The organism is Nocardiopsis sp. NPDC055551, assembly GCF_053619415.1.
The window spans coordinates 57,672-115,342 of sequence record NZ_JBSHJJ010000006.1 but is presented as its reverse complement, the minus strand read 5'-3'; the positions used below and the strand labels follow the sequence as shown (position 1 = coordinate 115,342).

Here is a 57,671-nt window from a genome sequence, read left to right as displayed (position 1 = left end):
GCGCTGGAGAACGGCAAGGTGGTGACGCTGCACGGCGACACCGCGCTGCGCCCCGCCCTGTACGACCCCGACACCCTGGACCTGGAAGACGTCCCCACCGACCTCACCTCCTGGTCCCAGGTCGACTCCGACGGGCTCAACGTCGTCGCGGTGGCCGCCTCCCCCGACTCCGCGCCCTGCGTGGTGCGTCTGGACCCGGCCCGCCGCAGCGTGGAGATCCTGCGCCGGTCCCTGGAGCAGGCCCCGGACGCCGGCTACCTGCCCACCCCCCGCCGGGAACGCCTGCCCGGCCGATACGGGGCCACGGTGTACGCCAACGTGTACCCGCCGACCCACCCGGACCACGATGGGAGCGAGCCCGCGCCGTACGTGGTGTGGGCACACGGCGGACCCGTCGGCCACTCCCGCCGGGAACTGGACCTGAACAAGGCCTACTTCACCAGCCGCGGCATCGGTGTGGTGGACGTGGACTACGGGGGTTCCACCGGCTACGGGCGGTCCTACCGCAAGCGTCTGCACAAGGAGTGGGGCGTGGTGGACGTTGAGGACTGCGCCGCGGTCGCCCGCGCCCTCGTCGACCGCGGTGTCGCCGACCCCGAGCGCCTCGCGATCCGCGGCCCCAGCGCCGGGGGCTTCACCGCGCTGTTGGCGCTCACCGGTGACACCTTCGCCTGCGGGGTGTCCTACTTCGGTGTCGCCGACCTGCTCGGCCTCGCCGAGACCACCCACGACTTCGAGTCGCGTTTCCTCGACACCCTCCTCGGCCCACTTCCCGGCTTCATCGAGACATACAAGGAACGCTCGCCCATCAACCGGATCGCCGAGATCGACGTGCCGGTGCTGCTGCTCCAAGGCATGGACGACCCGGTGGTCACCCCGGACCAGGCCTTCTCCATGGCCACGGCCCTGGGCGAGCGCGGTATTCCGTACGCCCTGCTGGAGTTCGAGGGCGAGTCGCACGGCTTCCACACCGAAGAGGCCCGCGTGCGTTCCCTGGAGGCAGAGCTGGCCTTCTACGGGAAGGTGTTCGGGTTCGAACCCGACGTTCCGGCCCTTGAGCTCAGCACCACCCCACCCGAGCCCCGACCCGAGCCGACCCCGGACCCGGCCATCGAACCGGCCTCCACCGAAGCCGAGACCAGGCGATCCGGCACGGGCACCGACCCGCACGAGGTGTCCGAGGACGACATCCCGGTGGCCGAGCAGCTCCCGGACGTCACTCCGGCAGCGGGTGTCACCGCGAGAACCGGAGAGCCCGTCACCGGAGAGCCCGTCACCAAGGACGAATGAGGTCCCGGTGAACGCCGCCTTCCCGAACCTGCTCCGTGACCGACTGGTCGCCATGGCCGAGGCGGATCCCCACATCCTGGGTGCGGCGTTCACCGGCTCCCTGGCCCTGGGCGAAGGAGACCGATGGTCGGACATCGACCTGGTCCTCGCTGTCCAGGGCTCCCCTGTCTCAACGGCCGATGCCTGGGCCACCCGACTCCACGCACACTTCGGCGTGGCCCACCACTGGGACCTGCCCACAACGGATCACCGGGTGATCCGGGTGTTCCTGATGCTCGACGGGGTGGAAGTCGATCTGTCCTTCGTCCCCGAGGACGACTTCGGCGCCCGCGGTCCCCAATGGAAGACCCTGTTCGGCGACCAGCACATCCTGGAGCCCTTCCCCGCCCCGACCCTCGACACCCTGGTCGGCTTGGCCTGGCACCACGGGCGACACACCCGCGTCTGCCTGGAGCGTGACCGACTCTGGCAGGCCGAGCACTGGGTGGGTGCCCTGCGCACCCAGGTGATCGCCCTGGCATGCCTGCGCCTCGGCCTGCCCACCGCCTACGCCAAGGGCGCGCACCACCTGCCCAAGTCCTTCACCGAGACGCTGGGCCCCACCCTGGTAAGAGAGCCGACCTCCCCCGAGATCCTGCGAGCCCTGTCCGCTCTCACCGATGTCCTGGTCGAAGAGCTGAACCGAAGCGCCCCCGAGGCCGCTGCCCGGCTGCGTCCCCACCTGAAGGCCTGGTCGTCTCCCTGAGTTCGGGAGCCCCTGTACCGCGCTTCGGCCACCGGGGGTGGGGAGGAGGGTGGGGAGTGCCCTGAGGTCGCCGCCCTTCTCGACCGCGACCTCCACATCATCGGGTCGTTCCCCTGACAGCGTCCGCTCAATACGTCCGCTCAATACGTCCGCTCAATACGTCCACTCCCAGAGGGGGTGACCGGGGGCGTGAGTGAGTGGGGTGGTTGGTGGTTGGTGGTTGGTGGTTGGTGGTTGGTGGTTGGTGGTTGGTGGTTGGTGGGGCGCCTCGGGTTTCTGGCTCTGGGGGTTGTTGGGCGTTGCTCGGGTGGGTTCTCCCTCCTTCCCCGCCGCGTGATTGTTGCCGCCCGCACCGCACGCGTCAAGGCGATGTCGGGTTCTGTGACGCTGTGGTGGGTGGCCTTGACCCGCACGGCACGGGCGGCGGTTTGGCGGCTATCGGGGAAGGGGGGAGAGTGGTTGGGGTCCCAAAGGGCCCTGTGGGCCTGCGGCCCACTCCGGCCGCAGGCGGCCGGATGCCTTCCCCTCCCTCTGGTGTCCTCGTGGGCCGCGTCGCCACTACGTGACGGGTGAGGTCACGAAGGACCCGCTACAGGTGGGACGGGTGGCGGGCCGCGTCCCCGCGGTAGCCACCTCCGGCGCCCCTTTGGCGATGATCTTGCTCGTAGCGCCATGTTGGGCGCCCAACATGGCGCTACGAGCAAGATCATCATGATGGAGAGACAACACGGGGTTGCACGGGGTTGATGGTGCCGGTGGGCCGGTACCTGTGGTGGCAGTGGCGCCGAGACCCCCGATGGGAGCCACTCCGGCCCCGGGATATGACTCCGGGTGGGGGGTTCGTGGGGGGCGTGGGGTTCCTGGCTCTGGGCATGCCGATATCCCCACAGGGCACGGGCCCTTGGGGTCTGACACCCACTCGGGGGTGATGTCGTCGGGGTGGTGTTCCACCTGGCGGAAACGGTTGGTGGTGTTAGGGGGCGGTGGCTGGGGCTGGCTCCCCCTCACCATCCCCGGACCCGCTTTCCTTTCCCGCTTCTTGGTGGTTCTGGGCGTGGTGGTGTTCCCAGATCTGCCGGTTCACCTTGGCCTGTAGCCGGTGCTTGAGCCGGTTGTGGGTCGAGCACAGGATCTGCATGTTGTCGGCGCTGGTGGCTCCGCCGTGGGAGAAGGGGACGATGTGGTCGTACTGCGACCAGCTACGCGGCATGTCACAGCCCTGGTGCCACTCGCAGTAGGGCTTCTTGAACCCCGCCGCCTGGCGCACCGGGTCGGGGGCGCATCGCTGCTTTCGACCCACGTCCAACAGGGTCCGGCCCTGTTCGTCGGTCACGAACCGGCGCAGCCAACTGTGGGGGGTCAGGCGGGCCACCATCTGATCGGGCAACACCACCCCATCCTCGGTGGTGGCGGGTTCAGCCGACCCATCACCGAGGAACCGCTTCAGGGGGACGGTGATGTTGAGGGTCGCCAACGGTTGGCGGCTCAGGCTGGAGCAACCCCGGTGGGTCAGAGCGGTCTCGAAGATGCGCATCATCGCGTCATAGGTGCGCTGATGCTTCGGCATCGCCGCGTCATCGGGCCCATACGGTTCGGTGTAGGCCTCCAGGGCGGTCTGGATCAGCTCGTGGTCGGCCCCAGGCCCCCACATCCGCAACAGAAACCCGGACTCGAACGTGGGCGAGAATTGCGCGCCCCGGTTCTCGAACGTTTCGTCGTAATTCCGGTCGGCCTTATCCGGATCCAGGCGGGCGACGAACCATTTCGCCGCGTCCCGCAGCTGGCGCACCGAGGCCTGCGGGCATTCCTTCTTATAGGCGATGAGCCCGTATTCTAACCGGGCCCGAAACCCCTCCGCCGAAGGACGCTGGGCACGGAATTCCTCATCCGTTGTTTCGAGGACCTTCGCCCATTCGGTGGTGGCTTTTTCGGTGGAGGTCGCGATGGCGCACGCTTCACCCAGCGACAGGGCCTTGTTCTGGAAGGCTTCTTCCACCAGGGGCAGCTGCTGCTGATGCAACGCTCGGGCGAGGGTGGCAAGGCTCTTGGCCTCGGCCGGAGAGGTCCCCCACTGGTGGGTGATCCACGCCTGGATACTGCGCTGGCCACCCTCTTCCAACAGGACACCGGTGGCCTCCATACGGGCCAGGGCGGGCAGCATCCCGTAGCGGATCCGGTCTGTTTCCTGGTTGAGGCGGCCGAACTGGGCGAGCACCTCGGTTTCGCACCCGAACGGGATATCCCGGCCGGAGAATTCCACCGCCATCTCCCGCGCACCCGCCATCGCCTTATCGACCGGGGTGTTCCCGGTCGGGCGCGGTGCGTAGGGAGGAAAGCTCATACTCTGATTATATGCGAACACCCTCAAGAATGGCAGACCTACTCGCCAGTTTATTCAACTTATTTCCAGGTCGGCGAATGCGCCTACCATAGATGGGGTGGCCATTCTGGGTTATCCACAACCCCTTCCCCTATGACCGGATCCACCTATCACGGAGATGCTCCTAGCGACTTCGTTGGAGGGGCTCTGAATGGAAACGATCTTGTCCGTAGCGCCATGTTGGGCGCCCAAATGGGCGCTACGAGCAAGATCATCGCTGTGAAGACCAGAGCCGGCCACCGCAGGGACGCGGTCCGCCACTCACCCCACCTGTAGCGGGCTCTTCGTGACCTCACCCGTCACGTAGTGGCGACGCGCCCCACGAGAAAGCCAGACGGAAAGGAAGGGATCCGGCCGGCTGCGGCCGGAGTGGGCCGCAGGCCCACAGGGCCGTTAGGACCTCAACCACTCTCCCCCCTTCCCCGATAGCCGCCAAACCGCCGCCCGCACCGCACGGGTCAAGGCCACCAACACCGCTGCCACAGCACACAACATCGCCTTGACGCGTGCGGTGCGGGCGGCAACAATCACGCGGCGGGGAAGGAGGGAGAACCCACCCCCACCCCGCCCAACCACCCCAAGGAACTCGACCCGAGGCGCCCCACCAACCACCCTCACCCCGCCCAATAACCCAAGGTCCCAGTTCAGGGCCGGCCTGCGTCAGACAGCATCCCGATGCCCCACGACCCCACGACCCCACATGCCCTACACACCCTCAGCTCCCCCGCCCTCGGCCTCCAACTCAGCCTCCGCCGCCAGCTCCGCTTCCAACTCCTCCCGAACGATCCGGTATGACAGACCGGCCGGGTAGCCCTTGCGGGCCAGGGCGCCCAGGGCGCGGCGGGTACGGGTATCGGGGTCGTGGCCTCGGCTACCGGTCAGCCGTTTGCGGGCCAAGACGCGAGCGGCCTCGGTCTCGTCTTCCTCGCTGACCTCGGCGACCGCCTCGCGGACGGTCTCCTCTTCGACTCCGCGAGTGCGCAGCTCTTGGGAGAGCGCGCGGCGGGACAGGTGTCGGCTGTGGTGGCGGGAGGAGACCCACCCCTTGGCGAAGGCGGCGTCGTCGATCAACCCCGCTTCCTCGATCTGGTCGAGGACTCGCGTGATGACCTCCTCCTCGTGCTCCCGACGGTGCAGGGAACGTTCGAGTTGGGCGCGGGTGCGCGGGGAGTGCGTGAGCATACGCAGGACCAGGTTCTTGACCTTGGCCTCGGTGTCCTCCCCGGACGGGCGTTCGGGCCCGTCCGGGGTGTGCTCGGCGTTCATCGGGTCGGGTGACTCATCCGCCCCGGCGCGGTCGGATGACCGGCGCCGCTCACGCATCCGTGTCGGTCACCTTCGCGGTCTTGGCCGGGGCCTTCTTCGCGGCGGGGGCCTTGGCGACGGCGTCCTTGCCGATCGCGTCCTTGACCGGGTCGGCCTTGGACTCGGCGTCGGATCCGGAGGCGCTGTCGTCACCGGCGGTCACGCCAACGCCCAGCTTCTCCTTGATCTTCTTCTCGACCTCGTTGGCCATGTCGACGTTCTCGTGCAGGAACTTGCGGGCGTTCTCCTTGCCCTGGCCCAGCTGCGTGCCGTCGTAGGTGTACCAGGCACCGGACTTGCGTACGATGCCGTGTTCCACGCCCAGGTCGATCAGGCTGCCCTCTCGGGAGACGCCGACCCCGTAGAGGATGTCGAACTCCGCCTGCTTGAAGGGCGGCGCGACCTTGTTCTTGACGACCTTGACCCGTGTACGGTTACCGACCGCGTCGGTGCCGTCCTTGAGGGTCTCGATGCGTCGGACGTCCAACCGGACCGAGGCGTAGAACTTCAGCGCCCGACCACCCGAGGTGGTCTCGGGCGAGCCGAACATGACGCCGACCTTCTCACGAAGCTGGTTGATGAAGATCGCGGTGGTGCCGGTGGAGCTCAGCGCGCCGGCGATCTTGCGCAGGGCCTGGGACATCAGGCGAGCCTGCAGACCGACGTGGCTGTCACCCATCTCACCCTCGATCTCGGCGCGGGGCACCAGGGCCGCCACGGAGTCGATGACGATGACGGAGATCGCGCCGGAGCGGATCAGCATGTCGACGATCTCCAGCGCCTGCTCACCGGTGTCCGGCTGGGACAGGAGGAGGTCGTCGGTGTTGACGCCGATCTTCTTGGCGTACTCGGGGTCCAGGGCGTGCTCGGCGTCGACGAAGGCGGCGATGCCACCCATTTTCTGCGCGCTGGCCACCGCGTGCAGGGCGACGGTGGTCTTACCGCTGGACTCGGGACCGTAGATCTCCACGACCCGGCCCTTGGGAAGGCCACCGATGCCCAGGGCCACGTCCAGCGAGATGGCGCCGGTGGGGATCGCCTCGATCGGCGGACGATCGTCGTCGCCCAGGCGCATGACGGAGCCCTTGCCGAACTGCCGCTCGATCTGCGCGAGCGCTGTTTCGAGAGCCTTGTCTCGGTCTCCAGAAGCCACGGGGTTCCCCTGTAGGGTCGATGCCTTTTTCTTCATGATGCGCCTGACGCTACGCCTTCGGTACGACAATCGCGACGTTCGCCGGCGATGCGGCCACTCTACCCGAACCTATGTTCGATTCTTGGTTCATCCACAGATCGAACGCGGATCGGACCCGGACCGAACGTGTCGGTCAGCGGGCGGTGGCCGGAAGGTCGAACGCCTCGCACACCGCACGCCAGACCTCCTTGGCCCCGACCCCCTCGGCCAGCGCCTGCTCGATGGTGCGGGAGCCCAGTCCCTCGATCACGTAGTCCTTGGCGAGGCTCTCGGCGTAGGCCTCGCCGAACTGCTCGCGCATGTTGTTCCAGAAGTTGGTGAGTCTCATCGGCCCCAGTATGGGTGATGGACGGGACCCCGACGGCGTTGTCCACAGGCCCTTTTTCGAGGTGCCGGGTGTGTCCTCCGCCTCCTTCTGTCCGAGCCGTTCGGCAGACTGGCCGGATGAGCGGCCCCTTGGAACCCTTCGGCACGGCGACGCGGACCTGGTTCGAACAGGCCTTCCCCGACGGGCCCACTCGGGCCCAGGCCGAGGCGTGGGCCTCGGTCGCGGGCGGTGACGACACCCTCGTGGTGGCGCCCACGGGTTCGGGCAAGACCCTGTCCGCCTTCATGTGGTCGTTGGACCGGTTGCTCCACTCCCCCGTGCCCGAGGACCGTTCTCGGCGTTGCCGGGTCCTGTACGTGTCCCCGTTGAAGGCGCTCGCGGTGGACGTGGAGCGCAACCTGCGTCGCCCCCTGGCCGGCATCACCGACGCCGCGGCCACCGACGGACAGGAACTCTCCCCCGTCACGGTGGGGGTGCGCACCGGAGACACCCCGGCTCGGGAACGTCGCCGTCTGGCCACACACCCACCGGACGTACTCATCACCACCCCCGAGTCCCTGTTCCTGGTACTCACCTCCAAGGCTCGTGAAGGGCTGGCCGGGGTGGAGACGATCATCGTGGACGAGGTGCACGCCCTGGCGGGGACCAAACGCGGCGCCCACCTGGCCCTCAGCCTGGAACGACTCGCCGAACTCCTGGAACGTCCGGCGCAGCGGATCGGGTTGTCGGCCACCGTGCGCCCGCGCGAGGTGGTCGCCGACTATCTGGGCGGCGCGCGGATCGTCGCCCCTCCGGACGCCCCGCACATGGATCTGCGGGTGCAGGTCCCGGTGCCGGACCTGGACGAGCCGGGCGGATCGGTGTGGCCGCACGTGGAACGCCGGGTCCTGGACCTGGTGGAGGCGCACCACTCCACCATCGTTTTCACCAACGGCCGCCGCACCGCTGAGAGGCTGTGCTCCCGGCTCAACGACCTGTACGCCGAACGCACCGGCGTCACGTTGCCCGAGGAGGAGGTCGCCGCGCAGGTCGCCGGCCAGTCCGGACAGAGCCGGGGCGCGGACGCCGTGATCGCCCGCGCCCACCACGGGTCGATGTCCAAGTCGGAGCGGGCACTCATCGAGGACGACCTGAAGACGGGCCGACTGCGCTGCGTGGTGGCCACCTCCAGCCTGGAACTGGGTGTGGACATGGGCGCCGTGGACCTGGTCGTACAGGTGGCCTCTCCCCCGTCTGTGGCCAGTGGTCTGCAACGCGTCGGACGGGCCGGACACCAGGTAGGCGAGGTCTCGCGCGGGGTGTTCCTGCCCCGGTTCCGGGGCGACCTGTTGGCGACCACCGTCGTGACCGGGCGGATGCGCGAGGGCGGGATCGAGCGTTTGGAGATGCCGCGCGACCCCCTGGACGTGCTGTCCCAGCAGGTCGTGGCGATGGTGGCGATGGACGAGTGGTCGGTGTCGGAGCTGGCCTCGGTGGTGCGGCGCGCGGCCCCCTTCTCCGACCTGGCCGACTCCGTGCTGGAGTCGGTGTTGGACATGCTGTCGGGACGCTATCCCTCGGACGAGTTCGCGGAGCTGCGCCCACGTCTGGTCTGGGACCGGCAGGAGGACGTGCTGCGCGCCCGCCCCGGCGCCCAGCGACTGGCCGTGATCAGTGGTGGGACCATCCCCGACCGGGGCCTGTTCAAGGTGCATCTGGCCTCGGATCCGGACGGTCGGGCGCCCACCCGGGTCGGTGAGCTGGACGAGGAGATGGTGTACGAGTCGCGGGTGGGCGACGTGTTCGTACTCGGCTCGACGTCGTGGCGGATCGAGGCGATCACCGCGGACCGGGTGATGGTGTCGCCCGCGCCGGGGCGACCGGGGCGGATGCCCTTCTGGAAGGCGGACGCGCAGGGTCGTCCGGCGGAGCTGGGTCGGGCCGTGGGCGCGGCCACCAGGGAGTTGGCCGGGGCGGACGCCGAGGAGGGGCGTGCCTGGGCGATCACCGCCGGGTTGGACGAGTGGGCGGCGGACAACCTGGTGGAGTACGTGGCGGAGCAACGTGAGGCCACCGGGCAGGTGCCCGACGATCGCACGGTGGTGATCGAACGTTTCCGTGACCAGGTGGGCGACTGGCGCGCGGTGGTGCATTCGCCGTTGGGCGCCCGGGTGCACGCGCCGTGGGCGTTGGCGATCGGTGGGCGGTTGCGCGACCGGTTCGGGATGGACGCCCAGGTGGTGCACGGCGACGACGGGATCGTGCTGCGGCTGCCGGACGTGGAGAACGGCGGCGTGGGTCGTCCCGGCGAGTTGACGGATCTGGTGTCGGTGGACCCCGACGGTGTGGAGGCGCTGGTCACCGAAGAGCTGACCGGGTCGGCGTTGTTCTCGTCGCGGTTCCGTGAGTGCGCGGCGCGGGCGCTGCTGTTGCCGCGTCAACGCCCGGACCGTCGGATGCCGTTGTGGCAGCAGCGTCTGCGGGCGCGACACCTGTTGTCGGTGGCGGGTCGGTACGGGTCGTTCCCGATCGTGTTGGAGACGGTGCGCGAGTGTCTGCGGGACGTGTTCGACGTTCCGGAGTTGGCGCGGGTGCTGTCGGACGTGCGGGCGCGGCGGATCCGGGTGGTGGAGGTGGAGACCACGCACGCGTCGCCGTTCGCGCGGTCGTTGCTGATGGAGTACACGGCCGCGTTCCTGTACGAGGGGGACGCGCCGGCGGCGGAGTCGCGGGCGCAGGCGTTGACCCTGGACACGTCGTTGTTGGCGGACCTGTTGGGCGGCGCGGACCTGCGGGAGTTGTTGGACCCGGAGGTGGTGGAGCGTACCGGCGCCCTGTTGCAGCGGTCGGCGGCTCCGGTGCGGGACCTGGAGGGGACCGCGGACCTGCTGCGGGAGGTGGGTCCGTTGTCGACCGATGAGGCGGTCGAGCGTGGGGCGGACCCCGACTGGTTGTTCGCCCTGGAGGGCGCCGGGCGCGTGGTGCGCGTGTGGGTGGCCGGGGTGGAGCGCTGGTGCGCGGTGGAGGACGTGTCGCGGCTGCGGGACGCGTTGGGCTCCGAGCCACCGCCCGGGGTCCCGTCGGTGTTCCTGGAACCGGTGGAGGATCCCCTCTCGGACCTGGTGTCCCGGTACGCGCGCACGCACGGACCGTTCACGTCGGCGGAGGTGTCGGCCCGCTGGGGTGTGGGCGTCGACGCGGTCGAGGGCGCCCTGCGGGACCTGGCCCGGCGGGGCAGGGTGGCCCGTGGTGGGTTCCATCCCGGTGGCACGGGCACCGAGTGGTGTGACGCGGACGTGCTGCGCCGGTTGCGGCGGGGGTCGATCGCCCGGCTGCGCCGCGAGGTGGAACCGGTGGAACCGGCGACGTTGGCGGTCTTCGTCCCGTTGTGGCAACGGGCGGTTCCGGGTGAGCGGTGGCGTGGTCCGGACGCGGTGTTCGAGGCGGTGGAGTCGCTTCGGGGCGTGCCATTGGTGGCCTCGTCCCTGGAATCGTTGGTGCTGCCGGCCAGGGTGGAGGGTTTCGTCCCCGCCTCGTTGGACGCGCTCACCCAGGCCGGTGAGGTGGTGTGGACGGGCGCGGGCTCGCTGCCGGGTGGGGACGGTTGGTTGGTGGTGGCCCCCGCCGAGGACGCCTCGTCGTCGTTGCCGGAGCCGCTTCCACCGCAGGAGGGAACCACGGCGGCGGCCGTGTTGGGGACACTGCGCTCGGGCGGGGCCCTGTTCTTCCGCGACCTCGCCGACGGGGTGGCCCGAGCGGCGGGCGGTGCGGTGTTCTCCGACGCCGATCTGGTGACGGCGTTGTGGGAGCTGGTGTGGTCGGGGTGTGTCACCAACGACTCCCTGGCGCCGTTGCGTGCGCTGGCGGGTTCGGGCCCGGCGCCGCGTCGGCCCTCGTCACGTTCGCGACGACGCCCGGTGTTGCCGACCCGCGCGGGGCCGCCGACGGCGGCGGGCCGGTGGTGGGCGCTGCCCGAGCCGGACCCGGATCCGACCCGGCGGGCCCTGGCACGGGTGGAGGCACGACTGGCACGCGGCGGGGTCCTGGTGCGCGGGCACCAGGGGCGCGGCCTGTCGACGGGCGAATACCGGGTGCTGCGGTCCATGGAGGAGACCGGGCGGGTGCGTCGGGGCTACTTCGTGGAGGGTCTCGGTGGCGCGCAGTTCGCGCTGCCGGGTGCGGTGGACCGGCTGCGGGCCCTGTCGGGAGAGACACCCGGTGGGACCTCGGATCCGGTGGTGTTGGCGGCCACCGATCCGGCCAATCCGTACGGCGTCGAGCTGGCGTGGCCGGCGGGCGTGGTGGGCGCGCATCGACCGGGTCGCACGGCGGGGGCCCTGGTCGTCCTGGACGGGGGCCTGCCCACGTTGTACCTGTCGCCGGGCCGGTCCGCGCTGACCTTCGGGTCCGCCGCGGCGTTGTTGGAGCGGGCGGCCCGGGCCGTGGCCGATCTGGTACGTAGCGGCCGGGTCGAGTCCTTGCTGGTGGAGCGGGCCGACGGGGTCGAGGTGTTCGGTACGTCGCTGGACCCGGCGTTGGTGGCGGCGGGTTTCCACGTCACCCCCAAGGGTCTGCGTCTGCGACGCTGAGCATCATGATCGAACCGGTGATCCGCCGCATGCGGCGACAGGACATGGACGCGGTGGTGGCGGTCTCCCTGGCCGCCGACACGTTGTTCGCGCGAGCGGGACTGGAGCTGCCCCCTGACGATCCGCGGGAGATGGTGGAGCACGTCGAACACGTGTGGGTGGCCGAGGTGGCCGGCTCCGTGGTCGGTCTGGCCGCGACCATCACGTTGGACGACGCCGCACATCTGGAACAGCTCGCGGTGGATCCGGAACACGGCCGGCGCGGAATCGGCGGTGCCCTACTGGAGCGGGTGTGCGCCGAGGCCGCCGCCCGGGGACGAGACCGGGTCACCCTCACCACCTTCCGTGACCTGCCCTGGAACGGCCCCTGGTACGAGCGGCGGGGCTTCGTCACACTCGCCCGGACCGAGTGGGGACCGGGTCTGGTCCGTCAGTGGGAGATCGAAGAGGAGGCGGGCATCCTGGTCCGTCCCCGCGTGGCGATGTGGCGGGATCCGTCCCGGCCTCGGGACGCTCCGGCGCTCCCGATTTGAGATGATGTGCCCATGGTCCCCACTGATCCCCCGGCGCCCCGTACCTCCGTCGGCCGTTACGAGCTTCGAGGCGAGCTCGGCAGCGGCGCCATGGGCACCGTGTGGCGTGCCCACGACACCCGTTTGAACCGTGAGGTGGCGGTCAAGGAGGTCCACCTCCCCCACGACATGCCCCCACGTGAACGCGAGCGCGCCCGGGCGCGCATGATCCGCGAGGCGCAGGCGGCGGCACGGGTGGCCCACCCCTCGGTGGTGACCGTGCACGACGTCCTGGAGGTGGACGGGACCCCGTTCATTGTCATGGAGCTGTTGGAGGGCGAGTCCCTGCGCGACCGTCTGCGCCGCACCGGCCCCATGCCGGAGGCCGAGGTGGAGCGGATCGCGCGCCCGTTGTTGGACGCGTTGTGGGCGGCGCACCGGGCCGGGGTGGTCCACCGTGACGTCAAGCCCGCCAACATCATGCTGACGTCGGGCGGTACCCGGCCGGTGCTGACCGACTTCGGCATCGCCAACCTGCCCGACCACGGGGGGACGGCGCTGACGGGGACCGGCGCGATCCTGGGCACCGCGGCGTACGCGGCACCCGAGCGCCTGGAACACGACGACAACGGCGCGGTGTCGGACCTGTGGAGCCTGGGCGCCACCCTGTTCGCGGCCCTGGCCGGGGAGTCGCCGTTCAAACGCGACACCATCACATCGACGCTCACCGCGGTGCTGACCCATCCGGTACCGCCGGTACCGGCCCGGGGACGGACGGCCTCGGTGATCAACGGGTTGTTGGAACGGGATCCGCGCCGCCGGCTGCTGCCGGAGCGGGCGTTGGCCCTGTTGGACGATCCCGTCCCGACCCCGGCCCCTGTTCCGACCCCGACCCCTGCCTCGGAGCCGTCGACCGGAACCAGGCCCGGCCGCTCGCGTACGCCGCTGTTCGTCGGAGCGGCCGCCGTCCTGGCCCTACTGGTGCTGAGCGCGTTCACGGTGTGGTCCGTCTTCTCCTCCGATGATCGGGAGGTCGCCGCCGATCCGGAAACGCCCGCCGCCGAACCCAGTCCGGAACCATCGGCGGAACCCTCCGCCCAGGCCCAGGAGGGTTCGACCGAGGGGGCTCCCGAGGGGTTCACCCGCTACGACGACGGGGTGGTCACGCTGGTCGCCCCCGAGGGCTGGGCGATGGTCGAGAACGAGGAGGACTCACCGGGCAACGGCGTCACCCGGTTGGCCTCCTACGAGTTCGATACCGGCGTGGAGACCGGCGACATGGATCTGTTCGTGACCAGATACGACCTCTTGGTCTTCGACGCCGAGGGCGCCATGCTCCGGATGGACGAGCTGCTCAACGAGGACGAGGCCTACAGCGACGCGGAACAGCTGATGCTGGAGCCGCGGTTGGAGGGCCCCGGCGTGCAGAGCGCGGTCTACGAGGCCACCTACATCCACGAGGAGCGCGAGATCCCCGAACGGTGGATGTTCACCCGTGAGATCACCGACGGGAACACCGCGGTCTCCTACCGGCTGAGCTTCAACTTCCCGCAGGACCTGCGGGAGGAACAGCGGGAGGACTTCGAGACGGTGCTCGACTCCTTCGCCCCGTCCCCGGACGGCGAGGAGGACTGACTCCCCCGCGCCCCGGGGCGTCCGGGGCGCGGTCGGGGGTCAGACGGTGTCAGACGGTGGCCGAGAACACCTCGTCGCGGGCGCGTTCCAGGCCGTGCAGAAGGGCTCCGCGCACGACCGGGCTGCCCTCGACCGTTCCCAGGGCGACCTCGGTGGCGTTGGGTGCGATCCGGGCGGTCGCGGCCTCCACCCGTTCGGCCAGCTTGGGTCCTCCGGCGCGGGCGACGTCCCCGCCCAGGACGACCAGCCCGGGGTCGATCATCACGCTGACGGCGGCGATTCCTCGGGAGAGCCGTTCGGCGAAGACGTCGAGGAAGGCGTCGCCCTCGGGGGTTCCGGAGCCGGCGGCTCGGGCGACCACCTCGGTGACGTCCTCTCCGGTGAAGCCGTGTTCGGCGGCCAGGCGCAGCACCTGCTTGGCGTGGACCAGCGCCTGGAAGCCGTGCGGCAGCTCCCGGTCGCCGTCGGACTTCAGGGACTCATAGCCACCGGAGAGACCCACGTCGGTGGACAGGGGGGCTCCGGGCACCGGCAGGTAGCCGATCTCGCCCGCGCCACCGGAGCGGCCCCTGTGGACGCGCCCGCCGATCATGGAGGCCATACCGACACCGCCGGCGGCGCTGAGCCAGATGAGCACGAACTCCTCGACCCCCTTGGCCGCCCCTTCCGCGTGTTCGGCCAGGGCCGCCAGGTTCACGTCGTTCTCCAACATGACCGAGCGTTCGAGGTCGGCGCGCAGCGCTTCGAGCACCCCTTCGTGCCAGGACATGAGGTCGAAGGAGAAGCGGATGTCCCCGGTGCGCGGGTCGACGACCCCGGGGGTGCCGATGACGCAGGCGCGGACCTTTTCGAGGGGGACCTCGGCGGTCTCCACCAGCCGCATCACGGCGGTGTGGACCAGGGCGACCGGATCGTCGGAGGCGCTGGGGTCGACACTGACGTCACTGATGATCCGACCCGTGATGTCGGCGATGGTCGCGGTGACGCGGTGGGCGCTGACGTCGAGGACGGCGACGTAGGCGCTCTCCGGGACGACCGCGTAGAGGGCGGCGTTGGGGCCTCGCCCTCCGGCCCTGCTGCCCACCACCCGGACCAGGTCGCGTTCCTCCAGCCGAGCCAGGAGTTGGGACGCCGTCACCTTCGACAGACCGGTCCTCGTGCCGAGTTGCGTCCTGGTCAACGGGCCGCCGGAGAGTAGGAGTTCGAGTGCCGCGCGATCGTTCAATTGGCGCAGCAGCCGGGGAGTCCCCGGACGTTGAGACATAACCGTGACACCTCACCCTGTTTTTATTAGGAAAGTTTCCTGTTAATTTAGCTCACAACCTCACAGGAGGTCACGTCCCGGCTGGTCCGTAGTGGTTTCGGACCCCGGTACCCGCGCCGGAGGGGCGACCAGGAAAGTGCTGCCCCAGCACCCCCCGATCAGACGTCGAGGCACACGGATCCGTTCATGATCCCAGGTTGCTTCGAGCACAGGCGCCGCGCCCCGGCGCGACGTGCGAAGGGAGATAGGTTCACATGAGGTTCCCCAAGATCGCACTGGCCTCGACCGTGGTCATGTTGGCCGCCGCTTGCGGTGGCGGATCCGATGACGGCGGCTCGTCCGGTGACGCCCCCGACACCCTCACCGTCTGGCGTATGGGCGACGCCAACGAGGACCAGAACGCCTTCATGGACTCGGTCACCGAGCAGTACCAGGAGCTCTACCCCGACACCGACGTGGACGTCCAGTGGATCCCGTGGGGCGAGTTCAGCCAGCGTTTCCAGACCGCTCTGGTCTCCGGCGGCCCCGACGTCGTAGAGATCGGCAACGACCAGGTCGCCACCTGGGCCGAGGCCGAGGCCCTCTACGACGTGTCCGAGTACGTCGAGGGCTGGGACGACAGCGCCGACCTCCTCGAAGGGGCCTACGCCAACGGTACCTTCGGCGACGCACAGTACAGCATCCCCTGGTACAGCGGCGTTCGCGCCCTTTGGTACAACACCGACCAGCTGGAGGAGTTGGGCCACGAGCCGCCCACCACCTGGGACGAACTGGTCGAGGTCGCCGAGGACATCGAGGACGAGTACGACGTCCCCGGCTTCGCCGCGCCCACCGACTTCCTGAACGGCATCGCCAGCTTCGTCTGGGCCAACGACGGTGAGTTCGCCGTCGAGGAGGGCGGCGAGTGGGTCGGACAACTCGACTCCGCCGAGACCGCCGAGGCCCTGGAGTTCTACGCCGGGCTGACCGTCGACGGCATCTCCCCGAGCGCCTGCGTGGGCCTCAACGAGGTCGACTGCGCCCACGCCGACTTCGTCAACCGCGAGGTCGGCATGTTCATCGACGGTCCCTGGGCCCAGGCCCAGCTGGAGGACCTCAACGACGAGCACGCCGGCCACTGGGCCACCACGCCCATCCCGGGGGTGGACGGTATGGCGCCCGCCTTCGGCGGCGGCTCCGACCTGGCCGTGTGGGGCACCTCCGAGTACCCCGACGCCGCCTTCGACTACATCACCACGTTGAACAGCAAGGACAACGCGCTGCCCTACAACGAGGTGTCGTCGATGTTCCCCACCTACACCGACGTGCTGGAGAGCGACACCTTCCAGGAGGACCCGATCCTGGCCGGCGCCGCCACCCAGGCCACCGGCGACCTGCGTCTGTTCCCCGACACCGCCAACTGGGGCCACGTCCAGTGGGAACTGACCACGATCCAGACCGCCGTCCAGCGCATGGCCGAGGGCGAGTCCGCCGACGACGTCCTGCCCGAGCTCAACGAAGAGCTCACCGAGGCCCTCAACCGTGAGGTCTCCGAGTAGGTCGCCCCAAGCACAGGGGCGGTCGCGCACCAGGCGGCCGCCCCTCGACCCGCCAGGAACGGTCCATGACTCAAACGTTGGAACGCGCCACGGAACCCGAGGCGCCCTCGCCAGGACGGCCACGGGCCGCCTCCCGTCGCACCCGCATCAGACTCGTCCCCTACCTCCTGATCCTGCCCGCGCTGACCGTGCTCGCGGTGGTCCTGCTCTGGCCGATCGGCCAGATGCTGTGGATCTCGCTGCACGACTACGGACTACAGCAGCTGCGGGGCCAAGAGGCGCAGTGGAACGATTTCGGCCACTACCTCTACGTGCTCACCGACGAGCGCTTCTGGTCGGTGTTCCGGAACACGATCATCGTCTGCCTGACCATGGTGGTCCTGACGATGATCCTCGGAACGCTCGTCGGCCTCCTCATGCACAAGCTGCCCAAGTGGGCGTCGACCACCCTGGGACTCGGCCTGATGCTGGCGTGGGCCACGCCCGTCATCAGTGCCGCCATCGTCTACCGCTGGCTGTTCGACACCAGGTACGGACTGATCAACACCCTCCTGACCGCGCTGCCGGACTGGTTGGTGGGCTCGGGGTGGAACGAGTTCAACTGGTTCAACTCACCGAGCACCCTCTTCCCCATCCTCATCGTCACCGTGGTGTGGCAGTCGTTCCCGTTCGTGGCGATCAGCGTCCTGGCCGGGCTCAAGAGCATCCCGCACGAGCTCTACGAGGCCGCCCGCATCGACGGCGCCGGCGCGTGGAAGAGCTTCTGGAGCGTCACCTTCCCGATGCTGCGCCCGCTCTTCGCGCTGCTGCTGGTGCTGCAGGTCATCTGGGACTTCCGGATCTTCACCCAGCTGTTCATCCTCGGCAACGGCGTCAGCAACCGGGACATCTCGCTGATCCCGACCTACATCTTCCAACTGGGCTTCGCCTCGACCCCGCCCAACTACGGCATGGGGTCGGCGATCGCCGTGATCATGACCGTCCTGGTGCTCGTGATCAGCGCGTACTACCTGCGCACCATGATCCGCCAGGAGGAGGCCCGATGAACAACGTCCACCGACTGCGCAGGTCCGTCGGAAGACTCGGCCTGTACCTGGCCGCCCTCGCGGTCTTCGTCTTCGCGGTCTTTCCCGTCTACTGGGTCCTGGCCACCGCTCTGCGGCCCACCGGCGAGATCTTCACCCGGCAGCCCACCCTGTTCCCACGTGAGATCACCCTGGAGCACTTCGAGCGGGTCCTGTCCGGCGTCCTCATCCCCGGCACCTCGTTCTGGTCCTTCCTCGGCAACAGCCTGGTGGTGACCGTCGGATCGGTGGCCTTCGCGGCGATGCTGGCCCTGCTCGCCGCCATCGCCGTGGCCCGGTTCCGGTTCAAGCTGCGCTCGGCCTTCATCATCATGCTGCTGGTGATCCAGATGGTCCCGGTCGAAGCGCTGATCATCTCCCTGTTCATCAACTTCTTCCACCTGGGCAACGCCCTGGACCTCGAACTGGTCGGCAACCTGTCCGGCGTGTTCGTGATCTACGTGGCGGTCGCGCTGCCGATCACCATCCTGATGATCCGCAACTTCGTGTCCGCGGTGCCCCGGGAGTTGGAGGAGGCGGCGGCCATCGACGGCGCCGGCGGGTGGACGATCTTCTGGCGGATCCTCATGCCGCTGGTGGCGCCCGGCCTGGCCGCGGCGAGCATCTTCGCGTTCATCACCGCGTGGAACGAGTTCCTCGTCGCCTTCACGTTCCTGCAGAACAACACCGGTGCCTACACCCTGCCGATCTCCCTGCAGTACTACTTCGGCGCCGTGTCCATCGAGTGGGGGTCGATCATGGCCGCCTCGACGCTGCTGACCGTTCCCGTGATGATCTTCTTCCTCTTCGTCCAACGCCGCATGGTATCGGGCCTGACCATGGGAGCGGTCAAGGGCTGACCTCGTAAGACACACCGACACCCCCTTCACCCGCCACACGTATGCCCGCGATCGGGCACCCATGTTCACGAACGGAGTCCGCCATGCCGCACGACCCGACCCTGGAGCGTCTGGCCAACGCCACCCTGCTGGTGCCCTTCGAGTCCTACCAGGCCCCCCGCTGGATCCTGGACGGTCTGGCGGACGGGATCTCGGGCGTCTGTCTGTTCCACAACAACCTGCGCAGCCCCGAGCAGGTGACCGCGCTCAACGCGAGCCTGCGTGAGGTCACCGACCTTCCGCCGCTGATCTCCCTGGACGAGGAGGGCGGCGACGTCACCCGCATCGGCCAGGCGCACGGCAGCGACTACCCCGGCAACGCCGCGCTGGGCGCGGTCGACGACCCCGACCTGACCCGCGAGACCTTCCGGGCCCTGGGGCTGGAACTGGCCGGCCTGGGCTTCAACCTGGACCTGGCGCCATCGGTGGACGTCAACGTCGCCGACGACAACCCGGTGATCGGAACGCGCTCCTTCGGTTCGGACGCCGAACTGGTGGCCCGACACGCGGCCGCCTCGGTGCGGGGCCTGCAGGAGGCCGGAGTGGCCGCCTGCGCCAAGCACTTCCCCGGCCACGGGGCGACCTCGCAGGACTCCCACCACACGCTGCCCCTGGTGGAGGCCGACGCCGACCTGCTGCGCCGCCGTGAGCTGATGCCCTTCCGGGCCGCCGTCGACGCGGGTGTGCGATCGATCCTGACCGCCCACATCGAACTACCCGCGCTGGGTACCGAGGGGCCCGCCACCCTCAACCACGCGCTGCTCAACGACCTGCTGCGCGAGGAGATGGGCTTCACCGGGGTCGTGGTGAGCGACGCCATGGACATGCGCGGGGTGAGCGAGCGCATCGGCATCCCCGAGGCGAGCGTGCTGGCCGTCGCGGCCGGTTGCGACCTGTTGTGCCTGGGCCGCTTCGTGTACGCCGACCAGGTCGCCGAGGTCCGGGCCGCCCTGGTGCGGGCGGTCCGCGAGGGTCGGCTCCGCGGGGAACGGCTGGAGGAGGCCGCCGAACGCAACGCGGACCTGCGCGCGTGGGTGGGTCGTTCGGCCGTCGAACGCGCCCGCCACGACGCCTCTTCGGCCATCGGGCTGACCGGCGCCCGTCGGGCCGTACGGGTGGACGGTGAGCTGCCGTCGTTGGCGGACCCGTACGTGGTCGAGGTGGACGCACCGGCCGGCATGGCGGTGGGCGACGTCCCCTGGGGCCTGGGTCCGTGGTTCCGCGACACGGTGCGGGTCTCCCCCGAGGTCGACGATCCCTCGACGGTCCTGTCCGCGGTGGGCGATCGCGACCTGGTCGTGGTCGTGCGGGACGCGCACCGCTACCCGAGCGCCCAGGCGTTCGTCAGAGGCCTTTTGGCGACCCACCCGAAGGCGGTGGTGGTGGAGATGGGCCTGCCCATCTGGCGGCCCGACTGCGGCGCCTATGTGAGCACGTACGGGGCCGCCCACGTCAACGGGCTGAGCGCGGCCGAACTTCTCGGCGCGGCCGGGGCCCTGGAGGTGACCGGCTGACCGGTTTCGGTCGCGTGGGCCGCCCCGATGTCTCTCGCCGTACCCGTCTCCGAATCGTCACCCATGTCCCCCGTACCCGGTAGGAGAAGTATCCTTGAGCCGTAGCATCCCGGCCTTCGGCGACACCCGTCGGGGACCGGTGCCCCATTCGCCCTTCTAACCACGGCATAATCACAGCATGCGCCTTTCAGCCCGGGTCGACTACGCGCTTCGCGCGGCCGCAGAGCTCGCTGTCGCCGGCGACGGTCCGGTGACGGCCGAGCAGCTCGCACGCGCGCAGGCCATCCCCGGAAAATTCCTAGAGAACATCCTCACCCAGCTACGCCGAGCAGGTCTGGTTCGTAGTCAACGGGGTCCCGTTGGCGGCTACTGGCTCGCCCGGCCCGCGGGGGAGATATCCCTCGCCGACATCATCCGAGCGGTCGACGGACCGCTCGCCAACGTGCGCGGTGAACGCCCCGAACACGTCGACTACGACGGGGCGGCCCGCAGTCTGCAACAGGTGTGGATCGCCCTGCGCGCCAGTGAACGCGCCATCCTGGAGGGGGTCAACCTCCAGCACCTGGTCACCAACGACCTCCCCGACCAGGTGCGGGTCCTGGCCGAGGACCCCGATTCCTGGGTCAACCACAGCCACCGCTGAACCCCCGAAGACACGAGAAACCGGTCCTCCCCTCAGGGGAAGGACCGGTTTCCCACGTCTATGTGTGGGAGGGCCTGGTCAGACGCCGGCCATGTCGGCCACCTGGGGCACCCGGTCGGGTACGGGCGCGATGCCGAGGTCCCGGGCGGGAACGGGGTCGCCGGAGACCGCGTCCTCCAACAGGGCGGCTTCCTGGAGTTCGGCCAACGCGAGCTGGTCGGAGACCTCCCTGAGCACCTGCGACAGCGGCACCCCGAGGGCCCCGCAGATCGATGACAGCAACTCGGAAGAGGCTTCCTTCTGCCCGCGCTCGACCTCGGAAAGATAACCGAGGGAAACACGTGCGTCGGCCGACACCTCACGGAGGGTGCGGCCCTGGCGCTGCCTTAGCCGCCTGAGCACGTCACCAAGTAGGTGACGAAGCAGGACCATCATTCGCGCTCCCTCCCACCGGTAGCGACCTTCATATACAACACCGTACCCGCCTCACGCCCGATTCGGGCACCTCTCATTGTCCTGTTCGCTGGAGGGTGAACCCCATCCGGGGGTGTTTTTGTTCCCACGCTATGGGAGAGGGCACCGGGCGAAAGGGTCAATACCGGGTGCTGCTGCCCGCATCGTTCCCGCGAACGGCGGTCATCAGGAGCCTCAGCGCGCCCTCGACCGTGTGGTAGCGGATACCCGCACGATCGCCGGTGAAACGGAACCGTTCGACCCATGTGCGCGAGTCGGGTCCCGCCACCGCGGCGAAGACGGTGCCGACGGGTCGCCCGTCCTGGGGATCCGGTCCGGCGACGCCGGTGACGGCGACCGCGAAGTCCGATCCGAACGCACGGCGGGCGCCCCGGGCCATGTGGAAGGCCACGTCGGGGTGGACGGCGCCGTGCTCGGCCAGTAGGTCGGCGGGCACCCCCGCCAAGGAGGCCTTGGTGTCGGTGGCATAGGTCACCAACCCGCCCCGGTAGGTGGCGGAGGTGCCGGGGACGGCGGTCAGGTGAGCGCCGATCAGACCGCCCGTGAGGGACTCGGCGGTGGCGCAGGTGGCCCCGGCCTCGAACAGGGCGCGGTGGACGTCGGTGGCGGCCTCCAGGGCCGCCGTACCGATGGATCCGCCCACGGGCCGGGGCGCCTCTTCGCTCACGTCCTGTTGCCACCCTTGGCGCGCACCAGACGCACCGCGTCCAGGACGTAGGTCAGCCCGGTCCACAGGGTGATCGTCAGGGCGGCCGCCATGACGATGTGGGCGATCCAGGTGAACACGTCGGTGAACGGCAGCAGGTGCAACGGGAACAGGTAGATGCTGATCGCGACGATCTGCAGGACGGTCTTGAGCTTGCCGCCGCTGCTCGCGGGCATCACCCCGTAGCGCAGCACGGCCAGGCGCAGGAAGGTGATGCCCCACTCGCGCACCAGGATGGCGATGGTCACCCACCACCACAGGTCGCCCTGGATGGACAGCACTATGAGCGCCGCCCCGGTGAGCGCCTTGTCGGCGATCGGGTCGGCGATCTTGCCGAAGTCGGTGACCAGGTTGCGGCGACGGGCCAGTTCACCGTCGACACGGTCGGTGATGGCGGCCACGACGAATACGCCGAACGCCGCCAGACGCCACCACGTGCCGTCCAGGAACATGAACCAGACGAAGACCGGCACCATGACCAGGCGGCTCATCGTGAGGATGTTCGCGATGTTCCACAGGGGAACCTGGGGGGCGGGCGACGCCGCGGGGTCGTGGGTGCTCATCTTTCTCCGGCTTCCCCATCCTGTTCGGCGACGAGGTCGGCCCCGGCCGCCTGGATGACGGTGGCGCGCACCAGGTCACCGACGGAAAGGCCCTCGCCGTACAGGATGGTACTGCCGTCCACCTCGGGTGCCTGGTGGTCGGACCGGCCCTCGTAGACACCGTCTTCGAGAACGGCCTCCACCAGGACGGTCACCTCACCGCCGATGCGTTCCTCGGCCCGCTGGGCCATGAGTTCCTCGGCCAACCGGTTGAGTCTGTCCACACGCTCGGCGACGACGTCCTCCGCCACCTTGTCGGCGTGGTTCAGGGCCTCGGTACCGTCCTCGTCGGAGTAGCCGAAGACACCGATGGCGTCCAGACGGGCCTCGCCGAGGAAGGCCACGAGCTCCTCGAACTCCTCCTCCGTCTCGCCGGGGAAACCGACGATGAAGTTGGAGCGCGCGCCGGCCTCCGGTGCGCCCTTGCGGGCGGTGGCGAGCAGCTCCAGGAAGCGCTCACGGTCACCGAAGCGCCGCATGCGGCGCAGCAGGGGGCCGCTGGCGTGCTGGAAGGACAGGTCGAAGTAGGGCACCACGCCGGGGGTGGTGGTGAGCACCTCCACCAGGCCGGGGCGGACCTCGGCGGGCTGCAGGTAGCTGACCCGCACCCGCTCCAGCCCCTCGACGGCGGCCAGGCGCGGCAGCAGCTTCTCCAAGGCGCGCACGTCGCCCAGGTCCTTGCCGTAGGAGGTGGAGTTCTCGCTGACCAGGAAGACCTCACGCACGCCCTCACTCGCCAGCCACTCGGCCTCGCGGACGATCTCGTCGGCCTGACGGGAGATGTAGGCGCCGCGGAAGGCCGGGATGGCGCAGAAGGTGCAGCGCCTGTCGCAGCCCGAGGCGATCTTGAGGTTGGCCACGGGTCCGCCGGTGAGACGACGGCGCGGAACGGCGCTGCGGTAGGGCAGTTCGGTGCCCTCGGCGCCCTCCGCGTCGGCGAAGGTGGCGTGGCCGGGCACGTGGACCTGGGAGGCGTCGCGGTCGGCCGGGCTGATCGGCAGCAGGGTGCGACGGTCTCGCGGGTCGTGCGGGACCAGAGAACGTCCGGCCACGACGTCGTCGAGACGGTCCGTGATGTTCGCGTAGTCGTCGAAGCCGATCACCTGGGCTTCGGGCAGGGAGTCGGCCAACTCGGAGCCGTACCGTTCGGCCATGCATCCGGCCGCGACGACCTTGCCACCGTTCTCGGCGGCCTCCAGCAGGGTCTCGATGGAGTCCTGCTTGGCGGCGTCGATGAAACCACAGGTGTTGACGACGGTCACGTCGGCCTTGGTGTCGTCGTCGACGAGGTCCCAGCCGCCGGCCGCCAGGCGTCCGGCGAGCTCTTCGGAGTCGACCTCGTTACGCGCACACCCCAGGGTGACGAGTGAGACAGTACGGCGCGATGACATGGCTTCCAAGCGTGTGGGAGAGCTGTGAGTGGTGCGGGAACGCGGCACGGCGAAGGCCGGAAGTACGGTCGGATCGCTCGCGCGGCGCGACGTCGCTCGGAGTCGCCCGCAGCCCCCCACCCTACAGTGGTCGGCTCACCCGCCCGTACCCCGGCCTTCACGTATTCCCGCTCCGGTGGGGTGGACCCTCTCCTACTTCAGTCGACGAATCCGCCGGCCCCGACGGTGAAGTCCCCGACTCCCCCGGATTCCGCCCCGCTCCCCAGGTCCTCGCCGTCGACGGAGACGCCGACCAGCGAGGGCTTCCCGAGACGGAAGCCCAAGGGATCCTCGGTGACGTAGTCGAGGCTCTCGCCCTCGACGATGAAGCCGGTGAACACGTCCCCGCCCGCGTGGTCGGTGACCTCGACCCAGCTCCGTCCGACGCCCGTGAGTCGAACGGTGAACTCGGTGGGCTCGGCGGCCTTCTCGGGCCCCCGTGCCAGTGCCTTCCCCACGTTCTCCTCCTCGGGCACGACCACGGAACCCGCGTTCTTCTCGGCGCCCGAGTCGTCGTCGGTCACGTTCTCGAAGGCGGTCCGGGACGGATCTCCCTCCTCCCAGCCGTTCCAGGTCCGCACACCGACGATGAGGGCGACGACGAGGATGAGGCCGACCACCGCCCAGGGCCAGTGTCGACGTACGCCCCCGATCGGGCGTGTCCGGGCGGCGGTGCTCCGGGTCCGCGGTTCCTCGACCGTCGTCCCGGTGGCGGCGTCTTCGGTGGCGGCCACTTCGGTGTCGGCCTCCTCCGCTTGCCCCTCCTCGGAACCACGAGGTGGCGGCACCTCGGCGGCACGCCTGTGGGATCGACCCGCCGGGTGGGGCGGGCGCGCCAGCTTCTTGTTGCGTTCGAAGTAGCCCCAGCGCTCGGCCCGCTGCGTGGGGTCGAGGGCCTCGTCACCGACCCGACGGGTGACGTCCTGGGGCTCCTCGCCCTCCTCTTGCTCGTTCTCCGCGTGGCCCTGCTCTCCTCGGGCCGCCGCGGCCCGCGCCCTCTTCTTCGTCTTCGTGACCGGCTGCCACTGTGGGGGAACGAAGAGGGGCTTCTCGTCCGAGGCGTGTTCGCGGTCGTACTCCTCCAACAGAGGCCCCGCGTCGACTCCGAGGAACTTGCAGATCCTGCGGATGTGACCGCGTGCGTAGAAGTCCCCTCCACAGGGGACGAAGTCCTCGTTCTCGATGGCCCTGAGGACCTGCATGCGGATGCGTGTACGTGTGCTCAGGTGCTCCAAGGAGCAACCCGCCGCGATCCGTGCGGCGGACAGGGTCTGGCCGATCGTCGCCATGTGCACTCCCCCCGCGACTGTCCGTGCCTACGTCGACCCACTCTGCTACTTCAGGGCACTCATCGCAGGTCACCACGCCCCATGCCGTCTCCAAGATCGCACCAAATCGGGCGACCCGGACGGCGTGAGCGTGTCGGGGGAGGGTTCAGCCGCCGCGAATGTCGGTCAGCACGGCGGCCAGATCGTCGGCCTGCACGAGGACGTCACGAGCCTTGGAACCCTCGCTGGGGCCGACCACGTCGCGGCTCTCCATGAGGTCCATGAGCCGGCCCGCCTTGGCGAAGCCGACCCGGAGCTTGCGCTGCAGCATCGACGTGGACCCGAACTGGGTGGTCACCACCAGCTCGACGGCCTGCAACAGCACGTCCATGTCGTCGCCGATGTCCTCGTCGATCTCCTTCTTCTTGACGGCCTCGGTGGCGACGTCCTCGCGGTAGCTCGGCTCGGCCTGCTTCTTGCAGTGGTCGACGATCCCGCGGATCTCCTTCTCGGCGACCCACGCGTTCTGCAATCGGATGGGTTTGCCCGCGCCCATCGGCAGGAACAGGGCGTCGCCCTTGCCGACGAGCTTCTCCGCGCCGGGCTGGTCGAGGATGACCCGACTGTCGGCGAGGCTGGAGGTGGCGAACGCCAACCGGGAGGGGACGTTGGCCTTGATCAGACCGGTGACGACGTCGACGCTGGGCCGCTGGGTGGCCAGGACCAGGTGGATGCCGGCGGCCCGGGCCAGCTGGGTGATACGCACGACCGAGTCCTCGACGTCGCGCGGGGCGACCATCATCAGGTCGGCGAGCTCGTCGACGATGACCAGCAGGTAGGGGTAGGCCTCGTACCGGCGTTCGCTGCCGAGCGGGGCCGTGAGCTCGCCGGTGCGCACGGCTGCGTTGAAGTCGTCGATGTGCCGGTAACCGGACGCGGCCAGGTCGTCGTAGCGGCGGTCCATCTCCCCCACCACCCATTGGAGTGCCTCGGCGGCCTTCTTCGGGCTGGTGATGATGGGGGTGATCAGGTGCGGGATGCCCTCGTACATGGTGAGCTCGACCCGCTTGGGGTCGACCAGGATCATGCGTACCTCGTCGGGCGTGGCGCGCATCATCAGCGAGGTGATGAGCCCGTTGATGCAGGTGGACTTACCGGCGCCGGTGGCGCCCGCGACCAGCACGTGCGGCATCTTGGCCAGGTTGGCCACGACGTTGGAGCCCTCCACGTCCTTGCCCAGCCCGACCAGCATCGGGTGGTCGTCGGAGGTGGCCGCCGCGGAGCGGAGCACGTCGCCCAGACTCACTATGTCCTTGTCGGTGTTGGGGATCTCCACACCGATCGCGGACTTACCGGGGATGGGCGACTGGATACGCACGTCGGCGCTCTTGACCGCCAGGGAGATGTTCTTGGACAGGGCGGTGACCTTCTCGACCTTCACCGCGGGACCGAGCTCGATCTCGTAACGGGTGACCGTCGGCCCACGGGTGAACCCGGTGACCTCGGCGTCGATCTTGAACTGCTCCATGACCCCGGACAGGGCCGCCACGACGTCGTCGTTGGCCTTGGTCCGCTCCTTGGGCGCGGATCCGGGCTTGAGCAGGGTGGTGATCGGCAGTTCGTAGTCGCCCTCGACCACGCGGGAGGGGATGGAGAGCTGCTCGGTGGTGACGGGCGCCGGCGTGGGGTCGGGGGCCGTGGTCTTGGCCTTGGCCTTGGCCTTCTTCTTGGGGGGCGCCTTCTCCGCCTGGGCGGCCGCCTCCTCCTCGTCGGTGAGGGCCGGGGCGATCGTCCCGGCGGCCTCGGAGACCACGGGTGTGTCGTAGGGACGTTCGTGGTCGCCGGCGACCGTCTCGTTGTCGGCGGGCGCGGCCTTGCGCTTGCGCGACCTGGCGGGCTTCTTCTCCGCCTCGGCGCCCAGGATCCCGATGCCCGCGTCCGGCCCGGGGTCGCGTTCCATCAAGGCGTTGAACAGGGTCTGGAGTCGGTCGGGGATACGCCGTATGGGGGTCGCGGTGACCACGAGGACACCGAAGATCAGGACCAGGGCCAACAACAGGCCGGTGAGCCAGGGGGTGACCACCGAGCTGAGCGGGCCCGAGGCCACGAACCCGATGATGCCGCCGGCGTTCTGGACGCCCTCCATGCCGTCGGCGGGCTGCGGGATGCCGTGGGCGATGTGGATGAGCCCGAGCAGACCGAGCATGATCGAGGTGACCCCGATGAAGAGCCGGCCCGCGTCGCCCTCCTTGGCGGTGCTGGGCGTGCGCATCAGTTTGATGGCCAGGGGCAGGAACAGCAGGGGCAGGATCGGTGAGAAGGCGCCGACGCCGCCGACGACCACCATTCGGGTGGCTTCCAGCAGGGGGCCGTCGCTCTGCCACCACACGGCGGCGGCCACCAGGATGCCCAGGGCCAGCAGGACCAGTCCGACGCCGTCCCGGCGCAGGTCGGGGTCCAGATCACGGGCGCTACGGCCGACCGCGCGGGCCGCGCCGCCCACGGTGTGGGCGATGAGTTTCCACAGGACCAGCAGGAACTGACCGAAGAGGGCCACCACGTAGGCGATGGGCCCGTCCGGCATGCGTTTCTTGGCCGCGGGCTTGCGCGCGGCGGGCTTCTTGCGCCCGGCACCACCAGAGGAGGCACGCGTGGCCATCGGGGGTCACCTCCACGGGGACGGGGTCGAACTCGGGGGCCCGGACACAGAGTCCCGGCACGGCGGGAAGCCTACTAAGCCGTCCAGCCCGAGGCACGAACACCCGCCCCGGCGTGTCGTCCCTTCGAAGGAGAGCGCGCCGCCTCAGAGAGAACGGCCCGGGACGCTGGTCGCGCTCCGGGCCGTTCGGTGGATCGTCTGCTGCCGGTCAGACCTCGACCAGGACCGGGATGATCATGGGACGACGGCGGTACGTCTCGTTCACCCAGCGGCCGGTGCTGCGGCGGATGAGCTGCCGCAGCTGGTGTGGGTCGTTGACCCCGTCGGCGGCCGCCTTGTCCAGGGCGTCCTGGATCTTGTCGATGACGTCGTCATAGGCCTCCGCGCCCATGCCCGCGCCCCGGGTGTGGATCTCGGGGTCGCCGAGGATCTTGCCCGAGCCCGAGTCCACCGCGACGACGACGGAGATGAAGCCCTCCTCGCCGAGGATGCGGCGGTCCTTGAGCGCGGCGTCGGTGACGTCGCCGACCGAGGAGCCGTCCACGTACACGTAGCCGGCCTGTACGGCGCCCACGATCTTGGCGCGGTTCTTGTACACGTCGACCACCACGCCGTCCTCGGCGATGACGATACGGTCGCTCGGCACACCCGTGAGCTTGGCCAGGTCGGCGTGGGCGCGCATGTGCCGCCACTCGCCGTGCACCGGCATGAAGTTGCGCGGGCGCACCATGTTGAGCACGTACAGCAGCTCGCCGGCGGAGGCGTGGCCGGACACGTGCACGAGGGCGTTGCCCTTGTGCACGACCTTGGCGCCCCAGCGGGTCAGGCCGTTGATGACCCGGTTGACCGAGTTCTCGTTGCCCGGGATGAGCGACGAGGCGAGCAGGATGGTGTCGCCCTCCTCGATGCGGATCTGGTGGTCCCGGCTGGCCATGCGGCTCAGCGCCGCCATGGGCTCGCCCTGGGAGCCGGTGCAGATCAGCACGACCTCGTCCGCGGGCATCTTGTCGAGCTGCTTGACGTCGACGATGGTGTCGCCGGGGATGCTCAGGTAGCCCAGGTCGCGCGCGATGTTCATGTTGCGGACCATGGAGCGGCCCACGAACGCGATCTTGCGGCCGTGCTGGGTCGCCGAGTCGATGACCTGCTGGACGCGGTGCACGTGCGAGGCGAAACAGGCCACGACGATGCGCTTCTTGGCCTGCCGGAACACCTTGTCGATGGCCTCGGTCAGGTTGCGCTCGTTGACGACGAACCCGGGCTGTTCGGCGTTGGTGGAGTCCGACAGCAGGATGTCGACGCCCTCGTCGCCGAACCGGGCGAACCCGGCCAGGTCGGTGAGGCGGCTGTCCAGCGGCAGCTGGTCCATCTTGAAGTCACCGGTGTGCAGCACCGACCCGCCGGGGGTGCGGATGCCGACGGCCAGCGCGTCCGGGATGGAGTGGTTGACCGCGAAGAACTCCAGGTCGAAGGGGCCGAAGTCGTGCCGCTCCCCTTCCTCTACCAGGACCGTCTCCGGCTTGATGCGGTGCTCCCCCAGCTTGGCGCTGATCAGCGCCAGGGTGAGCTTGGAGCCGACGATCGGGATGTCCGCGCGCTCGCGCAGCAGGAACGGCACACCACCGATGTGGTCCTCGTGCCCGTGGGTGAGCACGATGGCCTCGATGTCGTCCAGGCGATCCCGGATGTAGTCGAAGTCCGGCAGGATCAGGTCGACGCCGGGCTGCTCCTCCTCGGGGAAGAGCACGCCGCAGTCGACGATGAGGAGTCGACCCGCGTACTCGAAGACGGTCATGTTGCGACCGATCTCTCCGAGACCGCCCAACGGGACGATTCTCAGAACGCCTTCGCCCTGGGGCGGGGGCGGGCCGAGCTCGGGATGCGGGTGACTCATACGGAACCCTCCGTGAGACGTTCGACGCGGACGGCGCTGGCCGGAACCGCCTGGTGCGGGGCGAGCCCGATCGGGCCCTTGACCCCGGCCGCGGCCAGGTCCTCGCGAAGGAGGGCCTGGAGCTCGGCGGAGGCGTCGGCGAGCGGGGTGCGCACCGGCCCGGAGGGAAGACCGAAGAGGTTGAGGACGGCCTTGGTGGTGATGACGCCCTGAGTGCGGAACATGCCGGTGTAGACCGGGGTGAGGCGGCGGTGGATGGCCAGTGCCTGACCGACCTCGCCCTTCTCGAACGCGTCGATCATGTCCTTGAGGTCGGCGCCCACGATGTGGCCGACGACACTGACGAAACCGGCGGCTCCCACCGACAGCAGCGGCAGGTTCAGGATGTCGGTTCCGCAGTAGTAGGCCAGGTCGGTGCGCTCCATGACCCAGGAGCTGGCGCCGACGTTGTCCTTGGCGTCCTTGTTGGCGACGATGCGCGGGTGCTCGGCCAGCCGGACCAGGGTCTCGGAGGCGATCGGCGTCCCGGTGCGGTGCGGGATGTCGTAGAGCATCACCGGCAGTTCGGTGGTGTCGGCGATCTCGGTGAAGTGCCGGATCAGCCCTTCCTGCGGAGGCTTGTTGTAGTAGGGCGTGACGGCCAGGAGGCCGTGCGCGCCCGCCTTCTCGGCGGCCTTGGCCAGTCTGACGCTGTGGCGGGTGTCGTTGGTGCCCACCCCCGCGACGATCTGGGCGCGGTCACCGACCGCCTCGACGACGCTGCGGAGCAGGCGGTCCTTCTCCTCGTCGCTGGTCGTGGGCGACTCACCGGTGGTGCCGCTGATGATCAGGCCGTCGTTGTGCTGCTCGTCCACCAGGTAGGTGGCGAGTCTGGCGGCGCCGTCGTAGTCGAGCTCGCCGTCTTCGAGCATCGGGGTGACCATGGCGGTCAGCATCTTGCCGAACGGCCGGTACTTGTTCTCCATCATCGTGTGTGAAAGGCCCTCGGGTCCGTGGCCGTGAGGCGGTCGGACCCTCGTGTGCCCCTCCTCCTCTCCATGTGTTGCGCGATCAGCTGATGCGTCCCGTGTCGGGTGCTTTCCTCCGTGCACGGGTGAGGCGGCGCTGTGCGTCCGCCACCGCGATCGGCCGTGAGGGGCCGGACGCGGGAAAGTCTGTGTCGCTCCTATGAGTGTCGGGAGCGTGATCCGGTTCGGTCCCCGTCCTCGTCTGTCGAGGTGAGGGACCGTCGCCGGTGTGTGAGGCCCGGAAGTGTGAACCTACCCGGCCCGGGCCCTCGCCACTCGGGCGGGACCCGGAGACCACCGTATTCGAAAGGTGGCGAACGTACCGGGGTCAGTCGTCCTTGCCGTCGGGGAGGAACATGCTGAGCAGCCAGCTCACGATGGTGACGACGATGGCGCCCCAGAAGGCGGGCCAGAAGCCGTCGATGTGGAAGGGCAGCTCGAAGAGTCCGGCGATCCACCCGGTGAGCATGAACAGCAGCGCGTTCACGACCAACCCGATCAGACCCAGGGTCAGGGCGTAGAACAGGCAGCCGACCGTTTTGACGATCGGTTTGATGACGGCGTTGATCACGCCGAAGATCGCACCGACGATCAGGTAGACGACGATCTGACCGACGGTGTCGTCGGTCTGGATCTCGATGCCGTCGATCAGGAATACAGCCGCCCAAAGGGCGAGCGCGTTCACGATAACTCTGATAATGAGGCTCACACCATAGATGTTCCCATGCTCGGGCAAGCTCCGGAAACTCCGGCATCCACTTGTTTCGGGTATGGCCCCCAGAGGAGGCCCTTCGTGTCCAGTGCGCAGTTCGTCCGTCCCGCCCGTGCCGCCGACGTGGACACGGTGGTGGACCTTCAGGTGGCGTCGTGGCGTGCGCTGTACGGGGGGTTGTTGCCCGCCGAGGTGACCGAGGAGATGTCGGGTGACCAGGCCCGGGAGAGTTTTCGGGAGCAGTGGACGACGGCGTTGGAGTCGCCCCCCACCTCCAAGCACCGGTTGGTGGTGGCCACCGACGAGGTGGACGGGGAACGCACGGTTGTGGGATTCGCCGCGTTCGGCCCGGCCGGCGATCCCGACCTGTGGCCGGCCAAGGACGCCGAACTGTTCGCCCTGCACGTGGACCCCGAGCGGACCCGTCAAGGGCACGGCAGCCGACTGCTGAACGCGTGCGTGGACCACCTGGTGGAGGGCGGGTTCGGCACGGTGCAGGTGTGGACCCCGGAGGAGGACAACGCGCTGAGGTCGTTCGTGGAGGCTTCGGGGTGGCGCGCCGACGGTGCCCGCCGGGAGATCGACATGGGCCGACTGGTGTCCATGGTGCGGCTGCACGCGGCCATCTCCGAGTAGCGTTCGGGCCCGCTTCGAGCAGGGACTACCGTGGGGTGGTCGTTGCGGCGCGCCAAGAAGCGCCACTGTGTGGAAACTGGAGGACCGGCGCGTGGCCACGGTCAGTGAATGGGTCTCGGGGCTGCGCCCCCGCACGCTACCGAACTCGATCGTGCCGGTGGCGGTGGGCACCGCGCTGGCCTTCGCCCTGGACGGGTTCGTCTGGTGGAAGGCGCTCCTGGCGTTGGTGGTGTCGATGGCCCTGCAGGTGGGGGTGAACTTCGCCAACGACTACAGCGACGGGGTGAAGGGCACCGACACCGAGGAGCGGACCGGGCCCACCCGGTTGACCGCCTCCGGCCTGGCCACGCCTCGACGGGTCCTGTCGGCGGCGCTGGGGAGCTTCGCGTTCGCCGGTCTGGTGGGGCTGGTGCTGGTGGCGACCACCTCGTGGTGGCTGCTGTTGATCGGTGTGGCCGCGATCGCCGCCGCCTGGTACTACACCGGTGGTCGCACCCCCTATGGATACAGGGGTCTGGGCGAGGTCTCGGTGTTCGTGTTCTTCGGCGTGGTGGCCGTGGTGGGCACCGTGTTCGTGCAGTTGGAGGCGGCCCCCTGGCAGGCGTGGGTGGCGTCGGTACCGGTCGGGTTGCTGTCCTGCTCGGTGCTGGTGATCAACAACCTGCGCGACATCCCCACCGACCGGGAGACCGGGAAGATCACCCTGGCGGTGCGTCTGGGCGAGACCGGCACCCGCCGTATGTACGCGGGGATGATCGTCGGCTCGTTCGTGTTCGCGTTGGCCCTGCTGCCGCTGTCCTGGTGGGTGCTGTTGGTGCTGCCGGCGGCGCCCCTGGCCGTGCCACCGCTGCGCCGGGTGCTGGGCGGCCAGGTCGGCCGCGACCTGGTCCTGGGGCTGGGCGAGACCGGGAAACTGCAGATGGTCTTCGGGGCGTTGTTCTCCGTCGCCCTGCTCCTGGGATAGTGCGGGCCTATAGTCGTTCGGGTGAGGGAACTGAGCGAAGAGGACTTCTTCGCGTCCCTGCCGGCCACTCGTGGCTCGGCGGGGGCGCTCATCCGTTCGGCCGAGGGCGACGTGCTGCTGGTACGGCGGGTGTACGCGCCCGATCGGCCATGGGGCATCCCCGGCGGGATGATGGAGGCGGGCGAGTCTCCGCTGACCGCCTGTCTTCGTGAGCTCGCCGAGGAACTCGGGGTGCCCGCGTCGCCCCGGGCCCTGTTGGTGACCGACTGGGCGCCGCCCGCACCACCGCGCACCCCGGCCCTGCACTGGTTGTTCCGGGTGGAGGTCTCCTCGGAGGAGTTCGTCCTGCCCGAGGAGGAGCTGTCCGGATGGGCCTGGGTGCCGCCGGAGAAGCTGGAGGAGTACCTGGTCGGTCGTTCGGCTCGCCGGATGATCGCCGGTGTCCACGTGGACGACCACTCCGGTGGACCGGTCTACCTGGAGGACGGACACCCCGTTCTGCCAGGGCGGATCTGAACGTTCACCACATTGGACACATGTCCGGTTAGGATTCGCCTCCCAACCCGCATTACCAGGGAGAGACCACCGCCGTGCCGAGTGACCACACAGACCAACGTGACCTCGCCCCGGACCCCGTAGCGTGGGCCGAACGACGCGCCGAGCAGGCCGAGGCCTTCGACGCCATCGGGGAACGCTACGAGGAGGCGTTCCCGAACAAGGAGGGTCAGGAGGACTGCGTCCGTCGACTCTTGGACTCCCTCCCCCAGGGGGCGCACGTCCTGGACCTGGGTTCGGGCACCGGGTTGCCGACCGCCCTCCAGCTGGTCAACGCCGGTGCCCGGGTGACCGGTTTCGAGATCTCCGAACGCATGCTGGAGTTGGCCCGCGAGAACGTTCCGGGGGCCGAGTTCCGCCAGGCCGACATCATGGACCTGGACCCGGTCGAAACCTCCTACGACGCCATCGTGGCGTTCTTCTCGCTGCTGTGCCTGCCCAAGGACCGCATCGCCCAGGCCCTGGGCCGCGTGCGCGCCTCCCTGGGTCCGGGCGGTCTGCTGTGCCTGTCCATGGTGGAGACCGACCTCGACGACGAACCGATCCCGTTCCTGGGTTCGGCGATCCGCGTGTCGGGATATCCCCGCGACGAGCTGCGCGAGGTGGTCACCAACGCCGGTCTGGTCATCGAGGACGAGCGCGTGGTCACCTTCGAACCGAAGGACCCCGACGCCCGACCCGAGGTCCAGCTCTTCTACACCTGCCGCCGCGGCGCCTGAACACACGTGAAGGGGGCCGCCCACCGGGCGGCCCCCTTCGGAACGGCTGTGGCTACTCCAGGCCCAGGAGGGGCTCCAGGCCCAGCGTCAGGGGGTCGGGCAGGTCCGCTGCTCGACGTACGCCGAGCAGGACACCCGGCATGAACGAGGTGCGGTTCATCGAGTCGTGGCGGATCTTCAGGGTCTCGCCGTCGGTGCCGAAGACCACTTCCTGGTGGGCGATCAGGCCCTGGATGCGCAGCGCGTGGACGCGGACGCCCTCCACGTCGGCGCCGCGGGCGCCCGGGATCTCGGAGGTGGTGGCGTCCGGCATCGGCGCGGTGCCGGCCTCGCGGCGGGCCTCGGCGACCAGCTCGGCGGTCCGGTAGGCCGTACCGCTGGGCGCGTCGGCCTTGTTCGGGTGGTGCAGCTCGATGATCTCGGTGGAGTCGAAGTAGGGCGCGGCCTTCTTCGCGAAGTGCATCATCAGCACCGCGGCGATGCCGAAGTTCGGGGCGATGAGCACCTTCGCACCCGGTTTCGCGGCCTGCGCCTCGCGGACGCTCGCCAGCTTCGTCTCGTCGAAGCCGCTGGTGCCGACGACGGCGTGGATGCCGTTGTCGATCAACCACCGAAGGTTGTCCATCACCACGTCGGGGTGGGTGAAATCGACGACGTAGTCGGCCCCCAGCACCGCGTCACGATCGTCGCCGGCGTCCACGCCCGCGACGAGTTCCATGTCGTCGGCGGCCTGAACCGCTTTGACGACCTCTGACCCCATGCGCCCATCGGCGCCGAAAACTCCTACCTTGAACACGGGACGAGCGTACCGGAGTCCAGGTGGTGGGGCCGTGGCGCGGTGTCGGCGCGGTGCGCGGTCACCGGGTGGTTCAGCGGACGGTGGACAGGTTGAGGGAGAAGTCACCGGCCGGGTCGGTCCACCAGTGGGTGAGGGTGAAACCGGCCGAGTCCAGTTCTTCGGTGAGCCCCTCACGACGGAACTTGGCGGAGATCTCGGTGCGCATCTCCTCTCCGGGTGCGAAGTCGACCTCCAGGTCGAGGTCGGCCACCCGGACGCGCTGGTGGGAGCGGGCGCGCAGGCGCATCTCGATCCACTCGTGCTCGGCGTTCCACACGGCCAGGTGGTCGAAGGCCGTCGGGTCGAAGTCCCCGCCCAGTCGCCGGTTGATCACCGAGAGGACGTTGCGGTCGAAGGCCGCGGTGACGCCCTGGGAGTCGTCGTAGGCGGCGACCAGGCGCGCCGGATCCTTGACCAGGTCGGCGCCGAGCAGGAGCGTGTCGCCCGGGTCGAGGGCGCCGCGCACGTCGCGCAGGAACCCGGCGCGTTCGGCGGGAGCCTGGTTGCCGATGGTGGATCCCAGGACGGCCAGCAGGCGACGCCCGTCGTGGTCGTTGACCGGCAACAGACCGAGGTGGTGTTCGAAGTCACCGACCACGGCGTGTACGTCCAGGTCGGGATGCTCGTCGGCGACGCGTCGGGCGGAGTCCGCGAGGAAGTCACCGCTGACGTCGACGGGGACGAAGCGTTTCAGGGCACCGTGGCGGCGCAGGGCGTCGAGCAGCAGCCGGGTCTTGACCCCGGAGCCGGATCCGAGCTCGATGAGGGTGACGGCGTCGGCGGTCCGGGCGATCTCGTCCGAGCGCCGTTCGAGGATGCCGCGTTCGGCACGGGTGGGGTAGTACTCGGGCAGCCGGGTGATGTCCTCGAACAGGGCGCTGCCGTGTTCGTCGTAGAACCACTTGGGCGGGAGCCGTTTGGGGTGGGCGGTGAGGCCTTCGGCGACGTCGGCGCGCAACGCCTTGTCGAGGTCGTCCGCGGTGAGGTTTCGGTCGATCCGGAACATGTTGCCTCCTGTTTCCCATACCGGTCAGCCGAGCGGCCGGATGTCGGTGTGTTCCCGGGTGGCGACCACCAAGGACTCCGCGGGGACCTCCCGCCAGCCGCGCCCATCGTCGAAGGGCTCGGAGGCCAGGAAGACCTCGTCGCCCTCCCCCTCCGCGCGTCCGGGCCGACGCAGGGTGAACAGGGTGTCCCCGGCGGTCGTGCCGACGATCGTCGTGCCGTCCCCGGCCAGCAGGTTGTAACGACCCTCGGAGTGTTCGCGGGCCCGGCGCACCACGGCGGCCAGGGCCCCCGGCAGATCACCGGAGGCCCGCCACAGCCGCAGCGTGTGCGCGAACAACGGGGCCGAGTCCACCGGCGCCCGCGCCTCCAGGGCGTCCGGGAGCGGGGGCGAGCCGAGCGCCACGGCGAGCGCGTGGTCGTCCTTGGCCGCCCCGTTGTGGCTGAACAGCAGGTGGTCCGCCCGGAAGGGTTGGGCGCCGGACTCCTCGGAACCGAAGCCGACGGTGGCGTCGCGCACGGCCGCGACCACGCACCCGGAGGTGATGGCGCGGGCCGTGTCACCGAAGGAGGAGTCACCCCAGATCGGCATGGCCCTCCGGTAGCGCAGGGGTGGCGTGGGCCCTTCGGTCGCCTCCGGCCCGGGCCCCGGCGGGTACCAACCGACACCGAACCCGTCGGCGTTGACGGTTCCGTACCGCTGGTGTCGGGGCGCCCAGGACTGGACGAACAGCGAGTGCGGCGCCGTGTACAGCAGCTCGTGCAACGTGCGCGGCGGGCCCAGGTAGGCGAGGTGGCGGCACATCAGGCGCGGTCCGCGTCGCGTGCGCAACGAAAGCCGCTGAAGATCTGTCGTCGGATCGGGTGGTCCCAGTTGCGGAAGGTGGAACGCACGGCGGCGGGATGGGTGGCCCACGACCCTCCGCGCAGGACCTTGTAGCCGTCGTCGAAGAAGACCTCCGAGTACTCGCGGTAGGGGAAGGATCGGAACCCCGGGTAACCGTGGAAGGTGGTGGAGGTCCACTCCCACACGTCCCCGATGAGTTGTTGGACGCCGAGCGGGGAGGCGCCGTCGGCGTGGGTGCCCACCGGGTCGGGTCCGAGCCGACGCCGACCGAGGTTGGCGTGGCGTGGTTCGGGTTCGGCGTCGCCCCAGGGGAAGCGGTGGCAGCGTCCGGTGGCGGGGTCGAACCGGGCCGCCTTCTCCCACTCGGCCTCGGTGGGCAGCCGTTTGCCCGCCCAACGGGCGTAGGCCTCGGCCTCGTGGTAGCTCACGTGTTGGACGGGCTCGTTCGGCGGCACCTCCTCGTGTCGACCGAAGCGGCGGCGGGTCCAGAGGCCGTTCTCCAGGGTCCAGAAGGCCGGTGCCGCGGCGTCCCTGGCACGAGCCCACTCCCGGCCGGCGGGGCTCCACCAGCGCGGGTCCCGGTAGCCGCCGTCGGCGATGAACTCCTGGTAGGCGGCGTTGGTCACGAGGGCGGTGTCGATCCAGAAGGCGGGGAGGTCGACAGTACGCGCGGGGCGTTCGTTGTCGAAGGACCACGGGTCGTCGTCGGTGCCCAAGGTGAAGGGGCCGGCCGGGACCAGGACCTCTCGGGCCGGTGGAGGGCTCACCGGCCCGAGGACGGAGGCCTTCTCCAGCAGGACGGGAGCGCCACGACGCAGCTGGTGGGTGGCGAGCATGGTCTCTCCGTGCATGAACTCGTGCTGGATGACCATGTGGAAGACGAAGCCCGCTTCGAGCAGGGAGTGTTCCGAGGGCGTCACCTCGCCCGGTGTCGGCGGGGGGACGGACAGGTCGGCGCCGTCCAGGGTGTCGAGGACCTCCCGCCGCACCCGCGCGTTGTACTCGCTCGCCTCGTCGGGACGCAGCAGCGGCAGGGTGACCCGGTCCGCGCGCGGGTTCTCGAAGGCGTCGTAGAGCCCGTCGATGTCCGGGCGCAGTGCCTCGCGGCGGCCCGCGGCACGGAGCAGCCACTGCTCCTCGTAGTTGCCCACGTGCGCCAGATCCCAGACCAGGGGCGACATCAACGGGGAGTGCTGGGCGAGCAGTTCGTCCTCGTCGAGGGCATCGATGGTCAGTTCCCTGCTGTGCCGCCTGCTGTGGTCGAGTTCGGCGGCGATGCGTTCCTTGGCGCGTTCCTGTTCCAGGCTCATGACGAACCTCCACGGTGGGCGGGGTGCCGGCGCGCGGTGACCGTCGAGTCGGCGGGTCGCGGCGCGGGCACCTGGAGAGCGGTGTCGGCGGGGCACAGCCCTCGCCGAACGTAGTGGTCGGCGTACTCGTCGACGAGTGCGGCGAGCCCGGCCGCGCCCATGCGGGGCAGGGCCTCTGTCGCGGCGTCGAAGCAGGCCCTCGCGCACGCGGCGACATCGGCGTCCTCGGGGCCCAGTCGGGCGGAGCGCAGCCACAGCGTGGGAGTGGGCGCGGCGCCGCGGCACAGGCGCTCGGTGGCCTCCTCCGCGATGGCCCTGGCCCGTGGGTCGTCGGTCAGGGCGGCGGCGAGCGCCACCGGGACCGGCCACCAGCGCAAGGGCACGGTGTCGATCATGCGCAGTTCCCACCAGCCGCGCGGGCGGATGGGCGGGAACAGGGTGCTCAGATGGAACTCCAGGTCGGCGAGGGTCACCGGACGCGGGCCCCGCCCGTCGACCCAGTCGGCCAGGGTGATCCCCGGGTCGGCGGTCCAGGCACCGCCCCCACCGGGGATCTCGGGCAGGGCCATCACCCGCGCGCCCAGGGCGTACTCGGCCCAGGCGGTGGCGGGATCGGTCTCGGGGCCGGGTTCCAGCACGGGTCGGGTGCGGGTCGCGTCGGTGGCCGCCCAGATGGCCCACCGGGAGGACTTCCAGCCGGTCGGGTGGCCTCGCCAGACGGCCGAGTTGGCGAAGGCGGCGACCAGGACGGGGCCCAGACGGTGCAGGAACCGCCAACGCCCACGGATGTCGGCGGCGTCCGCTCCGTTGTCCAGGCACACCTGGATGGACGCGGAGCTGCACATCATGGTGCGGCCACTGGCGTGGCGGTGTCGGTCGAAGAAACGCTCCATCGCCGTGTAACGGGGAGATCGGAGCTGTCGTTCGGGCGGACGTACGGGGTCGAGCGCGGTCTCGGCCAGGTACAGTCCGGCGCCCGTGAGGGCCTTCTCGACGTGCCGCAGGTCGACGGCGAGGGCCTCGTGGGCTTGGGCGAGTCCCGGCAACGCCGGTGAGCTGAGCTCGATCTGGCCGCCCGGTTCGAAGGTGATCCGGCTTCCCGCGGGCGGGGGGCCACAGGCCTCCACGAGCTCCGCGAGACGGTCGATGGTGACGGGTGCGGTGGGACGTTCGGGGTCGGTGACCAACCATTCGGTCTCGGCCCCGACCTTGCCGGGAGGGCCGGTCTTGAAACAGATCCCGTTGATGTACTCGTGAACGTCTTCCGTGGTCATGTGCGGCATGGGTTGACTCCCTCGGAGTGACACCTCAAGGGTCCTGCCCGGAGCGCCGCGACGGTGAACATGTGCGATCACCCCAACCGGATCGAGGGCGGCCGGCGGGTGGACCGACATCCTGTCGGCACACCCGCCGGCCACACGCTTCTCGCGCGGGAGGTGTCGACGCCGGCCTTACCCGCACAAAAAGTGATCTGAGTCACATTGAACGGGAGACTCGCCCCCGTGCCGCGCCCACGTCACGTCCCCGCTGGTCAAGGCCCACCTCGAAGACCTCGTGCCGCACCTGTCCCACCGCTCCCACCGGTGACTCGCGCACCTCACGTCCGGGCCCGGACGCCGGGGCCTCGCGGCCGGGGACAAGGTGTGGAACCCCGAGTCCCGGAGCCGTCCACGGTCAGTGGTTCGGTCGGTCAGGTGGCCCGTTCGGGCAGGCGACCGGACTCGTCGGCGGCCGCCCAGTGGCAGGCCACGCGACGCTCGGCCCCGCCGCTCAGGATCGCCGGATCCACGCTCACGCACCGGTCGGCCACCCCTGCCCTCTCGGCCTCCCCTGAGGCCAGGATCGGGCAGCGCGGATGGAAACGGCACCCCGGAGGCACCTGCTTGGGGTCCGGTGGCTCACCGCTGAGCACCACCGGCCCCTCCTCCACACCGGAGTCGGGCAGCACCGACAGCAGGGCGCGCGTGTACGGGTGCGCGGGCGAGGACAGCACCTCCTCCACCGTGCCCAGTTCCACCACTCGTCCCAGGTACATCACGGCCACCCGGTCCGCGATGTTCCAGGCCAGGCCGAGGTCGTGCGTGGCCACCAGGGCGGACAACCCCAGTTCGTCGCGCAACTCCAGCAAGAGTCGCAGGATCTCGCCGCGCACCGAGGCGTCCAGGGACGCCACCGGTTCGTCGGCCACCAGCACCTCGGGGTCCAGGACCAGGGCTCCGGCGATCACCACACGCTGGCGTTGGCCCCCCGACAGCTCGTGCGGGTAGCGCGAGAGGAAGCGTTCGGGCGGGCGCAGACCGGCGCGGGACAGCGCGCGTTCCACCCGTTCCGACTCGTCGACCGTGGTGCCCTCGTGCACACGAAGACCCTCGACCACCGACTCGTATACGGTGCGCCTCGGATTGAGCGAACCCATCGGGTCCTGCTGCACGAGCTGCACTCGGCGCCGGTAGGACCGCAGGTCACGGGAGCGGTAGCGCAGCGGCTCGCCCTCGAACAACACCCGGCCGGCGGTGGGCCGCTCCAATCCCAGGAGCGTGCGGGCCAGGGTGGTCTTGCCACAGCCGGACTCCCCGACCAGGGCCACGATCTCCCCGGGCGCCACGTCCAGGTGAACGCCGTCCACCGCACGGGCGGTGCCCCGCCCTCCGCCGGGGGCGAACCCGGCCGTGAAGGCCACCTCCACGGAGTCGGCCCGCAGGACGGGCGGTGTCCGCGCCTCGGCGTCGGCGGAGGGCGGGCGGGGGGCGGTGTCGGCGCTCAACGGCTCGTCTCCTCTGTGCTGGTCTCCCCGGTCGGGTCGACGCCCTCGCTCTCCTTCGAGAGTGATCCCGGCCCCACGTGCACGCACGCCGCGTGCCGGTCGGCGTGCCCGTCGGCGCCGGGGTGGACCGGCCACAGTGGCGGGTCCACGGTGGCGCACACCGACTCGGCCACCGCGCAGCGCGGTCGGAACACGCAGCCCGACGGTGGGTCGGCCGGGTCCGGTGGGTCGCCCGGCAGGCCGCGCGGGGCCAGTCGGGAGGCGGGGTCGCCGATCTTGGGGAAGGCGGCGCTGAGCGCGCTCGCGTACGGGTGGGCGGGCCGGTGCACCACGTCCCGCGCCGGCCCCTCCTCCACGATCCGACCGGCGTACATGACCGCGAGCCGATCACAGGTGGCGGCCAGTACGGACAGGTCGTGGCTGATCATCAGCATGCCGATGCCGGTCTCCTCGACCAGCCCGCGCAGCAACGCGAGGATCTGCGCCTGGATCATGACGTCCAGGGCGGTGGTGGCCTCGTCGGCGATGATCAGCCGCGGCTCGCAGGCCAGGGCCATCGCGATCATCACCCGCTGGCGTTGTCCCCCGGACAACTGGTGGGGATAGTCCTGGGAACGGGAGACCGGCAGGCCCACCTGTTCCAGGAGTTCGGTGACCCGGGTAGCGACCCGGTCCGACTTCACGGTCCGGTGCAGCACGAGGGGCTCGGCGATCTGGTCGCCGATCCGCTTGACCGGGTTGAGGGAGTGCATGGCCCCCTGGAAGACCACCGAGGCACCGACCCAGCGCACGGCGCGCAGGCGTCCCCACTTCATCTCCAGGACGTTCTCGCCCTCCAGCAGGATGTCCCCGGTGACGCGGGCGGTGGCGGGCAGCAGGCGCAGCAGCGCCAGGGCCACGGTGGACTTGCCACTGCCGGACTCCCCCGCCACACCGAGGGTGTCACCGCGGCCCAGGGACAGGTTCACGCCGCGCACCGCCGGGATCTCACCCCCACCGGTAGCGTAGGTGACGCGCAGGTCCCGGACGTCGAGAAGGCCGCTCACCCGGCTCCTCCCCTCAGACGTGGGTTGATGACGGACTCGACCGCGCGCCCGCACAGGGTGAAGGACAGCGCGACCACGGCGATGGCCAGCCCGGGTGGGACGATGTACCACCAGATCCCGGCGCTGATCGCCCCGGAGGTGCGTGCGGCCTGGAGGATGCCACCCCAGGAGATGGTGGTGGGGTCGCCCATCCCCAGGAAGGCGAGGGTGGACTCGGCGATGATCGAGGTCGCCACCAACAGCGTGGTCTGGGCGAGCACCACCGGCATCACGTTCGGCAGCACGTGCCAGCCCATGACGTGGGCGTGGCCGCCGCCCAGGGCCCGGGCGCGTTCCACGTAGGGTCGGGCCTCCACCGCCAGCGTCTGGGCGCGCACCAGTCGGGCGGTGGGCGGCCAGACGGTGAGCCCGATCGCGAGGATGATGGTGCCGGTGCCGCGCGGCAGCACCGCGGCCAGGGCCACCGCCAGGACCAGGGTGGGCAGCACCAGGAACCAGTCGGTGACGCGCATGATCACCGAGGAGACCACTCGGCCGCCCACCCCTCCGGAGGAGCCGAAGTGACCGGCGGTCACCCCGGCCAGGGTGCCCAGGGTGACGGAGACGAACGTGGCCAGCAGCCCGACCGTCAACGAGACGCGCGCGCCCCAGATGATCAGGTCCAGGATCGAACGGCCGAAGTTGTCGGTGCCCAGCGGGAACTCCGTGCTGGGCGGCTGGTAGCTGTCACCGGGCGCACCGGTGATGGTCAGGTGCGCCTGGTCCACGAACAGGGGCGCGGTCAGGGCGAGCACGCCGATCGTGAGCAGCGAGGCCAGGCCGAACAGGCCGGCGCGGTTGCGCGCGTAGTCGCGGGCGAACCGACCCAGGGCCTCACGACGTCGTTTCCGGGCCAGGGCGCGGGGCGAGACCGCCGTGCCGGGCGCGGGTTCGGTGGGGGCGCTCATGGGCGCACCCGGGGGTCGAGCAGCGGATACACCAGGTCGGCCAGGAGGTTCATGAGGATCACCGAGGCCGCGAAGACCACGAACAGACCTTGGACGAGGCCGAGGTCGGGGACTTCCAGGCCGGAGTAGAAGAGTTGGCCGAGGCCGGGCCAGGAGAAGACCGTCTCCACCAGGATCACCCCGGACACGACCTGTCCGAGGTTGAGGAAGATGAGGGTGACGGTGGGCAGCAGCGCGTTGGGCACGGCGTGCCTGCGCCTGACCAGGACGTCGCGCAACCCCTTGGCGCGGGCGGTGGTCAGGTAGTCCGCCCCCTTCTCGTCCATGAGGGAGGAGCGCATGATCATCAGGTATTGGGCGTAGATCACCGCCACCATCGTGGTGACCGGCAGGACCATGTGCTGGGCGGTGCTCAGCGCACGTTCCACGGGGCCGGTCAGGCCCGGGTCGACCATGCCGCCGGTCGGGAACAGGCCGGGCATGAAGCCGCGGCCGGAGGCCAGCAGGACGATGAGGAGCAGGCCGAGCCAGAAGGTGGGCACCGACCAGAAGAACAGCGCGACGGCGGTGTTGACCCGATCGCCGCGCCCGCCCGGCCTCCAACCGGCGCGCGAGCCCAGGAACAGGCCGAGCAGCGCGGCGATGACCGTGCCGGTACCGGCGAGCAGGATGGTCGGCCCCAGACGTTCCAGGATGAGGTCCACGACCGGTTCGCGGTACTGGAAGGACACACCCAGGTCGAGGTGGATCAGCCCTTCGGCGTAGTCGAGGAACTGTCGCCACAGGGGCTGGTCGAGGCCGAACTGGCGGCGCAGCTCCGCCCGCTGTTCGGCGGTGACCTCGCGTCCCTCCGTCATGGCGCGGACGGGGTCGCCGGGCAGGATCCGGAAGAGGAAGAACCCGGCGACGATCACGGCGAACAGGGACACGACCGCGGTCATCAGGCGGCCGGCCACGTAGGTGATCACCCGTCGTGCCCGGTGCCCTCCCCCCGGGGCCGCCGGGGCGGGGAGCCCATCGGCCCCCGCCCCGTCCGGTCCGTCCACCTCGATGGGCGTGGTCGTCACTCGCGGTCCTCCACGGTGGAACGGTTGCGGAAGAACAGGAACGCGCCACCGGCGAGCAGGACGAGGACCACGACGCCGATGCCGATGCCCACCCCGGTGGAGATCCCGCCGCCGTTCGCGTCGGATCCGCCTTCAGCGGGCTGGGCGGACCACCAGGCCCAGTAGCCGTCCTGGCCCCAGATGTTGCCGCCCTCGGTCGGCTCCAGCTGGATGCTCTCGATGTGGTCGGTCCGGTAGGCCTCCATGATGTTCGGGTAGGCCAGGACGTTGACCACGGCCTCCTCGTAGAGGATCTCCTGCATCTGGTGGACGATCTCGGCGCGGGCCTCGTGGTCGTACTCGCTCAGCTGCGCCTCGTAGAGCTCGTCGTACTCCTCGTCGCAGAAGTAGGCGTCGCCCTGCATGGTGCCCGGTTCGGTCGGCAGCGCGTCGCAGGTGTGGATGCTGAACACGTAGTCGGGGTCGGGGTTGACCGTCCACCCGGTGAAGATGAGGTCGTACTCGGCGTCGTAGAGGGCGTCGCTCAGGATGCCCGGGTCGACGGTCTGGTTGTCGATCTCGATGCCGATGTCGGCGAGGCGCTCGGCGATGACCTGTCCGGCCTGGACGTTGTCCGGGCGGTCGGAGTGCACGTGCATGCGCAGTTCGAGGCGGTCGTCGTCGGGTGAGACGCGCACCCCGTCGTCGCCCCTTTCGTAGCCGGCCTCGTCGAGCATCTCGTTGGCGGCGTCCGGGTCGAAGTCGAGGGTGGCCTCCTCGCCCTCGGGCGACCAGTGGAAGTCGGTGTAGCGCGGCGGGATGTAGCCACCGGCCGCGACGGCCTGGCCGTTGGCGCCCTGCTGGACGATCTCCTCGTTGTCGATGCCCATGACGATGGCCTGGCGCAGGGTCCGGTCCTGGAGCGCGGGGTGTCCGTCGCCGAACGCCTCACCGTCCTGGGTCTCCGCGCCCGGGTTGATCGTGAAGGCCTGGAACCGCTTGCCGTCGGCGATGTTGACCGCGATGTCCTCGGTCGACTCCAGGGAGGTGACCTGGGCGTCGGTCAGTTCGTAGACGAAGGAGACCTCGCCGCTGCGCAGCGCCTCGACGGCGGCGTCCTTCTCGGAGTAGTAACGGAAGTACAGCTCGTCGAAGCCGGCCGGGCCACGCCAGTGGTCGGGGTTGGCCTCCAGACGGATGTGCTCGCCTCGGGAGTGCTCGGTGAGGGCGAAGGGTCCGCTGCCGACCGTGGGGAAGTCGTCGCCGGCGTAGTCGGAGAAGGCCTCGCCCTCCTCCTCCACGATCGGTTCCCACACGTGCCGGGGCACGATCGGGACGTTGAGCGCGGTCATGGTGGCCTGGGGCTCGTCGAGTTCGATGACCACGGTCTGGTCGTCCTCGGCGATGACCTCCTCGAACCCGGCGACGTAGTTGCCCGAGGCGATGGCCGCGGCGTCGTTCTCCATGATGGTGGTGAAGGTCCACGCGACGTCGTCGGCGGTGAGCTGCTCGCCGTCGGTGAAGAAGACGTCGTCACGGAGGTTGAAGGTCCAGGTCAGACCATCATCGGAGGTGTCCCAGCTCTCCGCGAGGGAGGGCGCGGGCTCGTTGGTCTCCGGGTCGACCGTCACGATGCTGTCGTAGACGTGTCTGAGGATGTTGGTGGTGACGGCCAACTGCGCCGTGAACGGGTTGAACGAGTCCACCTGCTGGGAGATGGCCACGGTGAGGGTGTTCGCGTCGGACTCTTCGGCCGCCGCGGGTACCGCGGACAGCCCCCCGAGCAGGATCAGCGCGCCGGTGGAGGCCAGCGTCCGGCGAAAAAGGGCGCCGGTGGGAGGTGGGTGCTGTGTCATGACGGCCCCTGTCGATTCATCGTGGGGTGGTGGCCTGGCCACCTGGGGGTGGTTGGTTGTCTACCAACAGGTTGTGACGAGCGTCAATCATCTCCGAGGTGAGGCGGGATATCGCAACACATTCGACTCCTACGGCGGGAATCAGGGTCGTTTCGCGGGATCGGAGTGGCGAAAGGGTCTTCATCGGTCGACCGAAACCCGAACACCGATTCGCGGCGAATAGAGGACTTCCGCTACGGTTCCCGCCATGATGGGGCACTCTCACGCACTGAGCGGCGTGGTCGGTTGGATGGCGGTCGTTCCGCTCGTCCAAGGCAAGGAATTCCTCGGTCTCAGTTTCGAACTGGGCCCGGGTGAAATCGTCGCCGGATCCTTGGTGTGCGCGGGGGCGGCCCTCCTGCCCGACGTGGACCACAAGAGCGCGACGGTGACCAAGACCTACGGGAAGGTCACCGAGGTCCTCAGTGACATTCTGAACTGGGCCTTCGGCGGTCACCGGATGGGAACGCACTCGTTCTTCTTCGCCGCGTTGATGGGTGTCCTGGTCACCGCCCTGGCCCTGTGGTCGGAGTTGGCCGTCCAGGTGTTCGTGTTCCTGCTCATCGGTATCGCCCTCCAGGGGCTGGGTTTCGGTCTGGACAAGAACCGGGCCGCGTCGGGGATCATCAACGCCTTGGGCACCGCGGCGATCACCCTGGGCCTGTACGCGGCCGGTCTGAACTACACCTGGCTCGGCCTGGCGGTCGCCTTCGGCGTGATCCTGCACTTCTTCGGCGACATGATCACCAAGATGGGCGTCCCGATCTTCTGGCCGTTCTGGAAGAAGCGCATCGGGCAGGGTCGGGGCTTCGTCACCGACGGTCCCGTGGAGAAGAAGGTCGTCACCCCGCTGCTCACCATCGGTGTCGTCGTCGGGTCGATCTACCTCTTCGACTGGCCCACCCTGCTCCCCCAGCACTGATCCTCCCCGGTCGCGGTCCTGGCCTGGGCCGGGCCGGGGTCCTAGGGTTGTGCGGGTGACTCGAACCTCAGAAGGCCTCACCCCGGAACTGCACGCCTACGTCGTCGCCCACAGCGAACAGGTCGACTCCGTCCTCGCCGACCTGGCCGAGGAGACCGCTCGGCTCTTCCCCCAGCAGCGGGGCATGCAGATCGGCCCCGAGCAGGGAGCGTTCACCACCCTTCTCACGCGGCTGTCCGGGGCCCGGAACGCGGTGGAGGTCGGTACGTTCACCGGTTACTCCTCCATCTGCTTCGCCCGCGGCCTTCCCGACGACGGCACCCTCCTGGCGCTGGACATCAGCGAGGAGTGGACGTCGGTGGCCCGCCGCTACTGGGAGCGAGCCGGGGTCTCCGACAAGATCGAGCTGCGGATCGGACCGGCCCTGGAGTCCCTGCGCGCCCTGCCCGAGGACACCCGGTTCGACCTGGCGTTCCTGGACGCGGACAAGACCGGCTACCTCGATTACTGGGAGGAACTCGTCCCGCGGATCCGTCCCGGCGGACTGCTGCTGGCCGACAACACCCTCTCCCACGGGCGGGTGATCGACCCCGAGCAGACCGCGCCCCACGTGCAGGGCATCCGCGACTTCAACGACCGTCTGGTGGCCGACGACCGGGTCTCCCAGGTCCTGCTCCCCCTCGGCGACGGGCTCACCCTGGCCCGAAAGCTGTAGGATCGCCGGTTCTCCCGACGGGAACACCCGCGACTTGGGTAATGTCCACTTCCATGCGCCTGCTGCACACATCGGACTGGCACCTGGGTCGCTCCTTCCACCGGGAGAACCTCATCGACGCCCAGGCCGCGTTCCTGGACCACCTCGTCGACACCATCCACGCCGAACGGATCGACGTGGTCGTGGTCGCCGGGGACCTCTACGACCGCGCCCTGCCACCGGTGGACGCCGTGCGCCTGTTCGACCGGGCGTTGGGACGGATCCGCGCGACCGGGGCGCGCGCCGTGCTGATCAGTGGAAACCACGACTCCCTCACCCGCATGGCCTTCGCCACCGACCTCATCGACGCCGCCGGGATCCACCTGCGCAGCTCCCTGGAGGGGGTGGGCGAACCGGTGGTCATCGACGACGAGCACGGACCGGTCGCCTTCTACGGCATCCCCTACCTGGAACCGGAGATCGCCCGGCACCACTGGGACCTGACCGAACGTGGGCACCCCGCGGTGATCGGACACGCCATGGGTCTGATCCGGGCCGACCTGGACGAGCGCCCCGGCACCCGTTCGGTGGTGCTCTCGCACGCCTTCGTCACCGGCGGCGAGGGCTCCGACAGCGAACGCGACATCTCCGTGGGCGGTGCCTCGCACGTGCCCGCCTCGATCTACGACGGGGTCGACTACGTCGCTCTGGGCCACCTGCACGGCCGACAGACCATCACCCCCACCGTGCGTTACCCGGGCAGCCCGCTGGCCTACTCCTTCTCCGAGGAACGCCACCGCAAGGGCTGCTGGGTGGTGGAGTTGGACGCCGACGGGTTCGCCGGGGCCGAGTTCGTGGACGCCCCGGTGCCGCGTCCCCTCGCCCGGATCCGCGGGCGCCTCGACGACCTGCTCACCGGCACCGGTTGGGAGCGTTACACCGGTCACTGGCTACAGGTCACCCTCACCGACCCGCGTCGGCCGGCCCGGCCCATGGAGCGGCTGCGCGAACGATTCCCCCACGCCCTGTTGTTGGAGTTCGCCCCCGAGGGCGGCGCGCCCGACCGGCGACCCGTCACCGGCGCGATCGCCGAACGCCCCGAACGCGACGTGGTCGCCGACTTCGTCGAATGGGCCCGCGGCGCACCCGCCACCCCGGACGAGCGCGCGCTCGTGGACCGGGCCGTCGAAGAGGTCCGGCTCCAGGAAGGGATCCACTGATGCGCCTGCACGATCTCACCATGACCGCGTTCGGCCCCTTCGCCGGTACCGAACGGGTGGACTTCGATCGGCTCGGCCAGGGCGGGCTCTTCCTCGTCCACGGCCCCACCGGGGCGGGCAAGACCTCCGTGCTGGACGCGGTCTGCTTCGCGCTGTACGGAAGCGTCCCCGGGGCCCGCAGCAAGGACCGCTCCCCCAAGAGCGACCACGCGCCACCGGACCTGGAGCCGGAGGTGACCCTGGAGTTCACCATCCGAGGGCGCCGGATCCGGATCAACCGCAAGCCCCGCTGGGAGCGTCCCAAAAAGCGAGGCACCGGCACCGTCACCCAGAACCAGAAGGTGGTGGTCCAGGAGCTGCTGGAGGGAACGTGGCAGCCGGTCACCACTCGCCCCGACGAGGCCGGACAGTTCATCGGTGACCAGGTGGGGCTCACCCTCACCCAGTTCTGCCAGATCGTCATGCTGCCCCAGGGCGACTTCGCCCAGTTCCTGCGGGCCAAGTCGGACGACCGCCGCAAGTCCTTGGAGCGGATCTTCAACACCCGGGTGTTCCGGGACGTGGAGGAATGGCTGGGCGGCCACACTCGCAGGCTCGAACGCGAGGTGCGTTCGGCCGAGGAACGAGTGCGCGAGGTCGCCGGTCGGATCGCCGAGGTGGGCCGCTCCACCACGCCACAGGAGTCGGACCCGGCCGAGTTGAGCGCTTGGGCCACCGAGCTGGCCGTGGTCACCGCCGCGACCGTTCGGGACACCGAACCGCTCATGGATGAGTTCACGTTCGCCCGGGACCTGGCCCGGCGGGCGCTGACCGAGGGGCGCTCGCTGGGGGAGCGGCGTGCCCGGCTCGACCAGGCCCGGGAGCGGAGCGCGGTGTTGGAGGAACACCGGCCCTGGCGCGCCCGTTCCGAGGAACGCCTGACCGCCGCGGAGCGCACCGACGCCGTGCTGCCGTTCCTGCGCGCCCGTGACCACCGCCGCACCGAACTGGACAAGGCGGAGTTGGCCGTCACCGACCGATTGTCGTTGGTGGCGGGCCTGCCCGACCTGGACGTGACCACCTCGACCGGCGCGGAGTCGTTGCGTGCCGCCGAGCGGGGACGCCGCGACGAACTGGCCCGACTGGAGCTGCTGCGTGGTGACGCCGAACGCCGCCGGGCACTGCGCGGGGAACTGGCCGACCTGGACCGGCGGCTGACCGGGGTCCGCGCCGAGTCGGAGCGGGCCGGGGAGCGTAAGGAGACACTGCCGATCCAGGTGACCGCCGTCGAGCGGGAACTGGAACGGGTACGCGAACACGCCGGGTCGGTGGAGACGGCCCAGGACGCGTTGACGTTGGCGGAGAAGCGGCACACGGCGGCCGTGGCGCACGAGCGGCTCACCGTGGAACTGGAGCGGGCGCAGGAGACCCGGCGAACGGTCGTGGACACCGCGCAGCGGGCCGTGGACCACGCACAGGACCTATCGAAGCGGCGGATCGGACAGATGGCGGCCGAGCTCGCCACCGATCTGGCCGAGGGGTCGGCGTGCGCGGTGTGCGGATCGGTCGAACACCCCTCCCCCGCGACGCCGAGCGAGGGCGGCCTGGTCTCCGCCGACCGGGAGAAGGAGGCCCATGCCGCCGCGGAGCGGGCCGCCACGGACCGGTCGACGGCCGAGCGCGCGGTGGAGCGGGTCCGGGGTCGGTTGGAGGCCGAGGCCAGGGTCGCGGAGGATCGCACCGTCACGAGCGCGGAGGAGGAGGTCGGGGCCGCACGTGCCCGCTTGGCCGAGGCCCGCGCCGCCGTCGGTGAGCGTAAGAACCTGGAACAGGAGCTGGTCCGGCTCCGCGAGGAGCTACGGCACGCCGAGGAGCGTGTGGGCGCGCTGAGCCGCCAGGAGGGTGAGTTCCTGGCCCGTCGGGAGAGCGCACAGGCCGAATACGAACGGCTCACGGCGCTGCTGGACGAGGCCCGTGGCGCCGACGCCGGACTGCCCGAACGCATCGCGCGCCTGACCGGCGAGGCCGACCTGTTGCGCGGGACCGCCGAGGCGATGGACCAGCGCGCACGGGCCGCCGAGGAGCTGCGCGCCGCCGGGGCCGAGGCCGAGGCGGCCCGGGCCGAGACCGGGTTCACCGACGAGGCCGAGGTCCTGGAGGCCGCGCTGGACGATCGGGAGCGTCGGGACCTGCGCCGTCGCACTCGTGACTTCGACGATCAGTGGGCGGCGGTTCGGGAACGCTTGGCCGATCCCGAACTCGTGGCCGCCGGTGAGCAGGAGCCACCGGACCTGATCGCGTTGGAGACCGTGGCCGCCACCGCCGAGCACGCCGCCGAACGTGTCTTGACCTGGCAGGGCATGTTCGCCGATCGGGCGCGCCGGTTGGGTGATCTGCGCGCCGAGCTGGCCGATCGGATGGCGGGTTCGGAGCCGGTGCTGCGCCGCTACGCGATCGCGCAGGGGCTGAGCACCCTGGCCGCGGGCACGTCCCCGGACAACACCGACAGCGTGCGGTTGTCCGCCTACGTCCTGGCGGCCCGGCTGGAGCAGGTGGTGGCGGCCGCCAACGACCGACTGCTGACCATGTCGGACGGCCGTTACGAACTGCGCTACACCGTCGACAAGGCGGCCGGGGACGGGCGGGCCCGTTCCGCGGGTGGTCTGGGCATGCGCGTGCTGGACTCCTGGACCGGACTCGAACGCGACCCGGCGACGCTGTCGGGCGGAGAGACCTTCTTCAGCTCGTTGGCGCTGGCCCTGGGGCTGGGCGACGTGGCCACCGCGGAGGCCGGCGGCACCGAGATCGACACCCTGTTCGTCGATGAGGGGTTCGGCACCCTGGACGAGGACACCTTGGAAGAGGTCCTGGACGTGTTGGACCGGCTGCGCGACGGCGGCCGGGCGGTGGGCGTGGTGAGCCACGTGGCGGACCTGCGCCGACGGGTGACCACACGCTTGACCGTGCGCAAGAGCGCCGCCGGTTCGAGCGTGGAACACCACGGCTGATCCGACCATCGCCGCTCGGGTACCCCGGGTCGGGGCGCCCGGCCGACGGTGGGACAATGACCAACGTGAATTCGCTGGTCAACATCGTCGTGTTCGGAATCGGGGGCGCCATCCTGGTGGCGTCCCTGCTCGGCCTGCTGCTCGTGGTGTCGGGGAGTTCCCGGGGGTCCTCTCCCCGGTTGCTCACCGCCTTCGGAGTCGCCTCGATCGTGCTGTGGGTGGTGCTGCCGGCGTTGACCGCCCTGAACGAGATGTCGGCGGGAGCCGGCTTCTGGGTGGGGTTCGCCGGGGCGAGCGTCGTGGCGATCGTGATGTACGCGGTCAACGCGGCCATGCTGCCGATGGTGGCGCGTCGTCAGGCCCTGGTGAGCGGCCAGACCGGGTTGGCGGGGATCAAACCCACCCCTTCGGTGCTGGTGGGCGGCCTGGTGATCTGTCTGGCCATGGCGCTCCTGGTGACCGGTGTGACGGCCTTCATCTCCTGAACCCGATGTCCACCCCCGTGACCGTTTCCGGCCACAAGGGCGCCGGGGGCGGCGACGCTCTGTAGCTTCGTGCCGGGGTCCCCTGATCGGGGAGCCCCGGCTTCGTTGTGCGGAGGGCGGCGGGATGCGCGGGTGGAGGTGGGCGGTCGCGGCCGTGGCGGCCATGCTGGTCGGCGGTTGCGGTGGCGAGGTCGACCTGGCCGAGCGGGACTCCATCGATCAGTTCGACGTGCCCCCGCTGGATCCGAGCGTCCGACACCCCTGTGACCTGCTGACCGACGAGACCGCGATCGACCTGGGTCTGCTCGCCGAGGGTGGTAGCGGCAGTCCGCAGTCGGACGACAACTGCTTCTTCACCGACGCGGTCGACTCCAGCGTGGACGTGCGGGTGGAGACCCACGACCCCGACGCCGGGGAGGACGAGCCACCGGTCCCCCGCGCCCTCTCGGCGGCGTTCGAGGGCGGTGAGGCGTACGAGTACGTGGCGGTGGAGGGCTATCCCGGCTACACCGAGACCTTCCCCGACTCCTGCAACCTGGAGTTGGCCACCTCCGACGAACACAGCCTGTTCGTCCAGGTCAGCGCGGACGACGCCTGTGAGACCGCGATCCAGACCGCCCGGAGCCTCATCACCGCCTCCCCTGAACTGTGATCGTCGCGAACAAGGGTCGGGCCCCCTTTCCACGCTCCTGGAAGGGGGCCCGTGAGGGATCGACCGAGGGTCGGTGTCAGTTCGGCTGTTGACGGGAACGACGGTCGAGCTCGGCGAGGTACTCGTTGTAGGCGTCCATGTCGGAGTCGTCGGAATCGCCACGGCTGCTGTGCCGCTGCCGACGACGTTCCTGACGTTCGTCGTCACGCGACCACTGCACCACCAGCGCCAGCATCACCAGGAGCGTGGGGATCTCGCCCAGGGCCCAGGCGATGCCACCGCCCTTGTACTGGTCGGCCATCGGGTCCTGCATCCACGGGATCTCGAACTGGCCGTAGTACTCCGCGGCGATGGGCGTGGTCTGCTCCATGATGGCGATGCCGAAGAAGGCGTGGAACCCCATCACCACGAGCAGCAACAGCAGGCGCAGCAGGAACGGGACCTTCCTCGGGGCCGGGTCGACACCGATGATCACCCAGTAGAAGAGGAAACCCGAGACGAGGAAGTGCACACCCATGAACAGGTGACCGAGGTGGTCGTTCATGAGCATGCCGAACAGCGGCGTGAAGTAGAGGGCGTACAGGCTGAGCACGAAGATCGGCGCGGCCACCGCGGGGTGGGTGAAGAACTTCGAGTAGCGGCTGTTGAGGAAGGCGTTGAGCCATTCGCGCGGCCCCCGGTCGCCCCGCCGCTCCGCCGGTTTCAGGGCACGCAGGGCCAGGGTCGCCGGCGCGCCCAGCACCAACAGGATCGGGGTGACCATGGCCAACACCATGTGCTGGATCATGTGCGCCGAGAACATGATCATCGCGTAGGTCGCGAAGCCGGTGAGTTGGACCAGGACGATGGTCAGCAGCCCCGCGAGGAAGGCGACGAGGCGTCCGATCGGCCACTTGTCGCCCCGCTTGACCAGCCGGCGCACACCACCCAGGTACAGGCCTGCGGCGACGACCACGAACATGATGAAGAACAGGTCGGGGCGCCACAGGGTGAGCAGGTTCTGCATGCTCATGGCGGACGGGATGGTGAAGCCCAGGATGGCGGCGGCCGGGTCGACGGTGCTCTCCAGCGGCGGGGGCGGCGCGGTACGGCCCAGCCCCACGGAGATCCCCATGACCGCGGCCATGATGACGACCTCGACCCCGGACAGCCGGATGAAGTTCCAGCGTCGGAAGGCGTGGCCGTCCTCGCCCTCCGGTGCCCCGGCGATCCGGTTCACCGTCCATTTGCGGTGCGCGTAGCCGAAGCCGCCGAGGACGACGAACAGCACGACCTTCGCGACGATGAAGAGCCCGTACTCGGTGAAGAACAGGTGTTCCAGGGAGTAGAGGCGGGCCAGGGCGCTGGCGGCACCGCTGACGGCGACACCGACGTAGGCCCACAGCGCCATGCGACTGAACCGGTGAGCGGCGGTGGCCGGCGCCTCGCCATCGGTTCGTACCGCGTGGTAGGTGACCGCGGCCAGGCCGCCCACCCACACGCAGATGGAGATCAGGTGCAGGGCCAGGCCGGTGACCGCGAGTTCGTGGGAACCCGAGGAGGCCGAGTGTCCCGTAAGGGCCGGCGGGGTGACCGCGACCAGGGAGGCCACGAGCAGCCACAGGCCGGAGGTGGCGCCGGTGCAGGTACGACCGAACAGCGCGATTCCGGTCGTGATCAGGATGACGAACATCAGGGCGATGCCACCGGAGACCGAACCCGCGAAGGCGGTCACCTCGTCGATGGAGACCTGGCCCATGGGTTTGGCGAGGAACTCGGAGGCCTGGAAGTACAGGGTCGCCACGGCGGCCACGGTCCAGCCGAGGGAGGCCCAGGTGGCGGCGCGTACGTAGCCGATGGCCTGGTCGGACAGGCGTCCCTTGTAGGAGGGCAGCAGCAGGACCGCCATCACCAGCAGGCCGATCGTCAGGACGGCCCCGACGTTCATGAAGGCCTTCGCGATCGGCATGCCCCAGCGCACGGCCTCACCGGCGTCGGGCAGGCCCGGGATGACCCTGGCGAAGACCGAACCGCCGATGACCAGGGTGAAGCCCAGGAAAATAGCGCAGACCAGGGCGACGATCATGGCGAAGATCGGTACGACACCGGTGCCCGGCGGCTGGTCGGTGTCGTTCTGGTGGTCCTTGATCGGGGAATTGTCGTTCTGTGCGGGAGGAGCCACGTGCCACTCCGTCTTCGAGTGCGGTCAACAGCAGGTCAGGGCTCTCGGCCGTGATGGCCACCGCTGTGCTGTGCAGATCGGGGTCCGGCAGGGGCCGCACGGAGGAACACCTCGACCAAGGTTAGTCCGTTTACTACGCGGTGTCGGACTTGGTACCCGATAGACCGCCCCAGGGCCCCGGCCAGTACGTGAAAGCGGCCCTCTTGGTGATGTTCCCCCCATACGAAGGGGCTCCACGCGATACGCTCGACGCCCCGACGAGTCCCTGCTCCTTCCCCTCCTCGACACCTCTCACCCTGACCCGAGCCCTGCGCCCGAAGGGGGAGCGATGCCCGATTTCGATACCGTCATCCGTTCGACACGAGTGGTGGTCCCCGAGGGGATCGAAGCCGCGGACGTGGCCGTCCGCGAAGGCCGCATCGAGGCGGTGCTGCCATATCGCTCGATCACCGATCCGCCCGCTTCATCGGATCGACCAGATCGAGTCGAACGATCCGAACCCGAACGACACGAAGGGCCCGGTCCACGGATCGTCGACCTCGGGGATCGGCCCCTGTTGCCCGGGGCGGTCGACCTGGGCACCGGGGTGCACGCCCCCGGTGAGGATCTGGCCCACTCCTACCACCGGGCCGGTGCCGCCGCCCTGCGCGGCGGCGTCACCTGCATGGTGGTCGCCCCCGCGCCCGCACGTCCCGCCATCACCTGCGCGGACTCCCTCCAGGTACACCAACGCGCGTCCGCCGGTTCCCCGGTGGCCATCGCGTTCCTGGGCGGGGTCAACCAGGGCACCGGACCGCTGGACCTGGCCGATCTCCAGGCCGGTGGCGTGGTGGCTTTCCAAGCGTCCCTCTCGGACGGGGGCGCCCCCGACATGGCGGCGCTGAGCGACCCCGGGCTGCGCAAGGCCATGGTGGAGATCGCCACCCTGGACTCGCTGCTGATCGTGCACGCCGAGGACGCCGCCGAACTCGGGACCCCTCCGATCAGTGCCGAACAGCGCCCGCCCCGGGCCGAACGACGCGGGCTGGAACGGGTGATCTCCGCCGCCCGCGTCGTGGGTGCGCGCACCCACATCGCCCCGTTCACCGCCGCCGAGTGCGCGGCGCTGTTGTCGGCCGCGGAGGCGGCCGGGGTGGAACTGGGCGCACAGACCTGCCCGCACTACCTGTGTCTGCCCGCGGAGTTCCCCGGGCCGGACTCCCCGGTGCGCGGCTGCCGTCCGCCGCTGCGCTCGGACGCCAACCGCAAGGCGCTGTGGAGTGCCCTCCTCGAACCCGGGTCGGCCCTGGGAACCATCGGTTCGGGCCATCTGCCGGCGATCGGGTTGTACACGCTGCGGTGGAGTCTGTCCGCGTTGTGGACCGCCGCGCGTCGACGCAACCTCACCCTGAGCCATCTGGCCCGTTGGACCGCCCAAGGCCCCGCCGACCTCCTGGGGCTGGCCCGTGGCCGGATCCAGCCCGGGTTCGAGGCGGACCTGCTCGCCTTCGACGACGAGGCGACCACCCTGGTGCCCGAGGACGACCCGGGACCCTACGCGGGGATGCGGCTCGCCGGAAGGGTCGCGAGGGTGTGGGTGGGGGGCCGAGAAGCACACTCCTAGACCCGTGTCACACGCCACACGGAGTCCTTACATCCTGTCAACATGGCCCTACAGGGCTATGCACATTGGCGATAGCGCCGGGGCGCCTTCGCCGTTCACAGTGGTAGGTGTCCATGGCGATACCAGTTGGAGGAACCGTGCTCATCGGTGTGCCCCGCGAGATCAAGAACCACGAGTACCGAGTCGCCATCACCCCGGCAGGGGTCCACGAACTGACCGGCCGAGGGCACGAGGTCTTCGTCGAACACGACGCGGGTCTGGGTTCCTCCATCACCGACGAGGAGTACCGGGAGGCCGGCGCCACCATCCTGGCCACCGCCGACGAGGTGTGGGCCACCGCCGACCTCGTCCTCAAGGTGAAGGAACCCGTCCCCGCCGAGTACCACCGCATGCGCGAGGGCCAGACCCTCTTCACCTTCCTGCACCTGGCGGCCTCGAACGAGTGCACCGACGCGTTGGTCGAACGCGGGGTCACCGGCATCGCCTACGAGACCGTCCAGTTGCCCGACGGTTCGCTGCCGCTGCTGGCGCCCATGTCGGAGGTGGCGGGCCGGCTGGCCACGCAGGTCGGCTCGGTGACCTTGCAGCGTTCCGCCGGTGGTCGTGGGGTCCTCATGGGCGGGGTCCCGGGGGTGCGACCGGCCCGGGTCACGGTGATCGGCGCCGGTGTGTCCGGGTTGAACGCCGCACAGATCGCCGTGGGTATGGGCGCCGAGGTGACGGTGCTGGACCTGAACGTCGACAAG

At 69.8% G+C, this 57,671-nt stretch carries 47 protein-coding genes (2 of these 47 cut by a window edge); 22 read left to right on the top strand and 25 right to left on the bottom strand.

Annotation, left to right across the window (positions count from 1 at the left end; translation table 11 throughout):
* Both ACWGSK_RS12645 and ACWGSK_RS12640 read left to right on the top strand, forming a co-directional pair.
* Window positions 1-1,290, top strand: the 3' portion of a protein-coding gene (locus ACWGSK_RS12645; protein WP_452455868.1) for a S9 family peptidase. Its footprint begins 888 nt before the window's first position; only the last 1,290 of its 2,178 coding nucleotides appear in the window; its start codon lies beyond the left edge, outside the window; its stop codon occupies window positions 1,288-1,290.
* Window positions 1,291-1,297: 7 nt separating this feature from the next.
* Window positions 1,298-2,035 carry a hypothetical protein gene (locus ACWGSK_RS12640; protein ID WP_452455867.1) on the top strand — a complete coding sequence of 246 codons (738 nt, stop codon included), beginning with the start codon at window positions 1,298-1,300 and terminating at the stop codon, window positions 2,033-2,035.
* A 973-nt stretch (window positions 2,036-3,008) separates the two neighbouring features.
* Here ACWGSK_RS12640 and ACWGSK_RS12635 read toward each other — a convergent pair.
* From ACWGSK_RS12635 to ACWGSK_RS12620, 4 genes are all read right to left on the bottom strand, one after another.
* Window positions 3,009-4,376: a DUF222 domain-containing protein gene (locus ACWGSK_RS12635; protein WP_452455866.1), complete on the bottom strand. Its 1,368-nt coding sequence runs from the start codon at window positions 4,374-4,376 to the stop codon at window positions 3,009-3,011.
* A gap of 744 nt (window positions 4,377-5,120) precedes the next feature.
* Window positions 5,121-5,738: a regulatory protein RecX gene (locus ACWGSK_RS12630; RefSeq protein WP_358506283.1), complete on the bottom strand. Its 618-nt coding sequence runs from the start codon at window positions 5,736-5,738 to the stop codon at window positions 5,121-5,123.
* Window positions 5,731-6,873: a recombinase RecA gene (recA, locus tag ACWGSK_RS12625; protein WP_358506280.1), complete on the bottom strand. Its 1,143-nt coding sequence runs from the start codon at window positions 6,871-6,873 to the stop codon at window positions 5,731-5,733. The genes ACWGSK_RS12630 and recA overlap by 8 nt, the downstream gene beginning before the upstream one ends.
* A gap of 172 nt (window positions 6,874-7,045) precedes the next feature.
* Window positions 7,046-7,240, bottom strand: a complete 195-nt coding sequence (locus ACWGSK_RS12620; protein ID WP_358506277.1) for a DUF3046 domain-containing protein — start codon at window positions 7,238-7,240, stop codon at window positions 7,046-7,048.
* A gap of 116 nt (window positions 7,241-7,356) precedes the next feature.
* On the opposite strand from ACWGSK_RS12620, the gene ACWGSK_RS12615 reads away from it, so the two are divergent.
* From ACWGSK_RS12615 to ACWGSK_RS12605, 3 genes are read left to right on the top strand one after another with little or no spacing between them, the layout of a single operon-like run.
* The gene (locus ACWGSK_RS12615; RefSeq protein ID WP_452455865.1) at window positions 7,357-11,808 is read left to right on the top strand and encodes a DEAD/DEAH box helicase; all 4,452 of its coding nucleotides are present in this window, start codon (window positions 7,357-7,359) and stop codon (window positions 11,806-11,808) included.
* Window positions 11,809-11,813: 5 nt separating this feature from the next.
* Entirely contained in the window at window positions 11,814-12,341 is a 528-nt protein-coding gene (locus tag ACWGSK_RS12610; protein WP_358506268.1) for a GNAT family N-acetyltransferase, read from the top strand.
* 12 nt (window positions 12,342-12,353) lie between these two features.
* Entirely contained in the window at window positions 12,354-13,955 is a 1,602-nt protein-coding gene (locus ACWGSK_RS12605; RefSeq protein WP_452455864.1) for a serine/threonine-protein kinase, read from the top strand.
* Window positions 13,956-14,004: 49 nt separating this feature from the next.
* Here ACWGSK_RS12605 and ACWGSK_RS12600 read toward each other — a convergent pair whose 3' ends face one another.
* Complete coding sequence (locus ACWGSK_RS12600; protein ID WP_358506262.1) at window positions 14,005-15,219, bottom strand: ROK family transcriptional regulator; 1,215 nt, start codon at window positions 15,217-15,219, stop codon at window positions 14,005-14,007.
* A 254-nt stretch (window positions 15,220-15,473) separates the two neighbouring features.
* Between ACWGSK_RS12600 and ACWGSK_RS12595 the strand changes: the two genes are divergently transcribed.
* The 5 genes from ACWGSK_RS12595 to ACWGSK_RS12575 all read left to right on the top strand — a co-directional run bounded on the left by ACWGSK_RS12595 (window position 15,474) and on the right by ACWGSK_RS12575 (window position 20,877).
* Window positions 15,474-16,757, top strand: coding sequence for an extracellular solute-binding protein (locus ACWGSK_RS12595; protein WP_358506259.1), 1,284 nt, complete (start codon window positions 15,474-15,476; stop codon window positions 16,755-16,757).
* A gap of 65 nt (window positions 16,758-16,822) precedes the next feature.
* Window positions 16,823-17,803: a carbohydrate ABC transporter permease gene (locus tag ACWGSK_RS12590; protein ID WP_358506256.1), complete on the top strand. Its 981-nt coding sequence runs from the start codon at window positions 16,823-16,825 to the stop codon at window positions 17,801-17,803.
* The gene (locus ACWGSK_RS12585) at window positions 17,800-18,681 is read left to right on the top strand and encodes a carbohydrate ABC transporter permease (protein WP_067604953.1); all 882 of its coding nucleotides are present in this window, start codon (window positions 17,800-17,802) and stop codon (window positions 18,679-18,681) included. The genes ACWGSK_RS12590 and ACWGSK_RS12585 overlap by 4 nt, the downstream gene beginning before the upstream one ends.
* Before the next feature lie 83 nt (window positions 18,682-18,764).
* Window positions 18,765-20,234 carry a glycoside hydrolase family 3 protein gene (locus ACWGSK_RS12580; RefSeq protein ID WP_358506253.1) on the top strand — a complete coding sequence of 490 codons (1,470 nt, stop codon included), beginning with the start codon at window positions 18,765-18,767 and terminating at the stop codon, window positions 20,232-20,234.
* 178 nt (window positions 20,235-20,412) lie between these two features.
* Complete coding sequence (locus ACWGSK_RS12575; RefSeq protein WP_358506250.1) at window positions 20,413-20,877, top strand: RrF2 family transcriptional regulator; 465 nt, start codon at window positions 20,413-20,415, stop codon at window positions 20,875-20,877.
* A 78-nt stretch (window positions 20,878-20,955) separates the two neighbouring features.
* Here ACWGSK_RS12575 and ACWGSK_RS12570 read toward each other — a convergent pair whose 3' ends face one another.
* From ACWGSK_RS12570 to ACWGSK_RS12530, 9 genes are all read right to left on the bottom strand, one after another.
* Complete coding sequence (locus ACWGSK_RS12570; RefSeq protein ID WP_067604946.1) at window positions 20,956-21,312, bottom strand: helix-turn-helix domain-containing protein; 357 nt, start codon at window positions 21,310-21,312, stop codon at window positions 20,956-20,958.
* A gap of 157 nt (window positions 21,313-21,469) precedes the next feature.
* Complete coding sequence (locus ACWGSK_RS12565; RefSeq protein ID WP_358506246.1) at window positions 21,470-22,018, bottom strand: CinA family protein; 549 nt, start codon at window positions 22,016-22,018, stop codon at window positions 21,470-21,472.
* Entirely contained in the window at window positions 22,015-22,620 is a 606-nt protein-coding gene (pgsA, locus tag ACWGSK_RS12560) for a CDP-diacylglycerol--glycerol-3-phosphate 3-phosphatidyltransferase (RefSeq protein ID WP_358506243.1), read from the bottom strand. Before pgsA ends, ACWGSK_RS12565 begins: the two co-directional genes overlap by 4 nt.
* Window positions 22,617-24,050, bottom strand: a complete 1,434-nt coding sequence (gene rimO, locus ACWGSK_RS12555) for a 30S ribosomal protein S12 methylthiotransferase RimO (RefSeq protein ID WP_452455863.1) — start codon at window positions 24,048-24,050, stop codon at window positions 22,617-22,619. The genes pgsA and rimO overlap by 4 nt, the downstream gene beginning before the upstream one ends.
* A gap of 197 nt (window positions 24,051-24,247) precedes the next feature.
* Window positions 24,248-25,378: a helix-turn-helix domain-containing protein gene (locus ACWGSK_RS12550; protein ID WP_452455862.1), complete on the bottom strand. Its 1,131-nt coding sequence runs from the start codon at window positions 25,376-25,378 to the stop codon at window positions 24,248-24,250.
* Window positions 25,379-25,523: 145 nt separating this feature from the next.
* A complete protein-coding gene (locus ACWGSK_RS12545; protein WP_358508993.1) occupies window positions 25,524-28,016 on the bottom strand; it encodes a DNA translocase FtsK in 2,493 nt (830 codons plus the stop codon).
* 208 nt (window positions 28,017-28,224) lie between these two features.
* A complete protein-coding gene (locus ACWGSK_RS12540; protein ID WP_358508991.1) occupies window positions 28,225-29,910 on the bottom strand; it encodes a ribonuclease J in 1,686 nt (561 codons plus the stop codon).
* A complete protein-coding gene (gene dapA / locus ACWGSK_RS12535; protein WP_358508989.1) occupies window positions 29,907-30,878 on the bottom strand; it encodes a 4-hydroxy-tetrahydrodipicolinate synthase in 972 nt (323 codons plus the stop codon). Before dapA ends, ACWGSK_RS12540 begins: the two co-directional genes overlap by 4 nt.
* A 367-nt stretch (window positions 30,879-31,245) precedes the next feature.
* On the bottom strand, window positions 31,246-31,626 hold the full coding sequence (locus ACWGSK_RS12530) for a phage holin family protein (RefSeq protein ID WP_304069661.1): 381 nt from the start codon (window positions 31,624-31,626) through the stop codon (window positions 31,246-31,248).
* An 84-nt stretch (window positions 31,627-31,710) separates the two neighbouring features.
* Here ACWGSK_RS12530 and ACWGSK_RS12525 point away from each other — a divergent pair, with 84 nt between their 5' ends.
* The 4 genes from ACWGSK_RS12525 to ACWGSK_RS12510 all read left to right on the top strand — a co-directional run bounded on the left by ACWGSK_RS12525 (window position 31,711) and on the right by ACWGSK_RS12510 (window position 34,503).
* A complete protein-coding gene (locus ACWGSK_RS12525) occupies window positions 31,711-32,265 on the top strand; it encodes a GNAT family N-acetyltransferase (RefSeq protein WP_358508987.1) in 555 nt (184 codons plus the stop codon).
* A gap of 91 nt (window positions 32,266-32,356) precedes the next feature.
* Window positions 32,357-33,229, top strand: coding sequence for a 1,4-dihydroxy-2-naphthoate polyprenyltransferase (locus ACWGSK_RS12520; protein WP_358508985.1), 873 nt, complete (start codon window positions 32,357-32,359; stop codon window positions 33,227-33,229).
* 21 nt (window positions 33,230-33,250) lie between these two features.
* A complete protein-coding gene (locus tag ACWGSK_RS12515; RefSeq protein ID WP_358508983.1) occupies window positions 33,251-33,745 on the top strand; it encodes an NUDIX hydrolase in 495 nt (164 codons plus the stop codon).
* A gap of 74 nt (window positions 33,746-33,819) precedes the next feature.
* Entirely contained in the window at window positions 33,820-34,503 is a 684-nt protein-coding gene (locus ACWGSK_RS12510) for a class I SAM-dependent DNA methyltransferase (protein ID WP_358508981.1), read from the top strand.
* A 52-nt stretch (window positions 34,504-34,555) separates the two neighbouring features.
* Here ACWGSK_RS12510 and dapB read toward each other — a convergent pair whose 3' ends face one another.
* The 10 genes from dapB to ACWGSK_RS12460 form a co-directional block, all read right to left on the bottom strand.
* Entirely contained in the window at window positions 34,556-35,299 is a 744-nt protein-coding gene (dapB, locus tag ACWGSK_RS12505) for a 4-hydroxy-tetrahydrodipicolinate reductase (protein WP_358508980.1), read from the bottom strand.
* Between the two features lie 73 nt (window positions 35,300-35,372).
* Window positions 35,373-36,347 carry an L-histidine N(alpha)-methyltransferase gene (gene egtD, locus ACWGSK_RS12500; protein WP_358508978.1) on the bottom strand — a complete coding sequence of 325 codons (975 nt, stop codon included), beginning with the start codon at window positions 36,345-36,347 and terminating at the stop codon, window positions 35,373-35,375.
* 24 nt (window positions 36,348-36,371) lie between these two features.
* Complete coding sequence (gene egtC / locus ACWGSK_RS12495) at window positions 36,372-37,151, bottom strand: ergothioneine biosynthesis protein EgtC (protein ID WP_358508977.1); 780 nt, start codon at window positions 37,149-37,151, stop codon at window positions 36,372-36,374.
* On the bottom strand, window positions 37,151-38,503 hold the full coding sequence (egtB, locus tag ACWGSK_RS12490) for an ergothioneine biosynthesis protein EgtB (protein WP_358508975.1): 1,353 nt from the start codon (window positions 38,501-38,503) through the stop codon (window positions 37,151-37,153). The genes egtC and egtB overlap by 1 nt, the downstream gene beginning before the upstream one ends.
* Window positions 38,500-39,786 carry an ergothioneine biosynthesis glutamate--cysteine ligase EgtA gene (egtA, locus tag ACWGSK_RS12485; RefSeq protein WP_358508973.1) on the bottom strand — a complete coding sequence of 429 codons (1,287 nt, stop codon included), beginning with the start codon at window positions 39,784-39,786 and terminating at the stop codon, window positions 38,500-38,502. The genes egtB and egtA overlap by 4 nt, the downstream gene beginning before the upstream one ends.
* Window positions 39,787-40,193: 407 nt before the next feature.
* On the bottom strand, window positions 40,194-41,267 hold the full coding sequence (locus ACWGSK_RS12480; RefSeq protein WP_358508971.1) for an ABC transporter ATP-binding protein: 1,074 nt from the start codon (window positions 41,265-41,267) through the stop codon (window positions 40,194-40,196).
* The gene (locus ACWGSK_RS12475) at window positions 41,264-42,313 is read right to left on the bottom strand and encodes an ABC transporter ATP-binding protein (RefSeq protein WP_358508970.1); all 1,050 of its coding nucleotides are present in this window, start codon (window positions 42,311-42,313) and stop codon (window positions 41,264-41,266) included. Before ACWGSK_RS12475 ends, ACWGSK_RS12480 begins: the two co-directional genes overlap by 4 nt.
* The gene (locus tag ACWGSK_RS12470; RefSeq protein WP_358508968.1) at window positions 42,310-43,260 is read right to left on the bottom strand and encodes an ABC transporter permease; all 951 of its coding nucleotides are present in this window, start codon (window positions 43,258-43,260) and stop codon (window positions 42,310-42,312) included. The genes ACWGSK_RS12475 and ACWGSK_RS12470 overlap by 4 nt, the downstream gene beginning before the upstream one ends.
* A complete protein-coding gene (locus tag ACWGSK_RS12465; RefSeq protein ID WP_358508966.1) occupies window positions 43,257-44,327 on the bottom strand; it encodes an ABC transporter permease in 1,071 nt (356 codons plus the stop codon). The genes ACWGSK_RS12470 and ACWGSK_RS12465 overlap by 4 nt, the downstream gene beginning before the upstream one ends.
* The gene (locus ACWGSK_RS12460; protein ID WP_358508964.1) at window positions 44,324-46,162 is read right to left on the bottom strand and encodes an ABC transporter substrate-binding protein; all 1,839 of its coding nucleotides are present in this window, start codon (window positions 46,160-46,162) and stop codon (window positions 44,324-44,326) included. Before ACWGSK_RS12460 ends, ACWGSK_RS12465 begins: the two co-directional genes overlap by 4 nt.
* Window positions 46,163-46,409: 247 nt before the next feature.
* Between ACWGSK_RS12460 and ACWGSK_RS12455 the strand changes: the two genes are divergently transcribed.
* From ACWGSK_RS12455 to ACWGSK_RS12430, 6 genes are all read left to right on the top strand, one after another.
* Complete coding sequence (locus ACWGSK_RS12455) at window positions 46,410-47,123, top strand: metal-dependent hydrolase (RefSeq protein ID WP_358508962.1); 714 nt, start codon at window positions 46,410-46,412, stop codon at window positions 47,121-47,123.
* Between the two features lie 55 nt (window positions 47,124-47,178).
* On the top strand, window positions 47,179-47,838 hold the full coding sequence (locus ACWGSK_RS12450; RefSeq protein WP_452455861.1) for an O-methyltransferase: 660 nt from the start codon (window positions 47,179-47,181) through the stop codon (window positions 47,836-47,838).
* 41 nt (window positions 47,839-47,879) lie between these two features.
* Window positions 47,880-49,037: an exonuclease SbcCD subunit D gene (locus ACWGSK_RS12445; RefSeq protein WP_358508958.1), complete on the top strand. Its 1,158-nt coding sequence runs from the start codon at window positions 47,880-47,882 to the stop codon at window positions 49,035-49,037.
* A complete protein-coding gene (locus tag ACWGSK_RS12440; RefSeq protein WP_452455860.1) occupies window positions 49,037-52,024 on the top strand; it encodes an AAA family ATPase in 2,988 nt (995 codons plus the stop codon). The genes ACWGSK_RS12445 and ACWGSK_RS12440 overlap by 1 nt, the downstream gene beginning before the upstream one ends.
* Before the next feature lie 56 nt (window positions 52,025-52,080).
* Window positions 52,081-52,509, top strand: a complete 429-nt coding sequence (locus ACWGSK_RS12435; RefSeq protein WP_358508954.1) for a hypothetical protein — start codon at window positions 52,081-52,083, stop codon at window positions 52,507-52,509.
* Window positions 52,510-52,633: 124 nt separating this feature from the next.
* Window positions 52,634-53,161 (top strand): DUF3558 family protein, encoded by a 528-nt coding sequence (locus tag ACWGSK_RS12430; RefSeq protein WP_358508952.1) that lies wholly within the window; start codon window positions 52,634-52,636, stop codon window positions 53,159-53,161.
* A 76-nt stretch (window positions 53,162-53,237) separates the two neighbouring features.
* On the opposite strand, the gene ACWGSK_RS12425 is transcribed toward ACWGSK_RS12430, so the two are convergent.
* Window positions 53,238-55,322 carry a cytochrome c oxidase assembly protein gene (locus ACWGSK_RS12425; RefSeq protein ID WP_452455859.1) on the bottom strand — a complete coding sequence of 695 codons (2,085 nt, stop codon included), beginning with the start codon at window positions 55,320-55,322 and terminating at the stop codon, window positions 53,238-53,240.
* 328 nt (window positions 55,323-55,650) lie between these two features.
* Here ACWGSK_RS12425 and ACWGSK_RS12420 point away from each other — a divergent pair, with 328 nt between their 5' ends.
* On the top strand, window positions 55,651-56,925 hold the full coding sequence (locus tag ACWGSK_RS12420) for an amidohydrolase family protein (protein ID WP_452455858.1): 1,275 nt from the start codon (window positions 55,651-55,653) through the stop codon (window positions 56,923-56,925).
* Between the two features lie 137 nt (window positions 56,926-57,062).
* A protein-coding gene (gene ald / locus ACWGSK_RS12415) for an alanine dehydrogenase (protein WP_358509003.1) crosses the window boundary here: on the top strand, window positions 57,063-57,671 show its 5' portion. Its footprint extends 510 nt past the window's final position; only the first 609 of its 1,119 coding nucleotides appear in the window; it begins with the start codon at window positions 57,063-57,065; the stop codon falls past the right edge of the window.

Bases quoted from the DNA above. Each gene is read 5' to 3' on its own strand.
- ACWGSK_RS12635 (WP_452455866.1), bottom strand. From the start codon at position 4,376: ATGAGCTTTCCTCCCTACGCACCGCGCCCGACCGGGAACACCCCGGTC.
- ACWGSK_RS12630 (WP_358506283.1), bottom strand. From the start codon at position 5,738: ATGCGTGAGCGGCGCCGGTCATCCGACCGCGCCGGGGCGGATGAGTCA.
- ACWGSK_RS12620 (WP_358506277.1), bottom strand. From the start codon at position 7,240: ATGAGACTCACCAACTTCTGGAACAACATGCGCGAGCAGTTCGGCGAG.
- ACWGSK_RS12615 (WP_452455865.1), top strand. From the start codon at position 7,357: ATGAGCGGCCCCTTGGAACCCTTCGGCACGGCGACGCGGACCTGGTTC.
- ACWGSK_RS12610 (WP_358506268.1), top strand. From the start codon at position 11,814: ATGATCGAACCGGTGATCCGCCGCATGCGGCGACAGGACATGGACGCG.
- ACWGSK_RS12605 (WP_452455864.1), top strand. From the start codon at position 12,354: ATGGTCCCCACTGATCCCCCGGCGCCCCGTACCTCCGTCGGCCGTTAC.
- ACWGSK_RS12600 (WP_358506262.1), bottom strand. From the start codon at position 15,219: ATGTCTCAACGTCCGGGGACTCCCCGGCTGCTGCGCCAATTGAACGAT.
- ACWGSK_RS12595 (WP_358506259.1), top strand. From the start codon at position 15,474: ATGAGGTTCCCCAAGATCGCACTGGCCTCGACCGTGGTCATGTTGGCC.
- ACWGSK_RS12590 (WP_358506256.1), top strand. From the start codon at position 16,823: ATGACTCAAACGTTGGAACGCGCCACGGAACCCGAGGCGCCCTCGCCA.
- ACWGSK_RS12585 (WP_067604953.1), top strand. From the start codon at position 17,800: ATGAACAACGTCCACCGACTGCGCAGGTCCGTCGGAAGACTCGGCCTG.
- ACWGSK_RS12580 (WP_358506253.1), top strand. From the start codon at position 18,765: ATGCCGCACGACCCGACCCTGGAGCGTCTGGCCAACGCCACCCTGCTG.
- ACWGSK_RS12575 (WP_358506250.1), top strand. From the start codon at position 20,413: ATGCGCCTTTCAGCCCGGGTCGACTACGCGCTTCGCGCGGCCGCAGAG.
- ACWGSK_RS12570 (WP_067604946.1), bottom strand. From the start codon at position 21,312: ATGATGGTCCTGCTTCGTCACCTACTTGGTGACGTGCTCAGGCGGCTA.
- pgsA (WP_358506243.1), bottom strand. From the start codon at position 22,620: ATGAGCACCCACGACCCCGCGGCGTCGCCCGCCCCCCAGGTTCCCCTG.
- rimO (WP_452455863.1), bottom strand. From the start codon at position 24,050: ATGTCATCGCGCCGTACTGTCTCACTCGTCACCCTGGGGTGTGCGCGT.
- ACWGSK_RS12550 (WP_452455862.1), bottom strand. From the start codon at position 25,378: ATGGCGACGATCGGCCAGACCCTGTCCGCCGCACGGATCGCGGCGGGT.
- ACWGSK_RS12545 (WP_358508993.1), bottom strand. From the start codon at position 28,016: ATGGCCACGCGTGCCTCCTCTGGTGGTGCCGGGCGCAAGAAGCCCGCC.
- ACWGSK_RS12540 (WP_358508991.1), bottom strand. From the start codon at position 29,910: ATGAGTCACCCGCATCCCGAGCTCGGCCCGCCCCCGCCCCAGGGCGAA.
- dapA (WP_358508989.1), bottom strand. From the start codon at position 30,878: ATGATGGAGAACAAGTACCGGCCGTTCGGCAAGATGCTGACCGCCATG.
- egtD (WP_358508978.1), bottom strand. From the start codon at position 36,347: ATGTTCCGGATCGACCGAAACCTCACCGCGGACGACCTCGACAAGGCG.
- egtC (WP_358508977.1), bottom strand. From the start codon at position 37,151: ATGTGCCGCCACCTCGCCTACCTGGGCCCGCCGCGCACGTTGCACGAG.
- egtB (WP_358508975.1), bottom strand. From the start codon at position 38,503: ATGAGCCTGGAACAGGAACGCGCCAAGGAACGCATCGCCGCCGAACTC.
- egtA (WP_358508973.1), bottom strand. From the start codon at position 39,786: ATGCCGCACATGACCACGGAAGACGTTCACGAGTACATCAACGGGATC.
- ACWGSK_RS12470 (WP_358508968.1), bottom strand. From the start codon at position 43,260: ATGAGCGCCCCCACCGAACCCGCGCCCGGCACGGCGGTCTCGCCCCGC.
- ACWGSK_RS12460 (WP_358508964.1), bottom strand. From the start codon at position 46,162: ATGACACAGCACCCACCTCCCACCGGCGCCCTTTTTCGCCGGACGCTG.
- ACWGSK_RS12455 (WP_358508962.1), top strand. From the start codon at position 46,410: ATGATGGGGCACTCTCACGCACTGAGCGGCGTGGTCGGTTGGATGGCG.
- ACWGSK_RS12445 (WP_358508958.1), top strand. From the start codon at position 47,880: ATGTCCACTTCCATGCGCCTGCTGCACACATCGGACTGGCACCTGGGT.
- ACWGSK_RS12440 (WP_452455860.1), top strand. From the start codon at position 49,037: ATGCGCCTGCACGATCTCACCATGACCGCGTTCGGCCCCTTCGCCGGT.
- ACWGSK_RS12435 (WP_358508954.1), top strand. From the start codon at position 52,081: ATGACCAACGTGAATTCGCTGGTCAACATCGTCGTGTTCGGAATCGGG.
- ACWGSK_RS12430 (WP_358508952.1), top strand. From the start codon at position 52,634: ATGCGCGGGTGGAGGTGGGCGGTCGCGGCCGTGGCGGCCATGCTGGTC.
- ACWGSK_RS12420 (WP_452455858.1), top strand. From the start codon at position 55,651: ATGCCCGATTTCGATACCGTCATCCGTTCGACACGAGTGGTGGTCCCC.